General features: G+C 42.5%; 73 protein-coding genes and 2 other annotated features (1 of these 75 only partly in view). Of the genes, 3 read left to right on the forward strand and 70 right to left on the reverse strand.

Features of this window, described 5'->3' with window-relative positions; genetic code table 11:
* Positions 1 to 262 precede the first annotated feature (262 nt).
* Positions 263 to 1027 carry a polysaccharide deacetylase family sporulation protein PdaB gene (gene pdaB, locus V6D41_RS20005; protein ID WP_333519444.1) on the forward strand — a complete coding sequence of 255 codons (765 nt, stop codon included), beginning with the start codon at positions 263 to 265 and terminating at the stop codon, positions 1025 to 1027.
* Here the strand turns inward: pdaB and kbaA are convergent, their stop codons facing one another.
* Positions 1028 to 1624: a KinB-signaling pathway activation protein gene (kbaA, locus tag V6D41_RS20010; protein ID WP_202329135.1), complete on the reverse strand. Its 597-nt coding sequence runs from the start codon at positions 1622 to 1624 to the stop codon at positions 1028 to 1030.
* A 109-nt stretch (positions 1625 to 1733) separates the two neighbouring features.
* On the opposite strand from kbaA, the gene gerD reads away from it, so the two are divergent.
* A complete protein-coding gene (gene gerD, locus V6D41_RS20015) occupies positions 1734 to 2291 on the forward strand; it encodes a spore germination lipoprotein GerD (RefSeq protein WP_087991713.1) in 558 nt (185 codons plus the stop codon).
* A 36-nt stretch (positions 2292 to 2327) separates the two neighbouring features.
* Here gerD and salA read toward each other — a convergent pair whose 3' ends face one another.
* From salA to V6D41_RS20060, 9 genes are all read right to left on the reverse strand, one after another.
* Positions 2328 to 3386 (reverse strand): iron-sulfur carrier protein/transcriptional regulator SalA, encoded by a 1059-nt coding sequence (salA, locus tag V6D41_RS20020; protein ID WP_333519445.1) that lies wholly within the window; start codon positions 3384 to 3386, stop codon positions 2328 to 2330.
* Positions 3387 to 3481: 95 nt separating this feature from the next.
* Positions 3482 to 4195: an N-acetylmuramoyl-L-alanine amidase CwlD gene (gene cwlD, locus V6D41_RS20025; protein ID WP_087991711.1), complete on the reverse strand. Its 714-nt coding sequence runs from the start codon at positions 4193 to 4195 to the stop codon at positions 3482 to 3484.
* Between the two features lie 60 nt (positions 4196 to 4255).
* Positions 4256 to 4699 (reverse strand): YbaK family protein, encoded by a 444-nt coding sequence (locus tag V6D41_RS20030; protein WP_087991710.1) that lies wholly within the window; start codon positions 4697 to 4699, stop codon positions 4256 to 4258.
* Between the two features lie 196 nt (positions 4700 to 4895).
* A complete protein-coding gene (locus V6D41_RS20035; RefSeq protein WP_333519446.1) occupies positions 4896 to 5663 on the reverse strand; it encodes a class I SAM-dependent methyltransferase in 768 nt (255 codons plus the stop codon).
* A gap of 146 nt (positions 5664 to 5809) precedes the next feature.
* The gene (locus V6D41_RS20040) at positions 5810 to 6787 is read right to left on the reverse strand and encodes an ABC transporter ATP-binding protein (RefSeq protein WP_333519447.1); all 978 of its coding nucleotides are present in this window, start codon (positions 6785 to 6787) and stop codon (positions 5810 to 5812) included.
* Positions 6777 to 7775, reverse strand: coding sequence for an ABC transporter ATP-binding protein (locus V6D41_RS20045; RefSeq protein ID WP_333519448.1), 999 nt, complete (start codon positions 7773 to 7775; stop codon positions 6777 to 6779). Before V6D41_RS20045 ends, V6D41_RS20040 begins: the two co-directional genes overlap by 11 nt.
* 11 nt (positions 7776 to 7786) lie before the next feature.
* Entirely contained in the window at positions 7787 to 8659 is an 873-nt protein-coding gene (locus tag V6D41_RS20050; protein WP_333519449.1) for an ABC transporter permease subunit, read from the reverse strand.
* A 15-nt stretch (positions 8660 to 8674) separates the two neighbouring features.
* Complete coding sequence (gene gsiC / locus V6D41_RS20055) at positions 8675 to 9598, reverse strand: glutathione ABC transporter permease GsiC (protein ID WP_333519450.1); 924 nt, start codon at positions 9596 to 9598, stop codon at positions 8675 to 8677.
* 91 nt (positions 9599 to 9689) lie between these two features.
* Positions 9690 to 11267 carry a glutathione ABC transporter substrate-binding protein gene (locus tag V6D41_RS20060; protein ID WP_333519451.1) on the reverse strand — a complete coding sequence of 526 codons (1578 nt, stop codon included), beginning with the start codon at positions 11265 to 11267 and terminating at the stop codon, positions 9690 to 9692.
* A gap of 152 nt (positions 11268 to 11419) precedes the next feature.
* Here V6D41_RS20060 and V6D41_RS20065 point away from each other — a divergent pair, with 152 nt between their 5' ends.
* On the forward strand, positions 11420 to 12160 hold the full coding sequence (locus V6D41_RS20065) for a gamma-glutamyl-gamma-aminobutyrate hydrolase family protein (protein WP_333519452.1): 741 nt from the start codon (positions 11420 to 11422) through the stop codon (positions 12158 to 12160).
* Between the two features lie 94 nt (positions 12161 to 12254).
* Here V6D41_RS20065 and rpsI read toward each other — a convergent pair whose 3' ends face one another.
* The 60 genes from rpsI to gltX form a co-directional block, all read right to left on the reverse strand.
* Positions 12255 to 12647, reverse strand: coding sequence for a 30S ribosomal protein S9 (rpsI, locus tag V6D41_RS20070; protein WP_003225846.1), 393 nt, complete (start codon positions 12645 to 12647; stop codon positions 12255 to 12257).
* A 20-nt stretch (positions 12648 to 12667) separates the two neighbouring features.
* Positions 12668 to 13105, reverse strand: coding sequence for a 50S ribosomal protein L13 (rplM, locus tag V6D41_RS20075; RefSeq protein ID WP_003225844.1), 438 nt, complete (start codon positions 13103 to 13105; stop codon positions 12668 to 12670).
* Between the two features lie 161 nt (positions 13106 to 13266).
* Positions 13267 to 14010, reverse strand: coding sequence for a tRNA pseudouridine(38-40) synthase TruA (truA, locus tag V6D41_RS20080; RefSeq protein ID WP_333519453.1), 744 nt, complete (start codon positions 14008 to 14010; stop codon positions 13267 to 13269).
* 10 nt (positions 14011 to 14020) lie between these two features.
* Complete coding sequence (locus V6D41_RS20085) at positions 14021 to 14818, reverse strand: energy-coupling factor transporter transmembrane component T family protein (RefSeq protein ID WP_333519454.1); 798 nt, start codon at positions 14816 to 14818, stop codon at positions 14021 to 14023.
* On the reverse strand, positions 14815 to 15684 hold the full coding sequence (locus V6D41_RS20090; RefSeq protein WP_148964426.1) for an energy-coupling factor ABC transporter ATP-binding protein: 870 nt from the start codon (positions 15682 to 15684) through the stop codon (positions 14815 to 14817). Before V6D41_RS20090 ends, V6D41_RS20085 begins: the two co-directional genes overlap by 4 nt.
* Positions 15660 to 16505, reverse strand: a complete 846-nt coding sequence (locus V6D41_RS20095; protein WP_148964427.1) for an energy-coupling factor ABC transporter ATP-binding protein — start codon at positions 16503 to 16505, stop codon at positions 15660 to 15662. The genes V6D41_RS20090 and V6D41_RS20095 overlap by 25 nt, the downstream gene beginning before the upstream one ends.
* A gap of 131 nt (positions 16506 to 16636) precedes the next feature.
* The gene (gene rplQ, locus V6D41_RS20100; RefSeq protein WP_003225836.1) at positions 16637 to 16999 is read right to left on the reverse strand and encodes a 50S ribosomal protein L17; all 363 of its coding nucleotides are present in this window, start codon (positions 16997 to 16999) and stop codon (positions 16637 to 16639) included.
* 76 nt (positions 17000 to 17075) lie between these two features.
* Entirely contained in the window at positions 17076 to 18020 is a 945-nt protein-coding gene (locus tag V6D41_RS20105; protein ID WP_087991698.1) for a DNA-directed RNA polymerase subunit alpha, read from the reverse strand.
* A 176-nt stretch (positions 18021 to 18196) separates the two neighbouring features.
* The gene (rpsK, locus tag V6D41_RS20110) at positions 18197 to 18592 is read right to left on the reverse strand and encodes a 30S ribosomal protein S11 (protein WP_010332782.1); all 396 of its coding nucleotides are present in this window, start codon (positions 18590 to 18592) and stop codon (positions 18197 to 18199) included.
* 20 nt (positions 18593 to 18612) lie between these two features.
* On the reverse strand, positions 18613 to 18978 hold the full coding sequence (rpsM, locus tag V6D41_RS20115) for a 30S ribosomal protein S13 (protein ID WP_003156545.1): 366 nt from the start codon (positions 18976 to 18978) through the stop codon (positions 18613 to 18615).
* Positions 18979 to 19000: 22 nt separating this feature from the next.
* Entirely contained in the window at positions 19001 to 19114 is a 114-nt protein-coding gene (gene rpmJ, locus V6D41_RS20120) for a 50S ribosomal protein L36 (protein ID WP_003156543.1), read from the reverse strand.
* A gap of 33 nt (positions 19115 to 19147) precedes the next feature.
* A complete protein-coding gene (infA, locus tag V6D41_RS20125) occupies positions 19148 to 19366 on the reverse strand; it encodes a translation initiation factor IF-1 (protein ID WP_003156508.1) in 219 nt (72 codons plus the stop codon).
* Complete coding sequence (locus V6D41_RS20130; protein ID WP_414958266.1) at positions 19344 to 19691, reverse strand: RNA-binding protein; 348 nt, start codon at positions 19689 to 19691, stop codon at positions 19344 to 19346. The genes infA and V6D41_RS20130 overlap by 23 nt, the downstream gene beginning before the upstream one ends.
* Before the next feature lie 3 nt (positions 19692 to 19694).
* Positions 19695 to 20441, reverse strand: a complete 747-nt coding sequence (map, locus tag V6D41_RS20135; RefSeq protein ID WP_087991697.1) for a type I methionyl aminopeptidase — start codon at positions 20439 to 20441, stop codon at positions 19695 to 19697.
* A complete protein-coding gene (locus V6D41_RS20140) occupies positions 20438 to 21091 on the reverse strand; it encodes an adenylate kinase (protein ID WP_087991696.1) in 654 nt (217 codons plus the stop codon). The genes map and V6D41_RS20140 overlap by 4 nt, the downstream gene beginning before the upstream one ends.
* Positions 21092 to 21145: 54 nt before the next feature.
* Positions 21146 to 22441 carry a preprotein translocase subunit SecY gene (secY, locus tag V6D41_RS20145; RefSeq protein WP_333519455.1) on the reverse strand — a complete coding sequence of 432 codons (1296 nt, stop codon included), beginning with the start codon at positions 22439 to 22441 and terminating at the stop codon, positions 21146 to 21148.
* A gap of 1 nt (position 22442) precedes the next feature.
* Positions 22443 to 22883 carry a 50S ribosomal protein L15 gene (rplO, locus tag V6D41_RS20150; RefSeq protein WP_087991694.1) on the reverse strand — a complete coding sequence of 147 codons (441 nt, stop codon included), beginning with the start codon at positions 22881 to 22883 and terminating at the stop codon, positions 22443 to 22445.
* 30 nt (positions 22884 to 22913) lie between these two features.
* On the reverse strand, positions 22914 to 23093 hold the full coding sequence (gene rpmD / locus V6D41_RS20155) for a 50S ribosomal protein L30 (RefSeq protein WP_003156497.1): 180 nt from the start codon (positions 23091 to 23093) through the stop codon (positions 22914 to 22916).
* Positions 23094 to 23106: 13 nt separating this feature from the next.
* Entirely contained in the window at positions 23107 to 23607 is a 501-nt protein-coding gene (gene rpsE / locus V6D41_RS20160) for a 30S ribosomal protein S5 (protein WP_003328273.1), read from the reverse strand.
* Positions 23608 to 23631: 24 nt separating this feature from the next.
* Complete coding sequence (rplR, locus tag V6D41_RS20165) at positions 23632 to 23994, reverse strand: 50S ribosomal protein L18 (protein WP_087991693.1); 363 nt, start codon at positions 23992 to 23994, stop codon at positions 23632 to 23634.
* A gap of 32 nt (positions 23995 to 24026) precedes the next feature.
* Entirely contained in the window at positions 24027 to 24566 is a 540-nt protein-coding gene (rplF, locus tag V6D41_RS20170) for a 50S ribosomal protein L6 (RefSeq protein ID WP_333519456.1), read from the reverse strand.
* A gap of 29 nt (positions 24567 to 24595) precedes the next feature.
* Positions 24596 to 24994: a 30S ribosomal protein S8 gene (rpsH, locus tag V6D41_RS20175; RefSeq protein WP_003241998.1), complete on the reverse strand. Its 399-nt coding sequence runs from the start codon at positions 24992 to 24994 to the stop codon at positions 24596 to 24598.
* A gap of 31 nt (positions 24995 to 25025) precedes the next feature.
* Positions 25026 to 25211, reverse strand: a complete 186-nt coding sequence (gene rpsN / locus V6D41_RS20180; protein WP_003156488.1) for a 30S ribosomal protein S14 — start codon at positions 25209 to 25211, stop codon at positions 25026 to 25028.
* 22 nt (positions 25212 to 25233) lie between these two features.
* The gene (rplE, locus tag V6D41_RS20185) at positions 25234 to 25773 is read right to left on the reverse strand and encodes a 50S ribosomal protein L5 (RefSeq protein ID WP_148964429.1); all 540 of its coding nucleotides are present in this window, start codon (positions 25771 to 25773) and stop codon (positions 25234 to 25236) included.
* A 26-nt stretch (positions 25774 to 25799) separates the two neighbouring features.
* The gene (gene rplX, locus V6D41_RS20190; protein ID WP_003156486.1) at positions 25800 to 26111 is read right to left on the reverse strand and encodes a 50S ribosomal protein L24; all 312 of its coding nucleotides are present in this window, start codon (positions 26109 to 26111) and stop codon (positions 25800 to 25802) included.
* A 36-nt stretch (positions 26112 to 26147) separates the two neighbouring features.
* Positions 26148 to 26516: a 50S ribosomal protein L14 gene (gene rplN, locus V6D41_RS20195; protein ID WP_003156485.1), complete on the reverse strand. Its 369-nt coding sequence runs from the start codon at positions 26514 to 26516 to the stop codon at positions 26148 to 26150.
* A 40-nt stretch (positions 26517 to 26556) separates the two neighbouring features.
* Complete coding sequence (gene rpsQ, locus V6D41_RS20200) at positions 26557 to 26820, reverse strand: 30S ribosomal protein S17 (protein ID WP_003225804.1); 264 nt, start codon at positions 26818 to 26820, stop codon at positions 26557 to 26559.
* A 22-nt stretch (positions 26821 to 26842) separates the two neighbouring features.
* Positions 26843 to 27043: a 50S ribosomal protein L29 gene (rpmC, locus tag V6D41_RS20205; RefSeq protein WP_003156482.1), complete on the reverse strand. Its 201-nt coding sequence runs from the start codon at positions 27041 to 27043 to the stop codon at positions 26843 to 26845.
* Positions 27033 to 27467 carry a 50S ribosomal protein L16 gene (rplP, locus tag V6D41_RS20210; RefSeq protein ID WP_003225801.1) on the reverse strand — a complete coding sequence of 145 codons (435 nt, stop codon included), beginning with the start codon at positions 27465 to 27467 and terminating at the stop codon, positions 27033 to 27035. The genes rpmC and rplP overlap by 11 nt, the downstream gene beginning before the upstream one ends.
* A 1-nt stretch (position 27468) precedes the next feature.
* Entirely contained in the window at positions 27469 to 28125 is a 657-nt protein-coding gene (gene rpsC, locus V6D41_RS20215; protein ID WP_003242001.1) for a 30S ribosomal protein S3, read from the reverse strand.
* A 3-nt stretch (positions 28126 to 28128) separates the two neighbouring features.
* Positions 28129 to 28470 (reverse strand): 50S ribosomal protein L22, encoded by a 342-nt coding sequence (gene rplV / locus V6D41_RS20220; RefSeq protein WP_014662532.1) that lies wholly within the window; start codon positions 28468 to 28470, stop codon positions 28129 to 28131.
* 16 nt (positions 28471 to 28486) lie between these two features.
* On the reverse strand, positions 28487 to 28765 hold the full coding sequence (gene rpsS, locus V6D41_RS20225) for a 30S ribosomal protein S19 (RefSeq protein WP_039076395.1): 279 nt from the start codon (positions 28763 to 28765) through the stop codon (positions 28487 to 28489).
* A gap of 57 nt (positions 28766 to 28822) precedes the next feature.
* Positions 28823 to 29656, reverse strand: coding sequence for a 50S ribosomal protein L2 (gene rplB / locus V6D41_RS20230; RefSeq protein ID WP_024714051.1), 834 nt, complete (start codon positions 29654 to 29656; stop codon positions 28823 to 28825).
* Positions 29657 to 29687: 31 nt separating this feature from the next.
* Positions 29688 to 29975: a 50S ribosomal protein L23 gene (gene rplW, locus V6D41_RS20235; protein ID WP_087991691.1), complete on the reverse strand. Its 288-nt coding sequence runs from the start codon at positions 29973 to 29975 to the stop codon at positions 29688 to 29690.
* Complete coding sequence (gene rplD / locus V6D41_RS20240) at positions 29975 to 30598, reverse strand: 50S ribosomal protein L4 (RefSeq protein ID WP_087991690.1); 624 nt, start codon at positions 30596 to 30598, stop codon at positions 29975 to 29977. Before rplD ends, rplW begins: the two co-directional genes overlap by 1 nt.
* A gap of 27 nt (positions 30599 to 30625) precedes the next feature.
* Positions 30626 to 31255: a 50S ribosomal protein L3 gene (gene rplC / locus V6D41_RS20245; protein WP_039076392.1), complete on the reverse strand. Its 630-nt coding sequence runs from the start codon at positions 31253 to 31255 to the stop codon at positions 30626 to 30628.
* 39 nt (positions 31256 to 31294) lie between these two features.
* Positions 31295 to 31603, reverse strand: a complete 309-nt coding sequence (gene rpsJ / locus V6D41_RS20250) for a 30S ribosomal protein S10 (protein WP_003156464.1) — start codon at positions 31601 to 31603, stop codon at positions 31295 to 31297.
* Between the two features lie 237 nt (positions 31604 to 31840).
* Complete coding sequence (locus tag V6D41_RS20255; RefSeq protein ID WP_333519457.1) at positions 31841 to 32797, reverse strand: alpha/beta fold hydrolase; 957 nt, start codon at positions 32795 to 32797, stop codon at positions 31841 to 31843.
* A 99-nt stretch (positions 32798 to 32896) separates the two neighbouring features.
* Complete coding sequence (gene tuf, locus V6D41_RS20260; protein ID WP_087991688.1) at positions 32897 to 34087, reverse strand: elongation factor Tu; 1191 nt, start codon at positions 34085 to 34087, stop codon at positions 32897 to 32899.
* Between the two features lie 119 nt (positions 34088 to 34206).
* Positions 34207 to 36285 (reverse strand): elongation factor G, encoded by a 2079-nt coding sequence (fusA, locus tag V6D41_RS20265; RefSeq protein WP_087991687.1) that lies wholly within the window; start codon positions 36283 to 36285, stop codon positions 34207 to 34209.
* Positions 36286 to 36338: 53 nt separating this feature from the next.
* Positions 36339 to 36809, reverse strand: a complete 471-nt coding sequence (gene rpsG / locus V6D41_RS20270) for a 30S ribosomal protein S7 (protein WP_003156447.1) — start codon at positions 36807 to 36809, stop codon at positions 36339 to 36341.
* A 41-nt stretch (positions 36810 to 36850) separates the two neighbouring features.
* Complete coding sequence (rpsL, locus tag V6D41_RS20275; protein WP_003156445.1) at positions 36851 to 37267, reverse strand: 30S ribosomal protein S12; 417 nt, start codon at positions 37265 to 37267, stop codon at positions 36851 to 36853.
* A 115-nt stretch (positions 37268 to 37382) separates the two neighbouring features.
* Complete coding sequence (locus V6D41_RS20280) at positions 37383 to 37631, reverse strand: 50S ribosomal protein L7ae-like protein (protein WP_333519458.1); 249 nt, start codon at positions 37629 to 37631, stop codon at positions 37383 to 37385.
* A 177-nt stretch (positions 37632 to 37808) separates the two neighbouring features.
* Positions 37809 to 41408, reverse strand: a complete 3600-nt coding sequence (gene rpoC / locus V6D41_RS20285) for a DNA-directed RNA polymerase subunit beta' (protein ID WP_087991685.1) — start codon at positions 41406 to 41408, stop codon at positions 37809 to 37811.
* 61 nt (positions 41409 to 41469) lie between these two features.
* Entirely contained in the window at positions 41470 to 45051 is a 3582-nt protein-coding gene (gene rpoB, locus V6D41_RS20290) for a DNA-directed RNA polymerase subunit beta (RefSeq protein ID WP_333519459.1), read from the reverse strand.
* A gap of 245 nt (positions 45052 to 45296) precedes the next feature.
* A complete protein-coding gene (locus V6D41_RS20295; RefSeq protein ID WP_253268769.1) occupies positions 45297 to 45902 on the reverse strand; it encodes a class I SAM-dependent methyltransferase in 606 nt (201 codons plus the stop codon).
* Positions 45903 to 45991: 89 nt separating this feature from the next.
* A complete protein-coding gene (gene rplL / locus V6D41_RS20300; RefSeq protein WP_003156436.1) occupies positions 45992 to 46363 on the reverse strand; it encodes a 50S ribosomal protein L7/L12 in 372 nt (123 codons plus the stop codon).
* A gap of 45 nt (positions 46364 to 46408) precedes the next feature.
* Positions 46409 to 46909 (reverse strand): 50S ribosomal protein L10, encoded by a 501-nt coding sequence (gene rplJ / locus V6D41_RS20305; protein ID WP_087991682.1) that lies wholly within the window; start codon positions 46907 to 46909, stop codon positions 46409 to 46411.
* Between the two features lie 65 nt (positions 46910 to 46974).
* Positions 46975 to 47115: a sequence feature (ribosomal protein L10 leader region), on the reverse strand.
* Between the two features lie 45 nt (positions 47116 to 47160).
* Positions 47161 to 47859, reverse strand: a complete 699-nt coding sequence (gene rplA, locus V6D41_RS20310; protein ID WP_010327718.1) for a 50S ribosomal protein L1 — start codon at positions 47857 to 47859, stop codon at positions 47161 to 47163.
* Between the two features lie 94 nt (positions 47860 to 47953).
* Entirely contained in the window at positions 47954 to 48379 is a 426-nt protein-coding gene (rplK, locus tag V6D41_RS20315; RefSeq protein ID WP_003156430.1) for a 50S ribosomal protein L11, read from the reverse strand.
* A 167-nt stretch (positions 48380 to 48546) separates the two neighbouring features.
* Positions 48547 to 49080, reverse strand: coding sequence for a transcription termination/antitermination protein NusG (nusG, locus tag V6D41_RS20320; RefSeq protein WP_010332761.1), 534 nt, complete (start codon positions 49078 to 49080; stop codon positions 48547 to 48549).
* Between the two features lie 177 nt (positions 49081 to 49257).
* A complete protein-coding gene (gene secE / locus V6D41_RS20325; RefSeq protein ID WP_010327716.1) occupies positions 49258 to 49437 on the reverse strand; it encodes a preprotein translocase subunit SecE in 180 nt (59 codons plus the stop codon).
* Positions 49438 to 49470: 33 nt separating this feature from the next.
* Positions 49471 to 49620: a 50S ribosomal protein L33 gene (rpmG, locus tag V6D41_RS20330; RefSeq protein WP_003156421.1), complete on the reverse strand. Its 150-nt coding sequence runs from the start codon at positions 49618 to 49620 to the stop codon at positions 49471 to 49473.
* A 92-nt stretch (positions 49621 to 49712) separates the two neighbouring features.
* Positions 49713 to 50369, reverse strand: a complete 657-nt coding sequence (gene sigH, locus V6D41_RS20335; protein ID WP_087991681.1) for an RNA polymerase sporulation sigma factor SigH — start codon at positions 50367 to 50369, stop codon at positions 49713 to 49715.
* A 62-nt stretch (positions 50370 to 50431) separates the two neighbouring features.
* Positions 50432 to 50944 carry a ribosome-dependent mRNA decay endonuclease Rae1/YacP gene (rae1, locus tag V6D41_RS20340; RefSeq protein WP_003225756.1) on the reverse strand — a complete coding sequence of 171 codons (513 nt, stop codon included), beginning with the start codon at positions 50942 to 50944 and terminating at the stop codon, positions 50432 to 50434.
* A 6-nt stretch (positions 50945 to 50950) separates the two neighbouring features.
* Entirely contained in the window at positions 50951 to 51700 is a 750-nt protein-coding gene (gene rlmB / locus V6D41_RS20345; protein ID WP_333519460.1) for a 23S rRNA (guanosine(2251)-2'-O)-methyltransferase RlmB, read from the reverse strand.
* A complete protein-coding gene (locus V6D41_RS20350) occupies positions 51684 to 52115 on the reverse strand; it encodes a mini-ribonuclease 3 (protein WP_087991680.1) in 432 nt (143 codons plus the stop codon). Before V6D41_RS20350 ends, rlmB begins: the two co-directional genes overlap by 17 nt.
* 4 nt (positions 52116 to 52119) lie before the next feature.
* Positions 52120 to 53520: a cysteine--tRNA ligase gene (cysS, locus tag V6D41_RS20355; RefSeq protein ID WP_333519461.1), complete on the reverse strand. Its 1401-nt coding sequence runs from the start codon at positions 53518 to 53520 to the stop codon at positions 52120 to 52122.
* The gene (gene cysE / locus V6D41_RS20360; protein WP_333519462.1) at positions 53517 to 54170 is read right to left on the reverse strand and encodes a serine O-acetyltransferase; all 654 of its coding nucleotides are present in this window, start codon (positions 54168 to 54170) and stop codon (positions 53517 to 53519) included. Before cysE ends, cysS begins: the two co-directional genes overlap by 4 nt.
* Positions 54171 to 54241: 71 nt before the next feature.
* Positions 54242 to 54472, reverse strand: a binding site (T-box leader).
* Positions 54471 to 55440, reverse strand: partial view of a glutamate--tRNA ligase gene (gene gltX / locus V6D41_RS20365; RefSeq protein WP_333519463.1) — the 3' portion only. 485 nt of this gene lie beyond the right edge of the window; the window shows 970 of its 1455 coding nt (coding positions 486-1455); its start codon lies off the right edge, out of view; it ends in the stop codon at positions 54471 to 54473. It overlaps the preceding feature by 2 nt.

Raw genomic sequence — 55440 nt, forward strand, 5'->3', positions numbered from 1 at the left:
CACTGCCGCTTAACGAAGCAGCTTTATTAATATAACATTCAGCTTCTTTTAAGTCAATAACTTTTTTTAAAGCATTTAATGAAGCTTTTAATTGTTGTCAGCTGTTTATCAGCGACGAATAATAATATATCACGGATATTATCAAAAGGTCAACACCTAATTTAAGCTGTATAGAAAAGATACATTTTATGAGTTATATTCAATCGGCCATGCTCATAAGATGTAAAACAAGAACAATGGACAAGATAAGGAGGCATCATCAGTGAATCACTTCTATGTGTGGCACATTAAACGAGTAAAACAATTTATCATTATACTTATCGCCGCATTTGCAGCAGCCAGCTTTTTTTATATCCAAAGAGCTGTCCCGCTTCCCGTGTTTTCAACTGACACCGGACCTAAAGCCATTTATAAAGGAGAAACAGATTCGAAAGACGTTGCCCTTACTTTTGATATCAGCTGGGGTGATGAAAAAGCCGAACCTATACTTAATACTCTGAAGGCGAACGGGATTAAAAATGCGACGTTTTTTCTTTCCGCTTCTTGGGCTGAACGCCACCCCGACACAGTGGCGCGTATCGTGAAGGACGGCCATCAAATAGGGAGCATGGGCTACGCCTATAAAAACTATGCCAATTTAGAGAGCAGCGAAATAAAAAAGGACATTAACCGTGCGCAAACTGCCTTTGAAAAGTTAGGGATCAAAGGCATGCAGCTATTAAGACCCCCTACCGGACAATTCAACAAGAATGTTCTAACGGTCGCAAAGCAATACAACTATACGGTCGTTCATTACAGCATAAACTCTCAGGATTGGACGAATCCCGGAGTTGAAAAAATCATCGATAATGTGACCCAGCAAGTTTCCGGAGGAGACATTGTTCTTTTACACGCCTCCGATTCGGCAAAACAAACAGAAGAAGCGCTGCCCGATATCATCCATCAGCTGAGAGAAAAAGGATTAAAAAATGTAACCGTAGGTGATCTCATTGCAAATTCTGATGCCAAATCCTCAGAGATAAAGTAATTACTTCGCTGCAAACTTTGGCAGCATCAGCAATTGGAAAGCATTACACGCCATTAACGGAAAAAGCATTAAATAAAGCCAGTCCTCATCATTTACTCTTAACGCAGGGAACCATTCTAATGCAGTAATCACAACCATTAAAAACAATGATGACACAAACGTTTTCTTAGGGGACTGCTTTTGCTTTATATATGCTGTTACCACCCCAAAGATCAGTAAAAATACCGGTAACCACGCATAGCCAGTCAGCGATTCTCCGCTCTCTCCAAAAAATAAAAACCGCACGTACATTAAATCAAAAGCAACAAACAAGATGAAAAACAACTGAAGCAAATTCCACAAAGATGAGGATCTTAATATCTCAAGTGCAAACCGGTGAACTGTTAAAAAAACGAAAAACCCCATTTGGCTGATTACACTAAAAATCATGCCTACTCCAACAAACCAAAATAACACAGAGAAAATCTGCCCCGCTTCGAATTCTAGAAACAGCCCCTTATATCCTCCCCATTTTAAAGCAAAACCCACAATACCCGTGATAACCGCTCCGACAGCTAAATTAGAAAAGAAAAAACGAACCAAACCACGGCTTTTCATTTCTTTCATCCACCCCTCAAGAATCGCAAACCGCGATATTTTGTTATGTATAATTCTAAACAGATGAATCATATTAAAAGTAAGACAAGTATGTGAAAGGAGCTTAACCATGTCAAAAGCCAAAACGCTATTGATAAGCTGTTTTTTGTTATTATCTGTAACAGCTTGTGCTCCAAAAGACCAAGCAGCGGATATGGACTATGACCAGACTAAAAAAATGGTTGTTGATATATTAAAAACTGATGATGGAAAGAAAGCCATTAAGGAATTATTAAACGATGATGCGATGAATGAAGCGTTGGTGATTGACCAAGATGCGATTAAAGGAACGATAGAAAAAACACTCACCTCTAAAAAAGGAGAAGAATTTTGGAAAAACATCTTTGAAGACACTGATTTTGCCGAAGGTTTTGCGAAAACTCTTCAAAAAGAGCATGAAAAAGTGATAAAAAAACTGATGAAGGACCCAGATTATCAGAAGATGCTGATGGACGTTATGCAGGATCCAGGCATGAATAAAAAGTACAGCCAACTGGCAAAAAGCCAAGAATTCCGCAGTTACTTAGAAGAGGTTATTAACGAAACACTTTCTAGTCCGCTTTACAAAAAACAGTTCGAAGATGAACTGAAAAAAGCAGCAAAAGAAACCGCCAAAGAAAGTGAATAAAAGGAGAGCCGGGATATAGAATCCCGGTTCGCCTTTTTATACTTGCACTGACATTTTGTCAACTATTTTTTTTGCGATGTCCTGATATATTTCTCCTATAGGATGGCTTTTGTCATATACAGACGGAGCAAATTGATCCTTATCCCAATCAGGTTGTTTCAACGGGATTCTGCCAAGCAAAGGCACATTCAATTCCTCGGCTAGTTTATCTCCGCCGCCTTTTCCAAAGACGTATTCTCTTTCCCCTGTCTTTGCGCTTTCATAATAAGCCATGTTCTCTATAACACCAACAACTTCATGATCAGTTTTAATGGCCATAGAGCCTGCTCTAGCCGCTACAAAAGCAGCTGTAGGATGCGGCGTTGATACAATAATTTCTTTGCAGCTCGGAAGCATTGTATGTACATCGAGAGCAACGTCCCCTGTTCCAGGCGGAAGATCAAGAACAATATAGTCTACTTCTCCCCACTCTACTTCATGGAAAAAGTTGTTCAGCATTTTGCCAAGCATTGGCCCTCTCCAAACGACCGGCGCATTTTCTTCTACGAAGAAGCCCATTGACATCACCTTTACCCCAAAGCGTTCAACAGGAAGAAGTTTCTCTCCTTCAATAGTCGGACGCACAGTGATGCCCATCATATCCGGCACACTGAAGCCATAAATATCCGCATCAATTAAACCGACCTTTTTCCCTAGACGAGCCAGAGCAATAGCAAGATTTACTGACACAGTCGACTTGCCTACGCCGCCTTTTCCGCTTGCTACAGCAAGAAAGACTGGCGGATTATCCATATTTAATAATGTTTTTTTCTCAGCTGACGGCGCCCGGAACTTATCAACCGTTTCCTCAGGCAGCTCTTCAAATCGAAGGCCAACTGTCTCTGCACCTGCCCCTTTTAAGACGTTTACGATCTCTTGCTGAATCTGCATTTGTTCTGCGGTTCCGGTTTTTGCAAGAGCGACTTTTACACTGACATGCCGTTTTTCAGGCTTTATTTTAATTTCCTTAACGGCATCCAATTCTCCCAGAGGTCTTTGAAGAAAAGGTTCGCGCATTTCACCGACTAGTTTTCTTACTTCATCTTCTCTTATCATCGAACCTCACCCTTTTGTGTATTCGTTTTCAAGCAATATTATATCATACATAATTGGCAGGTGTCTTATGCTTAGAACCATAAGAAAACCCTCCTTTACTCTGGAGGGTCTCCTTTTTCTGTGTAATATCGCATAATGCCTTTATATATGGAAGATGCCACCTTGTCCTGATATTTCGATTTCCCGAGCAGCTTTGCTTCACTTGGATTGGATAAAAACCCGACTTCTATAAGCGCTCCCGGTTTGGTGACGTTTTGCATTAAGTAGACACCATGAATCCGCTTTGCTTTCCGGGTTGTGTTTTCCAGGTTGCTTCTCAATTCATCCTGAATGTATTTCGCGACTTTCTCATTTTCTGCGTATTTTCCGAAATAAAAGCTTTGGGCTCCGCTCCACTTTTGCGAAGGAATCGCATTGAGATGAATACTGATATAGAGTTCAGCCTCTGAATGGTTTATTAATTTGACCCGCTGTCTCAAGTCTTCCGCTTTTCGTCTGCTATAGCCCTTCGTTCCTTCCGGAGCGAGATCGGTATCACTTTCCCTGGTCATAATGACAAGCGCCCCTTGTTCCTGAAGGTAGTCCCTGACTCTAAAGGCCACTTCTAGGGTTACATCCTTCTCTAACAGCTTTCCGCCGACTGCTCCGCCGTCAGGGCCGCCATGACCTGGGTCCAGATAAATAATTTTCCCGCTCAAGGGCAGACTCCACGGCTCCCATGAATCGTTATTGCTGAACTGATACTTAAATAGAAATAGTAATACGATGAAGCCTAGCAAAAAACCGAGCCATTTAAGCTTTCTCCTCATCCCTTCCCCTCCCGCTTGTCCGTTACTACTATAACTATGGGACAGGGCCGGGAAATATGCTTATCGCATGCGAAGCTTACACTGTTTTTCTCTTTGGACAAACCCCTCTGTCCACCAGTCTTTAATGAACTTTCGTGCTGCTTCATAAACCGTATTTTTATCAAATGTTGCATATTGCTCGTGTATCCAATTATAGAGATAATCAAAAAACTCCATACGCAGCTCTTCTTCTTCGCTTGCTGAGCGGGCACTGATGCTCTGCATGGATTCTCCGTAATAGCCGAATATCCCAAAACGCCCGCCTAACAAATAAGCTTCTATCGCAAAATCAATACAGCCTTCGCTGATAATATCTCTTTCATCATCTAAAAACGGGAATAATGGTTCCAAACAGTCCTTAACAGACAGAATAATTTGCCTCAGAGAGAGTTCTTTGAGCAAGTTCTTTTCTAATTCATAATCCTTTTGGCGTTTCACATCCATAAAAGACAGTACCTCTGCCATACAAATTCACTCTCCTTTTACCGGTTATTTTGAGGTTTGGATGGTGAAACCATGCCCGAATTCGGTTGGAAATTCGCCCAAATGAAGGTGCAGAGACCGGTAAAAAGAAGGGGGTTTAGAAGCTTTCTACAGAGGGTAGAACAAATGTTCTTTCTATAGCATTATAAAAGCAGCCCCTCTAATAGGTTGCTGCTTTTCATACTTTCACACTTCTTGTTGCAGAATATGTATGAATATATTGGTCCAATACAAAGCCGCCTTTATCTTCATAAAAGCCAGTGACGATAAAACCGGCATCAATTTGGCCCTTGATTTGGTCTTCTAAGGAATGGCCGAATTCCAGAGCTTCTTTATTTTCAATCAGTTTTTTCACTTTATGTTTTGGAAGATCTTCTGGGTCGGCATATGGAATAGAGTGTTTTACTTTTAAAATACCTTGCTGTTCTAATTCTACATCAAACAGAAATACGACAGGATTGACAAAACCCGAGATTAGAGCGCCGTTTCTTTTCAGCACACGGTGGGCTTCCTTCCAGACCGGGAGGACATTCTCAACAAAAACATTAGCAACAGGATGTACAATGATATCAAATGATTCATCCTGAAATTGACTGAGATCGTCCATGCTTCCTTTGACAGGATGTATCGCGAGACAATCGCGCTCAGCAACCATTCTATCCTGCTCCAGCTGCTTTTCCGAGTTATCTAATACAGTGACATCCGCTCCTGCGGCTGCCAAAATCGGACCCTGCTGGCCGCCACCTGATGCTAAACAGAGAACTTTCAGCCCGTTGACAGGGGGAAACCAATCCCTCGGTACATCTTTCATTGGTGTCACTCTTATATCCCAATTTCCTTTTTTCGCTTGTTCGATGACATGCTGCTCGACAGCAACAGTCCATTCATTACCTGTTTCTACTTTTTGATCCCAAGCTTTGCTATTATGATCTACTAACGCATTCATGAATCGTTCTCCTTACTTTAATGTATAGAGTATAACAAATATTTCTAGATTGTTATCGCTTTCCCTTTGCATATTTAGAAAAAAGTTCATAGAAACGCAAAAAAACCACAAAGGAGATGTGATTTTTTTGGCTAATGATTATCATATCATTTTTTTGAATCATATAAATGGCAAAACACTTGGTGCTGCTCGGACATATTGCTTATCACTGGCATCTCTGTTTTGCATTGCTCCATGACAACTGGGCACCTCGTATGAAACGGACAGCCGGCCGGCGGATTTGAAGGACTAGGCAAATCACCTTTCAGCATAATACGTTCCTTTCTGCGATTCGGGTCTGGGATCGGGACAGCTGACAGCAGCGCTTTCGTATACGGATGCTTCGGATTCTGTATAATTGAATCGCGATCGCCAACTTCAACCAGTTTGCCAAGGTACATGACACCTATACGGTCGCTTATAAAATCAACAACACTTAAATCGTGTGCTATAAACAAGTAGGTTAAACTAAATTCCTTCTGCAAGTCTTTCATCAAGTTAAGTATCTGCGATTGGATCGATACATCGAGTGCGGAAACAGCTTCATCTGCAATGATCAGCTTCGGATTAACAGCGAGAGCCCGGGCGATTCCGATTCTTTGTCTTTGCCCGCCGCTGAATTCATGCGGAAAACGACTGCCGTGCTGACGGGACAGCCCCACCGTATCCAGAAGCTGATGCACTTTTCTTTCACGTTCAGAAGAAGTCATGAGTCCATGAACAATCAACGGTTCTTCAATAATTTCTTTCACTCTCATTCTGGGATTCAATGAGGCGTAAGGATCTTGAAATACCATTTGAAAATCTTTGCGCAAACTACGCACGTTTTTATCATTCATTTTTGTAATATCCTGTCCATTAAACAGAATACTGCCTTCTGTAGGCTCTAGCAGCTTCATTAACATCCGTCCGGTTGTCGACTTTCCGCATCCGCTCTCTCCGACCAGGCCGAAAGTTTCTCCGCGATTAATTGTAAATGATATATCATCAACCGCTCTCACGGGCTTTGATTTTTTAAAAAGTCCCGATGAATCCGCAAAGATTTTTTTCAAGTGTTTCACTTCAACTAAAGGTTCATGAATCATATACTTGCTCCTCCTTTCGCTCATTTTCATTCAGCCAGCATCGGCTTGTTCTTCCTTCCCCCACGTTTAGCAGAGGCGGTTCTTTTTTCAGGCATTTATCAAAGACAAACGGACAGCGTGATGCAAACTTGCATCCAGCCGGCCAATCCTCTGCCATCGGAACATTGCCTTGGATAGAATGCAAACGTTCCTGTCGCTTTCCGATTCGAGGGATGGATTCCAGCAGCCCTTTTGTATACGGATGCTTCGGATCATCAAACAGATCATAAACCGAGCCTTGTTCTATCATTCTTCCTGCATACATTACAGCCACTCGATCACACGTTTCAGCGATGACGCCAAGATCATGTGTGATCAACAATATCGATGTGCCGTGTTTCTCCTGCATATCTTTCATGACATCTAGTATTTGGGCTTGAATCGTCACATCAAGTGCTGTCGTAGGTTCATCTGCGATTAATAATTTAGGCGAACAAGACATGGCCATGGCGATCATGACGCGCTGTCTCATTCCTCCGGACAACTGGTGAGGGTATTGTTGTAAAATTTCATCAGCCCTTGAAATACCGACTTGGGTCAGCATTGAAACTGCATGTTCATCCGCTTTCTTTCGTGAATATTTGAGATGCTTTTTAATCGCCTCTCTTAGCTGATTCCCTATCGTTAGAACAGGATTCAATGAAGTCATCGGCTCTTGGAATATCATGGCGATCTCTTTTCCCCGCAGTTCCCGCACTTCTTTTTCTGAAAGATCTAATAGGTCTTTGCCGTCAAAATGAATTGATCCGCCGACTATCTTTCCCGGAGTGTCTTTTAACAGTTTCATAATGGATAAAGAGGTGACGCTTTTTCCGCTCCCGGACTCACCGACAATACCCAGAATTTCACCTTCGTTTATCGTAAAATCAACTCCGTCAACTGCAGGAATTTCTTTACCGTTTACAAAAAAACTCGTCCGTAGCTGATTGACGCTTAATATCGGTTTCATTCATTTACCTCCTAATCCTTTATCTTAGGATCAAGTGCATCCCGGAGTCCGTCACCAAGCAAATTAAAAGCTAAAACGGTGAGAAATATTGCAAGTCCCGGAAAAATCGTCACATGCGGAGCTGTGTTTAAGTAGTTATGCCCATCACTCAGCATAGCGCCCCATTCAGGAGTAGAGGGATCTGCTCCTAATCCTAAAAAGCTAAGTCCTGCCGCTATTAAAATAGCAGAACCGATTCTCATCGTGAAATACACGATAATCGTTGAGAACGTCCCCGGCAAAACGTGTTTAAGAATAATGCGTGTATCTTTAGCACCTGTTGATTTTGCCGCTTCCACGTACAGGCTTGATTTCATCTCCAGCACACTGCTTCGAACAATCCGCGCAAATACAGGCACGCTGAATATAGCAACTGCAAAGACTACATTCATCAAACCTGTTCCAAGTATTGCGATAATACCGATTGCCAGCAGCATTCCCGGAAAAGCTAATAAAATATCGCAGAATCGCATAATCAAACTATCAATCCACTTACCAAAATAGCCACTTATAATGCCAAGTGCACTCCCGGCTAAAGCTCCCAAAAAAACAGAAGACAAACCAACAGATAAGGAAATTCTCGCTCCAACTAATATCCTGCTGAAGATATCCCTTCCGTATGCATCGGTTCCCGCCAAATGAGCTGCTGAAGGCTTTAAAAATAATTGGCCGTAATCGACTTTTGCAGGGTCATATGGCACAAAATACTGGCCGAATAATGCGACAATAAATAATAGCAAAAGAAATACAGCGGATATCAGCGATACTTTTTGCTTCTTAAAAGAAACCCAAAAATCATGGAACCTGCTGCTTTTTGCCGGCTTCTCAACATGTTTTATCTCCATTTGATATCCTCCTTCCTATGATCCGTAGCGTACTTTCGGGTTCAGCCAGCCATATAACAAATCAACAATTAAATTAATGAGTAGAAATTCAAAAGAAAATAATAAAAGTTCAGCTTGTATAACCGGGTAATCCCTTGACACAATTGAATTAATTAACAGACGGCCCAATCCGGGCCAGCTGAATAACGTTTCTGTAATGATTGATCCGCTAAGCATAAATCCGAACTGTAATCCAGTCATCGTGACAACCGGAATCATTGCATTTCTGAAGGCATGCTTCATGAGAACTGTATATTCATGCAGGCCTTTAGCTCTGCTCGTCCGGATATAATCATTCTTTAACACATCCATGACTGCTGATCTTGTAAAGCGGGCAATGATAGCTGCAACTCCTGCTCCTAGCGTAATAGAAGGAAGAATATAATGTTTCCAAGAGTCTATTCCGCCTGTAGGAAGCCAGCCTAATTGAACGGAAAACAACTGCATGAGCATAAGCCCCAGCCAGAAAGAAGGAATAGATATCGCTGAAACGGCAAAAACCATTGTAATATGATCCTGCCACTTGTTTCTTTTGACAGCTGAAATCAATCCGATTGGAATTCCGAATAGCAGGGACCAAAACATGCTCACAACTGTCAGCCAAAATGTCGGCATAAACCGCTCAGACAACATCTCTGCCACAGGTCTTCCCGCCTGAATAGACGTTCCTAAATCTCCTTGAAAGAGATTGGACATATATGAGATGTATTGTTGATATAAAGGCTGATCTAAGCCATATTTCTCTCTTACTAATTTGATTTCATCAATTGTTGCATCACTGCCTGCGATTAACCGGGCAGGATCTCCGGGAATCATATGTACAAACATAAAGACAATGACAGTAATAATGAACAAGAGAGGAATCATCAGCAATAAACGTTTGATTGAATACTTTATCATTAGGCGCCCTCCTTGACTTCAATAAAAGGAGGCTGACCCACATGAGTCTGCCTCCGGAACACGCTGAATGGGCGTCACCCAAGCTTCAGCATTATTTTTTTTCAGCCCCGCGGACATCCATCACACCTGATGGCTGCATCACCACTCCGTCGACACTGTCTTTTTTCGCATAAATTAAATCTGGTACAGCAAGGAAAACCCACGGAGCATCTTCCCATATCTGCTGCTGCGCCTTTCCATATAATTCTTTGCGTTTCGCCGTGTCGGAAGTTTGTAACGCTTGGTTCAGATAGCTGTTTACAGTACCACTTTGATAGTAGGACGTGTTATAAGAATTCGGCGGGAATGCTTCCTCTCCGCCAAAGACAGGGCGAAGACCCCAATCGGCATCGCCGGTAGACGGAGACCATCCGCCATTATAAAGCTCCAGATCAGCATCTTTCGCGTTTGTAACACCCCAGATTTTATCCCCGATAGTACCGCTTTCCATAGGAACTGTTTTTAATGTAATTCCTACTTTATCAAGCTGCTGTTTATAGAATTCCATCATTTTAACCTTATCAGAGCTGTTTCCGCCCCAGATTGTTGCCTCAAACCCATTTGGATAACCCGCTTCTTTTAAAAGCTGTTTCGCTTTTTTGATGTTATATTCGTATGGTGTTTGTCCAGCGTAAAACTGTGTATCAGGTGCAATAGATGATTTCGCTTCAGAAGCATATCCGTTATATACAACTTTCAGGAAAGCTTCTTTATCAATTGCATAGTTAATAGCCTGGCGGACTTTCACATCATTAAAAGGCTTTTTCATAGTATTCATTGAAAAATACTTCACAATTAAAGACGGCTTTGTAACCAGTGACAGGCCGTCGGTGTTCTCAATTGTTTTTGAATCAGTCGGAGGAACGGGATAGATGAAATCCGCTTCTCCCGTTTGAAGCATCGCAATTCGTGCTCCATTTTCAGGAACAGGCTTAAAGACAATGTTATGTACCTTTGGAAGGTCCTTGTTCCAATAATTTTTATTGACAGTTAATTTAAGATATTCGCCGTGCTGCCATTTTTCAAATGTAAACGGTCCTGTTCCGACCGGGTGCTGTGATACTTTGTCACCATATTTTTTTATCGCATCAGGACTAATCATCATAGCTGCCGGATGAGCAAAGTTGTTGATCATTGCCGCAAATGGCTTGCTTAAAGTGACACGCACTGTATCACCATCTATTACTTTCGTTTCTTTTACTAACTCAAATAAACTATGTCGTTTTAACTTGGATTCAGGATCGGCAAGACGGTCAATGTTCGTTTTCACCGCTTCGGCATTAAAGTCCGTTCCGTCTTGGAACTTGATTCCTTTCTTGAGCTTGAACGTAAACTCAGTCGAATCTTTGTTTATCTCATAGCTTTTGGATAGGACAGGAACGACTTTGTTATCCTTATCAAAGCCTAAAAGTCCCTCCATAATAGCTGATTCAGCTGTATAGGATGCATTATCGTTTGTATCATGAGGATCAAGCGTTGTCACATCACTTTCTAAAGCAACCGTGAATGTATCACTTGATGAACCCTTACTCTCTGAAGCTTTATCATTTTTATCGTTGTTACCGCACGCCGCTAAGAAAATACTGGTAATAAGCACAAATGACAAGCTGAATATAAACCGCTTTTTCACTTTAAACCCCCCCCATATAAAATTGTTAAAATTTAAACTAATTGAACAATAGTGTATACTACAAGAGAAGCGTCATATTGTCAATAATGCTGATAAGTTTAATAAGCTTTATGGCAGTCTGCAGTATAGTCAGTTGGAAGGAATGAGTATAGATGAAACCTGTTATCGGCATATCAGGGAGTATCATCATTGATCAAGGCGGGCGTTTCCCAGGTTATAAGCGCGCCTATGTGAATGATACATACGTTCAATCTGTTTTAGATGCGGGAGGCGTCCCTTTTATCGTGCCTGTTATAAATGATGAAGAAACAATCGATCAGATGATACAGCAAATAGGTGGGCTTGTGATGTCAGGAGGGCATGATGTTAACCCCCTCCTTTACGGTGAGGAGCCTCTTGCTAAGCAAGGTTCCGTTTTTCCCGAGCGAGATGAATTTGATCAATTACTAATAAAAAAAGCCATTGCTGCCGGCAAACCCGTATTTGCCATTTGCAGAGGATTGCAAATTTTGAATGTCGCGTATGGCGGCTCTATTTACCAAGATCTATCTTATATTAAGAATGCATCTATTAAACATGATCAGTACAATAATACCAAGGTTCCCACTCATACCATTGACATTGAAACGGGTACGCACCTTCATTCTATATTTGGAGATACAGCGCTGGTCAATTCGTTCCATCATCAAGCGATTAAAGATGTGGCTCCCGGGTTCCTTATATCTGCACGGGCACGGGATGAAGTCATTGAAGCAATCGAAATGGAGAGCAGCACATTTGTGCTTGGGGTTCAGTGGCATCCGGAAATGTTGACAAAAGGATATCCGCTCATGCTGATGCTATTCGAAACTTTAGTGGAGAAAGCCAATCAGCAAAAAGCGGCCGTTTTATAAAGCAAAAAGCAGAAGCACTCATACAGGCTTCTGCTTTTTTATAAGGATATAAAAAAGCCCCCAACCCAAGGTTGAGAGCTTCGAAAACGTAAAATTAACGTTTTGAGAACTGAGGTGCACGACGAGCGCCTTTAAGACCGTATTTTTTACGTTCTTTCATACGAGCGTCACGAGTCAGAAGACCAGCGCGTTTAAGTGTTGCACGGTATTCTGGATCTGCTTCAAGCAAAGCACGAGCGATACCATGACGGATTGCTCCAGCTTGACCAGATAAGCCGCCTCCATGTACGTTTACTAAAACATCATAAGTACCAGCTGTTTCAGTCAAAGTTAATGGTTGTTTGATATCTTCGATTAGAGCTGGAGATGGGATGTGCTCGCTGATTTCACGATTATTAACGACGATACGACCTTCTCCTGGAACTAAGCGCACACGCGCTACAGAGCTTTTACGACGGCCAGTACCGTAATATTGAACCTGTGCCAAATTGGTAACCTCCTTTTTAATTAACCGCGAAGTTCGTAAACTTCAGGTTTTTGTGCTTCATGTGGATGCTCAGAACCACGGTATACGTTCAATTTTTTGAACATTTGACGACCTAGAGAACCTTTTGGAAGCATGCCTTTGATAGCAAGCTCAAGCATTTTCTCAGGGTAGTTTGTACGCATTTCAAGAGCAGTTCTTGATTTTAATCCGCCTGGATGTTGAGTGTGACGGTAGTAGATTTTGTCAGTTAACTTTTTACCAGTTAACTCGATTTTTTCCGCGTTGATGATGATCACATGATCTCCAGTATCAACGTGCGGTGTGTAAGTCGGTTTGTGTTTTCCGCGAAGGATAGATGCAACTTCTGTAGAAAGACGTCCTAGAGTCTTGCCAGCAGCATCAACAACTAACCACTTGCGTTCAATAGTACTTGCGTTAGCCATAGGTGTTGTACGCATTGAATTTCCCTCCTAAATGATCTGTCATTTTCAATAAACTTCGATTACGTTCTATTTCACAACACAATAAGTTCCGGGGCTTATCGTGGGGTTGAAATACATACCATATGATATCTTATAACTTTATGCAGACTCTGTCAAGAAAATATTACACACCTGGTTTAGTTGTCATAGAAAACGTTCCATAAATATAGCCCGTGCCCCGGCGCTGTGCGCCCTGCCGCTTCGCGATCCTTCGCTTCCAGCATGGATTTCACATCATTGGGAGAAATTTTGCCAATACCTGCATCAAGCAAAGTACCCGCAATAATTCTGACCATATTATATAAGAAACCGCTGCCTGTGATCCGCATTTGCAGGCCGTCATCTGTCTCAGTCCAATCAAGTTCGTAAATCGTTCTTACCTTGTCCTGCACTTCTGTTTTAACCGCGCAAAAGCTCGTAAAATCATGCGTCCCTAAAAGATGCTTTGCCGCTTCTCTCATGTTCTGCACATTAAGGTGATATGAAAAATGGTAAGCGTAATGCCGTTTAAATACGTCCGGGTGTTTATCCGTGTATACAAAGTAGCGATATTCTTTTTTCACTGCGCTAAATCGTGCATGGAACCCATCATCCGCAATTTCTGCCTGTTTGACTGCGATATCGTCCGGAAGCAGTGCATTTAAGGCATACGGCCATCTCTCTGCCGGGATAGACAGCGGTGTATCAAAATGAATCACCTGTCCGGCTGCGTGAACCCCGCTGTCTGTTCTTCCTGACGATACGACCGGAATTCTTTCTTTCGACTTATGCAGGACAGCTAAAGCCTTCTCCAGTTCACTCTGAACCGTTCGTTTGCCCGGCTGAACCTGATAACCGTTAAACAAATGTCCGTCATAAGAAATCGTGCATTTCAGTCTCATACCAGCACCTCTAAGCTCTTAAGAAAAATAACAAAGCAGCCAATACCATCAAGCTGACAATGACAGAAGTATCTTTTCCTGTCCATACAAGCTTTCTATATTTCGTACGTCCCTCTCCGCTTTGATAGCCTCTTGCTTCCATTGCCACCGCAAGCTCCTCGGCACGTTTGAATGCACTGACGAAGAGAGGGACAAGAAGCGGGACAATAGCCTTTACTCTGTCTTTGACAGGGCCGCTTGTAAAATCAACGCCTCGCGCCATCTGAGCCTTCATGATCTTATCTGTCTCCTCCATCAAGGTCGGGATAAACCGCAAAGAAATTGACATCATAAGAGCCAGCTCGTGCACAGGAAGCTTTACTTTTTTTAATGGATTCAGCAGCTGTTCCATTCCATCGGTAATCTCAATCGGAGTAGTCGTTAGTGTTAATAAGGTTGTGATTAAAATCAGATAGACGAATCTTAGAGAAATGAATATCCCTTGAACCAAACCGCCCTCATAGACTTTGAAAACGCCTATTTGAAAGATAATCGGTCCTTCGTGTGTCATTAAAATGTGAAGAAGGAACGTGAAAAGGACAATCCAGATAATAGGCTTCAACCCTTTCATTAAAAAAGAGAAAGGAACTCTTGTTAAAGAAACGACGCCCACTGTAAATAATCCAAGCAGTGCATATGTCTGTACATTATTGGCTAAGAATACGATACAAACAAATAAAAAGATCGTGATGAGCTTTGTTCTGGGGTCAAGCCGGTGCACAAGTGAAGAGCCCGGTACATACTTGCCGATAATCATGCTGTCCATCATAAGGTTTTCTCCCCATGAAAGAGAGTACGGATTTCAGCAGCGGCATCTTCAATCGTGAGCATAGGCTCTTTAAATTTGACGCCAAGTGCAGCTTCCAGCTGTCTTTGGAATTTGATCGTTTCCGGAAGATCCAGCCCCCAGCCAGCCATCTCTTCACCTTTTAAAAACAGATCACGCGGACTGCCTGAAGCTTGTATCGTTCCTTTATGCATGACAATCATTTCATCAGCGTATGCAGCGGCATCCTCCATGCTGTGAGTCACAAGGATCGTCGTCAGGTTTCCCCGTTGATGAAGCTCATAAAACATGTCCATTATCTCTTTTCGACCTCTTGGATCCAATCCAGCAGTCGGTTCATCCAAAACAAGCACTTCAGGATCCATTGCAAGTACGCCGGCAATTGCAACTCTGCGCATTTGTCCCCCGCTTAATTCAAAAGGCGATCTGTCCAGAAGCTCTTCTGCTAAACCTACAAGCTTCAGCATCTCTCTCGCTCTTTGTTCAGCAGCCTCTTTTTTCACACCAAAATTCATTGGTCCGAACGAAATATCTTTGAGAACTGTTTCTTCGAATAATTGATGTTCAGGAAATTGGAAAACGATTCCGACTTTTTTGCGAAGGGCTTTCAGCTCTTTATTCTTTTTCCCTGCCTGAATGACAGTGCTGTCTAGTGATATCTGTCCCTTCGTCGGCTTCAGAAGACCATTCAGGTGCTGAAGAAGAGTGGACTTGCCAGAGCCTGTATGCCCGATAACGGCTACGTAGCTTCCTTCTTTAATCGATGCATTGATGTCATACAGTGCAAGGCGCTCAAACGGCGTCTTCATCTGATAGCGATGCTCTACATCTTTGATTGTAATGTCCATAGCTCTTTCACCAGCCCTTCCTGAGTCAAATGATTTTCTTCCAGTGCCAGTCCATTTTCACGTAATAGCTGGCTAAGCTGGAATGAGAAGGGTAAATCAAGCCCGATTCGAACAAGTTCCTTATTCAATTTAAAAATCTCTTCAGGCGTCCCTTCGGCATGTTTCTTACCGCCATTCATGACAATGATTCGATCTGCTTTTGCCGCCTCATTCAAATCATGTGTGATGGAAATGACAGTTGCCATGCCCTGTTCCTTTAAGTGTCTTACCGTTTCAAGCACTTCTTCTCGCCCAATCGGGTCAAGCATAGATGTTGCTTCATCTAAGATAATAATATCAGGACGTGCGGCAATAACTCCCGCAATCGCAACTCTCTGCTTTTGGCCTCCGGAGAGATGGTGCGGCTCTTGATCGAGAAAATCTTGCATATTCACCTGTTTTACTGCCCAGTCTACTCTCTCAATCATTTCTTCCCGCGGTACACCATTGTTTTCTAAACCAAAAGCCACATCATCGCGAACTGTCGTTCCGACAAATTGGTTATCCGGATTTTGAAAGACCATACCAATCTTCTTACGCACTTCCCAAACCGATTCCTCTGTCAATTGAATCCCGGCAACCTTGATATCACCTGATTCAGGAAGGATTAAACCATTCAAAGTCCGGGCCAGTGTTGATTTTCCTGAACCGTTATGACCTACAATAGCAAGCCATTCACCCTCATACACCTGCAGGGAGACGCCGTCTAGTGCCCGCCTTTCTGCGTCTTTCCGATATCGAAATACGATATCCTCTACCGATATCAACTGATTTTGATTCATGGAAAACCGGCCTCCTCTCAGCTAACGCTCTGCTATTCTCTCTATATAAAAAGTTGCAGTATCTAAAAAAAGGGCATAGATCCAGTTAGAAACTGTCCCGCCCTTCTTTAGATACACAAAAATATGTGATATTAAACCAATTCGATAATTGCCATTGGTGCTCCGTCACCACGGCGAGGACCAAGCTTCATAATACGTGTGTATCCGCCTTGGCGCTCCTCGTAACGAGTTGCAATGTCAGAGAATAATTTTTGAAGTGCATCTTGGTTATTTTCTTCGTTAGCAACCTCGTTGCGGATGTATGCAGCAGCTTGACGGCGAGCGTGAAGATCACCGCGTTTGCCAAGCGTGATCATTTTTTCAACTACAGAGCGAAGTTCTTTCGCACGTGTTTCAGTTGTTTCGATTCTTTCGTTGATGATCAAATCAGTTGTAAGATCACGAAGCATAGCTTTACGCTGTGCACTCGTACGTCCTAGTTTTCTGTATGACATGTGATGTCCCCTCCTTTATTGGAATGCTGTTTCTGATAATAAACACACGAAAATCCTAGTTCGCATAGGAAACTAGTCAATCGTCTTTGCGAAGTCCGAGTCCAAGTTCTTCTAGTTTCGCTTTCACTTCTTCAAGTGATTTGCGTCCTAAATTACGAACTTTCATCATATCTTCTTCCGTCTTGTTCGCAAGCTCTTGAACCGTGTTAATACCCGCACGCTTTAAACAGTTGTAAGAACGAACAGAAAGATCTAATTCTTCAATTGTCATTTCAAGAACTTTCTCTTTTTGATCTTCTTCTTTTTCAACCATGATTTCAGCATGTTGAGCTTCGTCAGTTAAACCAACGAATATATTAAGGTGTTCAGTTAAAATCTTTGAACCAAGCGCAATGGCTTCTTTCGGTCCAGTGCTTCCATCAGTCCAAACATCAAGTGTAAGTTTATCATAGTTTGCAACTTGGCCTACACGAGTGTTCTCTACCTGATAAGATACACGAGAAACTGGTGTAAAGATAGAATCGATCGGAATCACGCCGATTGGCTGATCGTCTCTCTTGTTTGCGTCAGCAGGCGTATACCCACGTCCTCTTTGAGCAGTAAGGCGAACTCGGAAACTCGCATTCTCACCAAGAGTCGCGATATGAAGATCTGGATTTAAAATCTCTACATCACTATCGTGTGTAATATCTGCTGCCGTTACAGTTCCTTCGCCCTGTACATCAATTTCTAACGTCTTCTCTTCATCAGAGTAGATTTTCAATGCAAGCTTTTTAATGTGTAAGATAATCGTTGTAACATCTTCCACAACGCCTTCAATTGTCGAGAATTCGTGCAGTACACCATCTATCTGGATTGATGTTACAGCGGCACCAGGGAGTGAGGATAAGAGGATACGACGTAAGGAGTTACCCAGAGTTGTACCATATCCACGCTCAAGTGGCTCTACGACAAACTTACCAAATTTGGCATCGTCGCTGATTTCAACCGTTTCGATTTTTGGTTTTTCAATCTCGATCATTACTTAAAACCCTCCTTCAAAACGTCGAAACCTCGAATAGAATCATATGAGATTCCATCCGAAATTCCCCATTGTTTAGTCCCGTATGTGCTCAGGCAACGAGTCGGTGCATTCGTTTCATAAATAACTGTATCATAACCCATTATTGACAGGGACACAAAATCTATACAAACAAATTACACGCGGCGACGTTTTGGTGGACGGCATCCGTTATGAGGAACAGGAGTTACGTCTCTGATAGCAGTGACTTCTAGTCCAGCAGCTTGAAGTGCACGAATTGCAGCTTCACGGCCTGAACCAGGGCCTTTAACAGTAACCTCAAGAGTTTTAAGACCATGTTCGATTGAACCTTTAGCAGCTGTTTCTGCAGCCATTTGCGCAGCAAAAGGAGTAGATTTACGAGAACCTCTGAACCCTAGAGCTCCGGCACTAGACCAAGAAAGAGCATTACCATGAGTGTCAGTGATCGTAACGATCGTGTTATTGAAAGTTGAGCGAATATGAGCAATTCCAGACTCAATATTCTTTTTCACGCGACGTTTACGCGTGTTAGATTTACGAGCAGCAGCCATTGTTTAGGTACCTCCCTTACTTATTTTTTCTTGTTAGCTACAGTACGACGCGGACCTTTACGAGTACGCGCATTGTTTTTAGAGTTTTGTCCGCGAACAGGCAAACCTCTGCGATGGCGGATTCCGCGGTAGCTTCCGATTTCGATCAGACGCTTAATGTTAAGAGAAACTTCACGGCGAAGGTCACCTTCTACTTTCAGTTTATCAATAACATCACGGATTTTACCAAGTTCTTCTTCAGTAAGATCACGCACACGAGTATCTTCTGAAACACCAGCCTCTTTCAAGACTTGTTGAGCCGTTGTGCGGCCAATTCCGAAGACATACGTTAAAGAAATAACAACACGTTTGTCACGTGGGATATCTACACCAGCAATACGAGCCATTCTCTGGGCACCTCCTTATAAATTATCCTTGTTTTTGTTTATGCTTTGGATTTTCACAGATCACCATTACTTTTCCTTTTCTGCGAATAACTTTACATTTTTCGCAGATTGGTTTAACTGATGGTCTCACTTTCATGTGTTTCCAACCTCCTTCAGTTTCCGGAGTGCTTTATTTGTAACGGTACGTAATCCTGCCACGAGTTAAGTCATATGGAGATAATTCTACCGTAACTTTGTCTCCAGGTAAAATGCGAATGAAGTGCATGCGGATTTTACCAGATACATGAGCCAAAACAGTATGGCCGTTTTCGAGTTCAACTTTGAACATCGCGTTTGGCAATGTTTCGACTATAGTACCTTCCACTTCAATTACATCGTCTTTCGCCATTCAAGTGTTCTCCCTTCTTCAAATCAGTAACTTGCTTTCTGACAAATTTCAAAAGAGAAAATCTCAGTTTTCCGTTTGTCACACGCCCTGTTTCGTTTATACTGTTCTGAACTTCCGGAGATACGCAATCATAAAGGGTTAAATGATTGATATTCTTTTTCTTAGGAGAATGAAATGTACGCTTTTCTCCGTCTGCTGTTAGTACAATGATGATCGTTAACAATTCCAATGACAACAGCAAGATGAATTCAGTCCTGCCAATGTTCATCCAAACTTTCTGCCCTATCAAGCCGGAAAAAACACCTGTCTTCGGAATTATTTTCATCACCTAGACTCTCGTCAGTATATCAAAACCCGTTTCCGTAATCGCAATTGTATGTTCAAAATGAGCACACTTTTTCCCATCTACCGTTACAACCGTCCAGTTATCAGCCAATGTTTTCACGTAGCGGCTGCCAGCGTTCACCATAGGTTCAATAGCGAGAACCATGCCAGGTTTGAGCCGTGGTCCTTTGTTGGGCGGACCATAATGAGGAATTTGCGGGTCCTCATGCAAGTCTTGACCAACACCATGTCCGACATACTCCCTAACAACTGAAAACTGCTCATTTTCGACATACGTTTGTATTGCGTGGGAAATATTCGACAAACGTTCACCTGGTTTTGCTTCCTGCAAGCCTTTATATAAAGACTCCTCTGTCACTTCCAGAAGTTTTTTGTCATCATTGCTGATGTTTCCTACCGGATATGTCCATGCAGAGTCACCATGATAACCATTTAATTTAGCACCGATATCAATACTGATGATGTCTCCGTCCTTCAGCACCCTGCTGCCAGGAATACCGTGAACGAGTTCTTCATTAACTGATACGCAAATGCTCCCGCGAAACCCATTATACCCCTTAAAAGATGGGATTGCACCCTGCTTATTAATAAAACGTTCGGCAATTTGATCCAATTCTTTTGTCGAGATTCCTGGTTTAATATGCTTTTTTAACTCTTCATGAGTTAAAGCCACGATTCGCCCTGCTTCCCGCATGATACCAAGTTCACGTGGGGTTTTACAGATAATCATTTTTTTAATCCTCCAAGAAGATCCTTCACATCTGCATATACGTCTTGAATGTCCTGTTGGCCATTCACGTTTGCAAGATAACCTTTCTCAGAATAAAAATCGAGTAAAGGCTGAGTTTGCTTCATGTTTACCTCAAGCCGTTTAGAGACTGTTTCCTCATTATCATCTGCCCGTTGATAGAGTTCGCCTCCGTCTTTATCACAAACACCCGGCGTTTTCGGCGGATTAAAGACTAAATGATAGGTTGTGCCGCAAACACTGCAAATTCTGCGTCCAGTCAGACGTTCCATCAGAACATCCTTGTCGACTTCAATGTTAATGACATAATCAATCGGCTTGCCGTACTCCTCAAGAATTCCTTCAAGAGCCTCGGCTTGAGCGACTGTTCGCGGAAATCCGTCCAGAAGAAAACCTCTTTCACAATCGTCTTTGCCAAGCCTTTCTTTTACAATTCCGATTGTGACTTCGTCAGGTACGAGCTCTCCCTTATCAATATAAGATTTTGCTTCGAGTCCGAGTGGTGTTTCTTCTTTCATAGCAGCACGGAACATATCTCCTGTTGAGATATGAGGAATCCCATAATCCTCAACAATTCGTTCGCCCTGTGTACCTTTACCGGCACCAGGAAGCCCCATTAAGACTAAGTTCATTCGGATTTCCCCCGTCCTCTCTTTATTAAGAGGGAATGGATAAATCCATTTCCTCTAGTTTTTCATAAATCCACGGTAGTTTCGTTTCACCAACTGGCTTTCTAGTTGCTTCATTGTCTCTAAGGCTACCCCGACAACAATTAACAAAGATGTTCCGCCAATTTGTGCACTTTGAGGCAATCCAGCGAATTGAATGAAAAAGATAGGAAGAATGGAAATCACGGCTAAGAATATAGAACCCACAAACGTAAGTCGATACAAAATGCTCGTAATTCTATCTTGAGTCATTTTCCCTGGACGAACCCCCGGGATATAGCCACCCTGTTTTTTAAGGTTATCAGCCATTTGTTCAGGATTGACCTGTACAAAAGCATAAAAGTACGTAAAGGCAATAATCAACGCAACATATATCACCATACCCACCGGATGCGTATTATCAAAGTAGTTTTGAATCCACTTTGTCACATCATTTGTTCCAAAGAATGACGCGATCGTCCGCGGCGTTATCAGAAACGCAACCGCAAAGATGACCGGAATAACCCCCGCAGGGTTTACTTTCAATGGTAGGTGAGTAGACTGTCCTCCGCCTGCAGGTGAACGACCTGTGCCTTTAGCATATTGAATCGCAATTTTCCGTACGGCTTGCTGAATGAAAATAACTCCAACAATAACTGCTAAAATCGCAATCACAAGAAGTGCGATTTTTACAATATGAATAAACAACTGATCGTCGCTGCCGACAAATTGAGTCTCATATATTTGTCCAACCGTTTTTGGAATACTAGCCACAATCCCCGCGAAGATAATGATCGATATTCCGTTGCCTACCCCATGAGACGTAATTTGTTCTCCGAGCCACATTAAAAAGGCAGTTCCGCCAGTGAGCACTAAAGCAATGATGAGATATGTCGAAACACCCGAATTTTCGATCAGCATACCGTTTGCCAGATTGTTGAATCCGTATGACATACCTAACGCTTGGATGAACCCAAGCACAATCGTAAAGTACCTTGTGAACTGAGCTAATTTACGGCGGCCAACTTCACCTTGCTTAGACCACTCGGTAAACTTCGGCACAACATCCATCTGAAGCAGCTGAATGATGATCGAAGCCGTGATATAAGGAGTAATTCCCATTGCAAAAATGGAGAATTGGTAAAGCGCACCGCCGCCAAATGTATTAAGGAGATCAAAAACACCCATTTGAGACTGTGCCTGTAACGCTTCAGCGTTAACATAAGGCACAGGAATAAACGCACCTATGCGAAAGACGATAAGCATGAGTAAAGTGAATATGATTTTATTCCTGATATCACTCACACGCATAAAGTTGGAGATTGTTTTAAACAAGTTAGATCACCTCAGCTGTACCGCCAGCAGCTTCAACAGCTTCTTTCGCAGAAGCAGAGAATTTATTGGCTTTTACAGTTAATTTTTTCTCTAATTTACCGTTGCCAAGAATCTTTACTCCTGCATTAAGTTTGCTAATAACACCAGTCTCAAGAAGAAGTTCAGGAGTGACTTCCGTTCCTTCTGCAAAACCGTTCAATTTGTCTAGGTTGACTACAGTGTAATCCTTGCGGTTGATGTTAGTGAAACCGCGTTTAGGAAGACGTTGGAATAAAGGCATTTGTCCCCCCTCGAATCCTGGACGCACACCGCCGCCAGAACGAGCGTTTTGACCTTTGTGACCTTTACCAGCTGTTTTACCGTTACCAGAACCAATACCACGACCTACGCGATTACGCGTTTTGCGTGAACCTTCTGAAGGTTTTAATTCATGAAGTTTCATTAGGACACCTCCTTATCCGATCAAATATTTTTATTGTTCTTTAACAGAAACTAAATGAGATACTTTATTAATCATACCGCGAATCGCAGCGTTGTCTTCATGAACAACAGTTTGGTTTGTTTTCTTTAAACCAAGTGTTCTCACAGTAACGCGTTGATCTTCCGGACGACCGATTACACTTCGTTTGAGGGTAATTTCTAATTTAGCCATTAATGTTCCCTCCTTATCCTAACAGTTCTTCTACAGATTTTCCACGAAGCTTCGCAACGTCTTCAGCACGTTTAAGTTCACTTAAACCTTGAAGAGTTGCACGAATCATGTTGATCGGTGTGTTAGAACCTAAAGACTTAGAAAGGATATCAGCTACACCTGCAAGCTCAAGTACCGCACGTACAGGGCCTCCAGCGATAACTCCAGTACCTTCAGAAGCAGGTTTTAACAAGATGTTACCTGCACCGAAACGTCCGATGATTTCGTGTGGAATTGTAGTTCCAACCATTGGTACTTCAATTAAATTCTTTTTCGCATCTTCAACAGCTTTGCGGATCGCTTCTGGTACTTCTTGTGCTTTACCAGTACCGAATCCTACGTGTCCGTTTTTGTCACCGACAACGACTAGAGCTGCGAAGCGGAAACGACGACCACCTTTAACAACTTTCGCTACGCGGTTAACCGTAACTAAGCGTTCTTCTAACTCTAATTTGCTTGGGTCAATACGACGCATAATCATGTGTCCCTCCTTCTTTTATTAAAATTTAAGTCCAGCTTCACGAGCAGCATCAGCTAAAGCTTTTACACGTCCATGGTATAAGTATCCGCCACGGTCAAATACTACGTCAGAAATGCCTTTTTCAGCAGCGCGTTTTGCAACTAATTCTCCAACTTTAGTAGCAGCAGAAGCATCTCCTGTGCTTTCAACGTTCAAGTCTTTATCGAGAGTAGATGCACTAGCAAGTGTTACACCATTTACATCATCGATGATTTGAGCGTAAATGTGCTTGTTAGAACGGAAAACGTTCAGACGCGGTCTTTCAGCAGTACCGGAAAGTTTAGCGCGAACACGAGCGTGTCTTTTAAGACGAGCAGCATTTTTGCTAGTTTTCGTAATCATCTAGGTCACTCCTTTCTTCACTTTAAGCGATCTTACTTAGCAGATTTACCTTCTTTGCGGCGAACAACTTCACCTTCGTAGCGGATACCTTTACCTTTGTAAGGCTCTGGTGAACGGACAGCACGAATGTTAGCAGCAATAGCTCCTACACGTTCTTTGTCTGTTCCTTTTACAACTACTTTAGTTTGAGAAGGAACTTCAATTTCGATGCCTTCCTCAGGAACGATCTCAACAGGGTGAGAGTATCCAACGTTTAAAACAAGTTTATTTCCGGATTTAGACGCACGGTAACCGACACCGACTAATTCCAAACCTCTTTCAAATCCTTTAGATACACCTTCAACCATGTTGCCAAGCAGACTGCGAGTAGTACCATGCAGCGCACGGTGCTCTTTATGATCAGAAGGACGAGCGACTGTAAGCACATTGTCCTCTACTTTAATCTCCATATCAGGGTGAAACGTACGAGTTAATTCTCCTTTTGGTCCTTTCACAGCTACAGTATTGTTATCGTTCAACGTAACTGTAACATCAGCAGGAATCTCAAGTAACTTCTTACCTACACGAGACATACCAAACACCTCCATTCATGTTAAACTTCTTACCAAACGTATGCTAGAACTTCTCCACCAGCTTGTTTTGCACGGGCTTCTTTGTCCGTTAAAACACCTTGTGATGTAGAAATAATCGCAATTCCAAGACCGTTAAGTACGCGAGGTACTTCATTAGATTTAGCATATACACGCAAACCAGGCTTGCTGATTCTTTTAAGACCAGTGATAACGCGCTCGTTGTTTTGTCCGTATTTCAAGAAAACGCGGATGATACCTTGTTTGCTGTCTTCTACGAACTCAACGTCACGAATGAAACCTTCACGCTTTAAAATTTCAGCAATTTCTCTTTTCAATTTAGAAGCAGGAATTTCAAGCTTCTCATGACGTACCATGTTTGCATTGCGAATACGAGTTAGCATATCTGCAATTGGATCTGTCATAACCATTATATAATTACCTCCTTCCCTTTCTTGGGGATTACCAGCTGGCTTTTTTCACGCCAGGAATTTGTCCTTTATATGCAAGCTCACGGAAACAAATACGGCAAAGTTTAAATTTACGAATGACTGAATGCGGACGTCCGCAGCGTTCACAGCGTGTGTACTCTTGTACTTTAAACTTTGGTGTACGTTGTTGTTTCGCAATCATAGACTTTTTAGCCACGATTTCGCCTCCCTTTCATTGATTATTTCTGGAACGGCATACCTACTTGAGTTAATAGCTCACGAGCTTCTTCGTCAGTATTAGCAGTTGTTACGATAACGATGTCCATTCCGCGAACCTTTGTTACTTTATCGTAGTCAATTTCAGGGAAGATTAACTGTTCTTTGATACCAAGTGTGTAGTTACCGCGACCGTCGAAAGATTTTTTAGAAATCCCGCGGAAGTCACGTACACGCGGTAAAGATACAGAAATAAGTTTATCAAGGAAATCATACATGCGCTCTCCGCGAAGAGTTACTTTCGCACCGATAGGCATTCCTTCACGAAGACGGAATCCAGCAATTGATTTCTTCGCACGAGTAACGACAGGTTTTTGACCTGCGATAAACGTTAATTCTTCAACAGCACTGTCGATTGCTTTCGCGTTTTGAACAGCGTCACCAACACCCATGTTGATTACGATTTTTTCGATTTTAGGCACTTGCATGACAGAATTATAGTTGAACTTTGTCATTAAAGCAGGTGCAATTTCTTTATTGTACTTTTCTTTAAGGCGGTTCATGAGATAGACCTCCCTTCCTTTTAATACTATTTATCTAGAACTTGCCCAGATTTTTTTGCTACACGAACTTTTTTGCCATCTTCCACTTTGTATCCTACGCGAGTCACTTCACCTGTTTTAGGATCGAGCGGCATAACGTTTGATACATGAATTGGCGCCTCTTGATTAGAAATACCGCCTTGAGGGTTAGCTTGAGTTGGTTTAGAGTGTTTCTTCACCATGTTCACACCTTCAACTAAAACGCGGTCCTTTTTAGGGAAAGCAGCAAGGATTGTTCCTTGTTTGCCTTTATCTTTACCAGAGATAACCATTACTTTATCGCCTTTTTTAACATGCATCCTGATCGCACCTCCTTGACTAAGGCATTTATTTCATTAGATAACTTCTGGAGCTAGAGAAACAATTTTCATAAAGTTGTTTTCACGCAACTCACGAGCAACTGGTCCGAAGATACGAGTTCCACGCGGGCTCTTGTCGTCACGGATGATAACACATGCATTCTCATCGAAGCTGATGTATGAACCGTCGCTTCTGCGTGCTCCGCTTTTCGTGCGAACGATAACAGCTCTTACGACTTCACCTTTTTTGACAACGCCTCCTGGTGTTGCTTGTTTAACCGTGCAAACAATGACATCACCAATGTTAGCTGTTTTGCGTCCAGAACCGCCAAGAACTTTAATAGTAAGCACTTCACGAGCGCCAGAGTTATCAGCTACTTTTAAACGAGTCTCTTGTTGAATCATTATTTGTTACCTCCCTTCGGAAAAAGAATTCCGAACTTTATTAGATAATAACAGCTTCTTCGACAACTTCAACTAGACGGAAACGCTTAGTTGCAGACAATGGACGAGTTTCCATGATCTTTACGATGTCACCGATTTTAGCTTGATTATTTTCATCATGTGCTTTGAATTTTTTTGAGTATTTTACGCGTTTACCGTAAAGTGTATGTTTTTTGTATGTTTCAACAACAACAGTAATGGTTTTATCCATTTTGTCAGAAACTACACGGCCTTGGTAAACTTTGCGCTGGTTACGTTCGCTCATGCTCACGACCTCCCCTCAGTGATTATTTATTTGCAGCAATTTCTCTTTCACGAATCACAGTTTTCATGCGCGCGATGGCTTTGCGCACTTCACGAATGCGAGCAGTATTTTCAAGTTGTCCTGTCGCTAATTGAAAGCGAAGATTGAAAAGTTCTTCTTTAAGAGACTTTACTTTTTGTTCAATTTCAGCAGTGGTAAGGTCACGAATTTCATTAGCTTTCATTTGATTCACCACCAATTTCTTCACGTTTTACGAACTTCGTTTTAATTGGCAATTTGTGAGATGCAAGACGAAGTGCTTCACGGGCAACCTCTTCAGACACACCAGAAATCTCAAATAAAACTTTGCCCGGTTTTACAACAGCTACCCAACCTTCTGGAGCCCCTTTACCGGATCCCATACGTACCTCAAGTGGTTTAGCAGTGTAAGGTTTAGAAGGGAAAATTTTGATCCAAACTTTACCGCCACGTTTCATGTAACGAGTCATCGCAATACGTGCAGCTTCGATTTGACGGTTAGTAATCCATGAAGCTTCAAGAGCTTGGATACCGAACTCACCAAAATGTACTTCAGTACCGCCTTTCGCACGGCCACGCATTTTTCCGCGATGCTCTCTGCGATATTTAACGCGTTTTGGTAATAACATATTATTTTCCTCCTTCCTCAGTTTTCTTCTTAGTAGGAAGAACCTCTCCACGATAGATCCAGACTTTTACACCAAGCTTACCGTAAGTAGTGTCAGCTTCAGATGTTGCATAGTCAATGTCCGCACGTAATGTGTGCAATGGAACAGTTCCTTCACTGTAGTATTCAGAACGAGCGATATCTGCACCGCCAAGACGACCAGAAACCATTGTTTTCACACCTTGTGCTCCAGCGCGCATTGTGCGTTGGATTTGTTGTTTCTGCGCACGGCGGAAAGAAACACGGTTTTCTAATTGACGAGCGATGTTGTCAGCAACTAGCTGTGCATCAAGATCTGCTCTTTTGATTTCAAGAATGTTAATGTGTACACGCTTGCCAGTAAGGCTGTTAAGGGCTTTGCGAAGTGCTTCAACTTCAGAACCGCCTTTACCGATAACCATACCAGGCTTAGCTGTGTGGATCGTAATGTTAACGCGGTTTGCTGCACGCTCGATTTCTACTTTAGAAACAGAAGCGTCAGAAAGGCGTTTGCTAATGTATTCACGAATTTTTAAATCTTCGTGCAGGAAGTCAGCGTAATCTTTACCAGCGTACCACTTAGATTCCCAATCACGAATGACTCCGATACGAAGACCGACTGGATTTACCTTTTGACCCACTACTTATCCCTCCTTCTTTTCTGATACAACGATTGTAATGTGGCTCGTACGTTTGTTGATTTGGCTCGCACGTCCCATAGCACGTGGGCGGAATCTTTTTAACGTAGGGCCTTCGTCAACGAATGCTTGAGAAATAACCAGGTTGTTAACGTCCATTTCATAGTTATGCTCAGCATTTGCAATAGCGGATTTTAATACTTTCTCGATAATTGGAGAAGCAGCTCTTGGTGTAAGGTTCAAGATTGATACTGCCTCACCTACTTGCTTGCCTCGAATTAGGTCCATTACTAGACGTGCTTTACGAGGAGCAATACGGACTGTTCTTGCAACAGCTTTAGCTTGCATTTAAAAGCCTCCTCTCTTAGCGTCTTGTTTTTTTGTCATCACTAGCATGACCTTTGTACGTACGAGTTGGAGCGAATTCACCCAACTTGTGCCCTACCATATCTTCAGAGATGAATACAGGCACGTGTTTACGTCCGTCATAGACTGCGATTGTGTGACCAATAAACTGTGGGAAAATAGTGGAACGACGAGACCAAGTTTTTACCACTTGTTTCTTGTCTGATTCGTTTAATTTCTCGATTTTTGTCATCAAGTGTCCATCGACAAATGGTCCTTTTTTCAAGCTGCGAGCCATTTTGGAACCTCCCTTCGTGATTGCACTACGGTCCGAAATGAACCGTAGACAACCCCGTTATTTATTTTTACGACGACGTACGATAAATTTATCAGATTTGCTCTTTTTCTTACGTGTCTTGAATCCAAGAGTTGGTTTACCCCATGGAGACATAGGTGATTTACGTCCGATTGGCGCACGTCCTTCACCACCACCGTGTGGGTGATCGTTAGGGTTCATTACAGAACCACGAACTGTAGGACGGATGCCTTTCCAGCGAGAACGTCCAGCTTTACCAATGTTGATAAGTTCGTGCTGTTCATTACCTACTTGACCGATAGAAGCACGGCAAGCAGAAAGAATCATGCGAACTTCCCCAGAGTTAAGACGCACAAGAACGTATTTACCTTCTTTACCAAGAACCTGAGCAGATGTACCAGCTGAACGTACAAGCTGTCCGCCTTTGCCAGGTTTTAATTCAATGTTATGCACAACAGTACCAACAGGGATGTTGATAAGTGGAAGTGCATTACCTACTTTAATGTCAGCTTCAGGACCTGACATGATTTCAGTACCCACTTGAATTCCTTTAGGAGCAAGAATGTAACGTTTTTCTCCGTCTGCATAGTTGATTAGAGCGATGTTAGCTGAACGGTTTGGATCGTATTCAACTGTAGCAACGCGTCCAGGTATACCATCTTTATCGCGTTTGAAGTCGATAACACGGTATTGGCGTTTATGTCCGCCACCTTGGTGACGTACAGTCAATTTACCTTGGTTGTTACGTCCGCCTTTTTTGTGAAGGGGAGCAAGCAAGGATTTTTCCGGCTTGTCAGTCGTGATTTCAGCAAAATCTGAAGTTGTCATGCCACGACGTCCATTAGAGGTCGGTTTATACTTTTTAATCGCCATTTTGAATTTCCCTCCTTCTTTTTACAGATAATTAAGCTTCAAAAATTTCGATTTCTTTGCTGTCTGCAGTAAGTTTTACGATCGCTTTTCTGCGACGGCTAGTCATACCAGTGTAGCGTCCGACACGTTTTGATTTACCTTTGTAGTTCATGATGTTGACTTTGTCAACTTTCACTCCAAAGATGCTTTCAATCGCGTCTTTCACTTCTGTTTTATTAGCTCTTACATCAACTTCAAAAGTGTATTTCTTTTCAGCCATTAAATCAGCAGAACGTTCAGTAATGACGGGGCGCTTTAGAACATCACGAGGATCTTTCATTATGCAAGCACCTCCTCTACTTTTTCAACCGCTGCTTTTGTAATCAGAAGCTTCTCGTGGTTGACAACGTCTAAAACGTTGATTCCGTTAGCTTCAACTACAGTAACTCCAGGAATGTTGCGAGCAGATAAAGCGACTGCTTCGTTAGCGTCCGCAGTTACAATTAAAGCTTTTTTCTCAACAGATAATCCTTTAAGGATAGCTGCCATTTCTTTTGTTTTAGCTGTATCAAGAGTAAGATCTTCAAGTACGATGATGTTGTTGTCGATCACTTTAGAAGACAATACTGATTTGATTGCCAAGCGGCGAACTTTTTTAGGTAATTTATAAGAATAGCTGCGTGGTGTTGGGCCGAATACGACACCACCTCCGCGCCATTGCGGTGAACGGATAGAACCTTGACGGGCACGTCCAGTACCTTTTTGACGCCATGGTTTACGACCTCCGCCGCGTACTTCAGAACGATTTTTTACTTTGTGAGATCCTTGACGTAAGGAAGCTCTTTGCATAAGAATAGCGTCGAATACAACACTCTCATTTGGCTCGATACCAAATACAGAAGTGTTTAATTCGATGTCACCAGCAGTAGAACCGTTTTGGTTGTATAATGCTACTTTTGGCATGATCAATTTCCTCCTTTCCTAAGAGAGTTATTTAGATTTAACAGCACTTTTAACAGTGATTAAAGTTTTCTTCGGACCAGGTACGTTACCTTTGATCAAAAGAAGATTGCGTTCCGCATCAACTTTAACGATTTCAAGGTTTTGAACAGTGATTTGATCTCCGCCCATACGTCCAGGTAATAGTTTGCCTTTGAATACACGGTTAGGATCTACAGGTCCCATTGAACCAGGACGACGGTGGTAGCGTGAACCGTGAGACATAGGTCCGCGAGATTGTCCGTGGCGCTTGATTGCACCTTGGAAACCTTTACCTTTAGATACTCCTGTTACATCTACGATTTCTCCAGCAGAGAAAATTTCAACCTTGACTTCCTGACCAACTTCATACGCATCCATTTCCACTCCGCGTAATTCTTTAACGAAGCGCTTAGGAGCAGTTTCCGCTTTTGCAACGTGTCCTTTTTCAGGTTTGTTAGAAAGCTTTTCTCGCTTGTCGTCAAAACCAAGCTGGATAGCCTCGTAGCCATCGTTTTCAGCTGATTTCTTTTGAAGAACAACGTTTGGAGCAGCTTCAATAACAGTTACCGGAATAAGATCACCGTTTTCTGCGAATACTTGCGTCATACCAATTTTTCTTCCTAAGATTCCTTTGGTCATTCGTCACACCTCCTATTAAGATCATTCTATATTTTAGAATTAAAGTTTAATTTCGATATCGACACCAGATGGTAAATCTAATCGCATGAGAGCATCAACAGTTTGTGGTGTTGGGTTCACAATGTCGATTAAACGTTTATGTGTACGCATTTCAAATTGCTCACGAGAATCTTTGTATTTGTGCACCGCACGAAGGATTGTGTAAACTGATTTTTCAGTTGGCAACGGGATCGGACCAGATACGCTGGCACCAGAACGTTTTGCCGTTTCAACAATCTTCTCAGCAGATTGATCAAGGATTCTATGATCATATGCTTTCAAACGAATACGAATTTTTTGTTTTGCCATTATTTTCCCTCCTTTTCGCCTACATCACGTTAGACAGTTCTCCGCGAGAAAAACCTGAACACCTTGCCATGGCAAAGCGGCCGGGTGTGTCAGCAACCTCTCGCTTCATCGCAGTCAAAAGACCAACATACACCATTATACAGAAAACAGACGTATGTTGCAAGACTTATTTAAGATATGCATGATTTGCACACTTTTTTTATTATACAGGTGTTTTTCTTATTTATCAAGGACCTATCATAAGTGGTGCAGTGCGTGGCGACTCAATGTACTTGCGAATAATGATGGCTCCTCGATATGCGGGGTGTGAGCGGAATTCTCAAATTGAAGCCAGTGCTTTTCAGGCGCCTCAAGCTCTTGATAAAACTGTTTTGATATTTCAGCAGGAACAATTAGATCGTGTCTCCCCGAAATGAAAAAGCACGGCACTTTAATAGAAGGAATTGATGCAAATCCATTAAACTGGTACAACTCATCAGTTAAATGTTTTTTGCTGAATCGATGTCCATTGAGGAATTTGCGCATGTTTTTTATTCCATACTCATTCCCGGTAAGCATTTGAAAAAAAATAGATAGAGCTTGACGATGATGGTGAGTGAATCCTCCCCTACTCATTTCAACACAAAACCGATAGATATAATGATAGATCTCCTTCTCCCAAGGCGGAGCGCCAATAAAACGTATGGCCTTGGATACTATACTGGCTCTCTTTGCATCACACATTTCACGAATATAATGATAAGCAGCTGATTCTTCATAGTGAGGGTTAACAACCTGGCTGATTCCATAATACGCGTAATACAACTCCGGACGTTGCTGCAGTACATGAAGTGCTAGCACCGAGCCCCACGAATGGCCGGCAAGATATAGTTTTGTTTTTGAAAAATGGTCTAGGACCCATTGAGTGACTTGAATTGCATCATTAATGAAATGACTGATTGTCATGGAGTGATGAGGAATTCGTTTTGAATAAGAAAGCCCTGATCCTCTTTGATCCCAATGTACTACTGTAAAATGCTGTTCCAGCTCTTTTTGATAATGCCTAACATACCCGATTTGGGGCGTCCCCGGCCCGCCATGTAAAAAAAGCAGCAAAGGATTTTTCACATCAGCCCCATTAATCATCAGCATTTGCTTCGTTTTGGCAATGGTCAGTTCTTTCATGATAGCGATTGATCTCTTTTCAGGAATCATAAAAATTAGCCCCTCGAATATGATAGATCCTATTATACAAGAAATAGATTATAAAATAAAAAACGAGACCCGCAGGGGGTCTCGTTTATGATCATACTATTACTCAGTGATTGTAGAAACAACGCCTGAACCAACAGTACGTCCGCCTTCACGAATAGAGAAACGAGTTCCTTCTTCGATAGCGATTGTAGAGATAAGTTCAACGATCATTTCAGTGTTGTCTCCAGGCATAACCATTTCTACGCCTTCTGGAAGTTGGATGATACCAGTTACGTCAGTTGTACGGAAGTAGAACTGAGGACGGTAGTTAGAGAAGAATGGAGTATGACGTCCACCCTCTTCTTTAGAAAGAACGTAAACTTCAGCTTTGAATTTGCTGTGCGGAGTGATTGTACCTGGTTTAGCAAGTACTTGACCACGTTGGATGTCTTCACGAGCTACACCACGAAGAAGGGCTCCAATGTTGTCTCCAGCTTCAGCGTAATCAAGAAGCTTACGGAACATTTCAACACCTGTAACAGTTGTTTTTTTGTTTTCTTCTTGAAGACCGATGATTTCTACTTCGTCACCGACTTTAACTTGTCCGCGTTCAACACGTCCAGTAGCAACTGTACCACGACCAGTGATTGAGAATACGTCCTCAACTGGCATCATGAATGGTTTTTCAGTGTCACGCTCTGGAGTTGGGATGTACTCATCAACCGCATCCATAAGTTCGAAGATTTTTGCTTCGTAATCAGCATCACCTTCAAGTGCTTTAAGAGCAGAACCTTTGATTACTGGTACATCATCACCAGGGAAGTCATATTCGCTAAGAAGATCGCGAACTTCCATTTCAACTAGTTCAAGAAGCTCTTCGTCGTCTACCATGTCGCATTTGTTTAAGAATACAACGATGTATGGTACACCAACGTTTTTAGAAAGAAGGATGTGCTCACGAGTTTGTGGCATTGGGCCATCAGCAGCAGATACTACAAGGATAGCTCCGTCCATTTGCGCAGCGCCAGTGATCATGTTTTTAACATAGTCAGCGTGTCCTGGGCAGTCAACGTGTGCATAGTGACGAGTTTCAGTTTCATACTCAACGTGTGCAGTAGAGATTGTGATTCCGCGCTCGCGCTCTTCTGGTGCACCATCAATTTGATCGTACGCCATAGCTGTACCTTTACCAGATTTCTTATGAAGTACTGTTGTGATAGCAGCAGTTAATGTTGTTTTACCATGGTCAACGTGTCCAATTGTACCAATATTGGCATGTGATTTGGAACGGTCGAATTTTTCTTTAGCCATTCTAAAATCCTCCTTAAGAGCTTTTAATTAGTAATGTATAGTGTGATAGGAAGTGAAAGAAAGCTTTCACTTCCTCATCTTACAATAGTAGTTATACTTGAGTTAAGAGGCAAAATCAATTATTCGCCTTTATTTTTTTTGATAATTTCTTCAGAAATGCTCTTCGGTACTTCTTCGTAGTGATCCATGAACATAGTGAACGTACCGCGACCTTGCGTATTAGAACGAAGTGCAGTAGCGTAACCGAACATTTCAGCAAGAGGAACCATCGCGCGAACAACTTGTGCGTTACCGCGAGCTTCCATACCTTCTACGCGTCCGCGACGAGAAGTAACATCACCCATGATGTCTCCCATGTATTCTTCAGGAATAACAACTTCAACTTTCATAATTGGTTCAAGAAGAACAGGATTACATTTGCTGACTGCATTTTTCAATGCCATTGAAGCAGCGACTTTAAACGCCATTTCATTTGAGTCAACATCATGGTAAGATCCATCAAAAAGTTTTGCCTTGATGTCAATTAGCGGGAATCCTGCTAAGACACCATTTTCAAGAGAGTCTTCAAGACCTGCTTGTACGGCTGGGATGTATTCACGAGGAACAACACCACCGACGATTGCGTTTTCGAATTCAAATCCAGCGCCTTCTTCATTAGGTTCGAATTCAATCCAAACGTGTCCGAACTGACCGCGTCCACCAGATTGACGTACGAATTTACCTTCAACTTTTGCACCTGAACGGAATGTTTCACGGTACGCAACTTGAGGAGCACCTACGTTAGCTTCTACTTTGAATTCACGCTTCATACGGTCAACAATGATATCGAGGTGAAGTTCACCCATACCAGAGATGATCGTCTGACCAGTTTCCGGATTTGTTTGAGTACGGAATGTAGGATCTTCTTCAGCAAGTTTCGCTAAAGCGATACCCATTTTATCTTGGTCAGCTTTTGATTTAGGCTCAATCGCTACATCGATAACCGGCTCTGGGAATTCCATTGATTCAAGGATTACAAGATCCTTTTCGTCACATAGAGTATCTCCAGTAGATGTATCTTTTAGACCTACAGCAGCTGCGATGTCTCCTGCATAAACAGTAGCGATCTCTTCACGGCTGTTGGCATGCATTTGCAGGATACGTCCGACACGCTCACGTTTGCCTTTTGTTGAGTTTTTCACGTATGAACCGGAATCAAGAGTTCCAGAGTACACACGGAAGAACGTCAGCTTACCAACATAAGGGTCAGTCATTACTTTAAATGCAAGTGCAGAGAATGGCTCTTCATCAGAAGAATGACGAACAATCTCTTCATCAGTATCCGGGCGTACACCTTTGATTGCAGCAACATCAGTTGGTGCAGGAAGGTAGTCAAGAACTGCATCAAGTACAAGCTGAACACCTTTGTTTTTGAAAGCAGAACCGACTAGTACTGGATAGAATTCAACATTCAAAGTACCTTTACGGATTGCAGCTTTCAACTCGTCGATTGTGATTTCTTCACCTTCGAGGTACTTTTCCATAAGCTCTTCATCAAGCTCTGCGACAGCTTCAATTAAGCTGTTACGAAGCTCTTCGGCTTGTTCTTTGTACTCTTCAGGGATTTCTTTCGCATCAGAACGAGTTCCAAGATCATCTTCGTAGAAATACGCAACGTTTTCTACAAGGTCGATGATACCTTCGAAGTTGTCTTCAGCACCGATTGGCAATTGGATTGCATGGGCGTTAGCTTGAAGACGGTCTCTTAAAGTACCTACAGAATAAAGGAAATCTGCGCCGATTTTGTCCATTTTGTTGACAAATACGACACGCGGAACTCCGTAAGTTGTTGCTTGGCGCCATACTGTTTCTGTTTGAGGCTCAACGCCTGATTGTGCATCAAGTACGGCAACCGCACCATCAAGTACACGAAGAGAACGTTCAACTTCAACTGTGAAGTCTACGTGTCCTGGAGTATCGATGATGTTTACGCGGTATCCTTTCCACTGCGCAGTTGTCGCAGCGGATGTGATTGTGATGCCGCGTTCTTGTTCCTGCTCCATCCAGTCCATTTGTGAAGCTCCTTCATGAGTTTCACCAATTTTGTGGATACGGCCTGTGTAGAACAAGATACGTTCTGTAGTAGTCGTTTTACCAGCATCAATGTGAGCCATGATCCCGATATTACGAGTTTTATCTAAGGAGAACTCTCTTGCCATTGGGTAATTTCTCCTTCCTTATTAGGAAATTGTGTTTTTTAAATATATGAAACCTACCAGCGATAGTGAGCAAAAGCTTTGTTTGCTTCAGCCATCTTATGCGTATCTTCACGTTTCTTAACAGCAGCACCAGTATTGTTAGCTGCGTCAAGGATTTCGTTAGCTAAACGCTCTTCCATCGTTTTTTCTCCGCGAAGACGAGCATAGTTTACTAACCAGCGAAGTCCGAGAGTAGTACGACGTTCAGGACGAACTTCTACAGGAACTTGGTAGTTCGCACCACCTACACGGCGTGCTTTAACTTCAAGTACAGGCATGATGTTTTTCAATGCTTGTTCGAAAACCTCCATTGCATCATTGCCAGTACGTTCTTTAATGATATCGAATGACTTGTATAGGATTGTTTGAGACTTACCTTTTTTACCATCGATCATCATTTTGTTGATTAGACGAGATACAAGCTTAGAATTATAAAGCGGATCAGGTAAAACATCTCTTTTTGCTACAGGACCTTTACGTGGCATCTGAATATCCTCCCTTCATTATTTTTACGTTTTTGTGTTTATTATTTTGCTTTAGGACGTTTAGTTCCGTATTTAGAACGGCCTTGCGCACGGTTTTCTACTCCAGCAGTGTCAAGCGCACCACGAACGATGTGGTAACGTACCCCTGGTAAGTCTTTTACACGTCCGCCGCGGATTAGTACAACGCTGTGCTCTTGCAGGTTGTGACCGATACCAGGAATGTAAGCCGTAACCTCGATTCCGTTAGTCAAACGAACACGAGCATATTTACGAAGTGCTGAGTTCGGTTTTTTCGGTGTCATTGTACCAACACGAGTACATACCCCGCGTTTTTGTGGAGAAGATACATTAGTGTGCTCTTTTTTAAAGCTGTTGTATCCTTTGTTAAGTGCAGGAGACTTTGAGTTTTCTACTTTACTCACGCGTCCTTTACGAATTAGCTGATTGATTGTAGGCATTATTTTTTCCTCCCTTCATTACGTTTTATAACCCACATACCCAGGTGGTTCATCAAAAGGCAAAAAACAATGTCTTCACACGAGAAAAAATCTCACGCAAAAACAAAAAAGTACGTTATAACATAATGGCAACAGCTGCTGCTCCTACTTCAATTCCGCAGGCTTTGCCGAGCTTTTTCATGGATTCGACCATTGAGACTGCGATCCCCTGATCTTTCGCAAGTGTAATAACACTTTTCGTAAGGATAGGATCTGCGTCTTCTGCAACGACTACTTCCTTTACCGAACCTCGTTTTAGAGCTTTCACTGTTTGCTTCGTACCAATAATAATTGATCTGGCCTGTGATACTTTATCATAAGACATAAATACATCCTCCAAAGTAACAGGTTTATTTCGAGCACCTTGGTTATATTATCATTCTAGGAGACGTATGTCAACATAGTATGACATTTTTTAGTTTCGTTCTTCTCATAGAGTGATTTTTTATTAAAAATATCTGCTGAAAGACTGTTTTGCAGTCTTTCAGCAGCTTTAAATCAATTATTCAACCGGAACCATGTCATCAGTCGGCTGAACATTTGAAACTGTTTTTACTTTTCGGTATTTCATCATACCTGTACCAGCCGGAACAAGCTTACCGATGATAACATTCTCTTTCAAGCCGAGAAGCTCATCACGCTTACCTTTGATCGCTGCGTCTGTAAGGACACGTGTTGTTTCCTGGAAGGAAGCAGCAGATAAGAATGAATCAGTTTCAAGAGATGCTTTTGTAATACCGAGTAAAACAGGACGGCCTGTAGCAGGACGATTACCTTCAAGCAATACCTTTTTGTTCGCTTCAGTAAATTGGTGAATATCAAGCAATGTACCTGGAAGCACATCAGTGTCACCGGCATCAATCACGCGGACTTTGCGAAGCATCTGGCGAACCATTACTTCTACGTGTTTATCACCGATTTCAACACCCTGCATACGATAAACCTTTTGAACCTCATGGAGAAGATACTCTTGAACAGCAGTCATGTCAGTCACTTTCAGAAGCTCTTTCGGATCGATTGAACCTTCTGTCAGTACTTGGCCTCGAGTAATTTTATCTCCTTCCGCTACTTTCAAACGGGAGTTATAAGGTGCCGTATAAGAACGTGTTTCCACTGCGCCTTGAACCACAATTTCCTGTTGCTTATCACGAACTTCATTGATCTCAACGACTGTACCGTCGATTTCTGTAATTGTTGCCTGACCTTTCGGATTACGCGCTTCGAAAAGCTCTTGGATACGCGGAAGACCCTGTGTGATATCGTCTCCGGCAACCCCGCCTGTATGGAATGTACGCATTGTTAACTGTGTACCAGGCTCACCGATTGATTGGGCAGCAATGATACCGACAGCCTCACCGACTTCAACATCGGAGCCAGTTGCAAGATTTCGGCCATAGCATCGTTTACATACACCATGAGGCGTATTACATGTGAAGGCAGAACGAATCCAGACTTCTTCAATGCCGGCTTCAACAATCTCTAGTGCTTTATCTTCATCGATCAGTTCGTTTTCATTGACAAGTACTTCACCTGTTTCAGGGTGTTTCACTTGTTTTCGTGCAAACCGGCCAATTAAGCGTTCTTCTAAGCGCTCAATGGTTTCCGTTCCTTCTTTAAGAGGCTTAGCAAGGATGCCTCGGTCAGTTCCGCAATCAGTTTCACGGATGATAACATCCTGTGCAACGTCAACGAGACGACGTGTAAGGTATCCTGAGTCAGCTGTTTTAAGGGCGGTATCGGCAAGACCTTTACGCGCACCGTGAGTAGAGATAAAGTACTCCAATACTGTCAGACCTTCACGGAAACTTGATTTGATCGGCAATTCAATGATACGTCCAGCCGGGTTGGCCATCAGACCGCGCATTCCGGCAAGCTGTGTAAAGTTAGACGCGTTACCACGGGCACCAGAGTCACTCATCATGTAGATTGGGTTGAGCTCATCAAGTGATTGCATTAGTTTTCCTTGGATAACGTCTTTCGCAGCACTCCAGATAGAGATAACTCTCTCATAGCGTTCTTCTTCAGTGATTAGACCACGTCGGAATTGCTTCATGACGTTATCAACTTTACCTTGTGCTTCTTCAAGAATTTCTTGCTTATCATCGAGAACGACGATATCAGAAACACCAACTGTAATACCAGCTTTTGTAGAGTATCTGAAACCTAGGTTTTTCATGCGGTCAAGCATTTTAGACGTTTCCGTGATATGGAATCGTTTGAAGATTTCCGCGATGATTTTACCCAAAATGCCTTTTTTAAACGGTGCATTGATTGGCTGCTGTGCAATGGCAGCTTTAACATCGGCACCTTTTTCTAAGAAGAAACGGTCAGGTGTTTTCTCTTCAATGTTGCTCTTCGTTGGTTCATTCATGTAAGGGAATGATTCCGGCAGAATTTCATTGAAGACAAGCTTACCGACAGTTGTAATTAACAATTTTGAGCGCTGCTCTTCGGTAAATGTCACATTCTTAAGGGAGCTAGCTGGAACAGCTACTCTCGTATGAAGGTGGACATATCCGTTTTGATAAGCAAGAAGCGCTTCGTCTGTATTCTTGAAAACCATACCTTCACCGACAGCACCGGCACGCTCAAGTGTCAGATAATAGTTACCCAGTACCATATCCTGAGACGGTGTTACAACCGGTTTACCATCTTTAGGGTTCAAGATGTTCTGAGCGGCAAGCATCAAGATGCGTGCTTCAGCTTGAGCTTCTGCAGATAATGGTACGTGAACCGCCATTTGGTCACCATCAAAGTCAGCGTTATAAGCTGTACATACGAGTGGGTGAAGGCGGATTGCGCGTCCTTCAACAAGCGTTGGTTCAAACGCTTGGATACCTAGTCTGTGAAGTGTAGGGGCACGGTTCAGAAGTACCGGGTGCTCCTTAATAACTGATTCTAGTACATCCCATACCTCAGGCTGTACGCGCTCAATTTTACGTTTCGCACTCTTAATGTTGTGAGCAAGACCTTTTTCAACAAGCTCTTTCATAACGAAAGGTTTGAAAAGTTCAAGCGCCATTTCCTTCGGCAATCCGCATTGGTACATTTTCAAATGAGGACCAACAACGATTACAGAACGTCCGGAGTAATCGACACGTTTACCAAGAAGGTTTTGACGGAAACGGCCTTGCTTCCCTTTCAACATGTGAGAAAGAGATTTTAACGGTCTGTTACCAGGACCTGTTACAGGGCGTCCGCGGCGGCCGTTGTCAATTAAGGCATCGACAGCCTCTTGAAGCATACGCTTTTCGTTTTGAACAATGATGCTAGGTGCACCAAGATCCAAAAGACGTTTCAAACGATTATTACGGTTGATGACACGACGATAAAGGTCGTTCAAATCAGAAGTCGCAAAACGTCCGCCATCAAGCTGAACCATCGGTCTAAGCTCAGGAGGAATAACAGGGAGCACATCAAGGATCATCCAAGAAGGCTTGTTTCCTGAGTTACGGAAGGCTTCTAAAACTTCAAGGCGTTTGATCGCACGAGTACGGCGCTGCCCTTGTGATGTTTTCAGCTCTTCTTTTAACATATCAACTTCTTTTACAAGATCAATATCTTGAAGAAGCTTATGAATCGCCTCTGCACCCATAGATGCTTGGAATTTATTACCGTATTTATCGAGATAAGCACGGTATTCTTTCTCAGACAGAAGCTGTTTCTTTTCAAGCGGTGTGTTTGCCGGATCAGTTACAACGTAAGAAGCAAAGTAAATGACTTCTTCTAAAGCACGAGGTGACATATCCAGCACAAGACCCATACGGCTTGGAATACCTTTGAAATACCAAATGTGGGAAACTGGGGCAGCCAGTTCAATGTGCCCCATTCTCTCACGACGGACTTTAGCCCGTGTTACTTCGACTCCGCAGCGGTCACAAACTACGCCTTTATAACGAACTCGCTTGTACTTCCCGCAATGACATTCCCAGTCTTTAGTCGGTCCGAAAATGCGTTCGCAGAATAGACCGTCCTTTTCAGGTTTTAACGTACGATAGTTTATCGTTTCAGGCTTTTTCACTTCACCAAAAGACCATGAACGGATTTTATCCGGTGAAGCAAGACCGATGTTCATATACTCAAAATTGTTCACATCTAGCAAGGGGCCTACCTCCCTTTTTATCTTCGGATTAACCGATGTCACTTGCCTTTATAACTAGAGATTATTCTTTTGTTACTACATCTCGTTCAACGTCTGCAGATGCTGTTTCCTCCGGCTCTTCATCACCTGATAACGCCAGGCCGTCAGCTTGTTTTGCATCTTCTTCGTCTTCTAAATCTCTCATTTCTATTTCTTCTTCATTACCAGAAAGGATTTTGACATCCATACCTAAGCTTTGAAGTTCTTTGATTAATACTTTGAATGATTCCGGAACACCTGGTTCAGGAACGTTGTCGCCTTTAACGATGGCTTCGTATGTTTTCACACGTCCAACCACGTCATCAGATTTAACAGTCAGAATTTCTTGAAGAGTGTAAGCCGCACCGTAAGCTTCAAGTGCCCAAACCTCCATCTCACCAAAACGCTGTCCGCCAAATTGCGCTTTACCGCCAAGAGGCTGCTGCGTAACAAGTGAGTAAGGACCTGTAGAGCGCGCATGAAGTTTATCGTCAACCATGTGAGCCAATTTAATCATGTACATAATACCGACAGATACACGGTTATCAAACGGCTCTCCGCTACGCCCGTCGTAAAGAACCGTTTTGGCGTCACGAGACATTCCGGCTTCTTCAAGTGTTTCCCAAACATCCTCTTCACGCGCTCCGTCAAATACCGGTGACGCAATGTGGATGCCGAGATAACGAGCGGCCATACCCATGTGAAGCTCCAATACCTGCCCGATGTTCATACGTGATGGTACGCCCAGCGGGTTAAGCATGATATCAATTGGTGTGCCGTCAGGAAGGTAAGGCATATCCTCTTCAGGAAGAATCTTAGAGATAACACCCTTGTTACCGTGACGACCGGCCATTTTATCCCCTTCAGAAATCTTACGTTTCTGAACGATATACACACGTACCAACTGGTTAACGCCTGGAGGAAGTTCATCCCCGTCTTCACGATTGAAGACTTTAACGTCGTGGATAATTCCGCCGCCGCCGTGAGGCACACGAAGAGAAGTATCACGAACCTCGCGGGCCTTTTCACCGAAGATGGCGTGAAGCAGGCGTTCTTCAGCAGTCAGTTCAGTTACACCTTTAGGCGTTACTTTACCAACAAGAAGATCTCCGTCTTTCACTTCTGCCCCAATACGGATGATTCCGCGGTCATCAAGATTGCGAAGCGCATCTTCACCGACGTTTGGAATATCGCGAGTGATTTCTTCAGGTCCAAGTTTTGTATCGCGTGCTTCTGATTCATATTCTTCAATATGGATAGATGTATAAACATCATCCTTCACAAGGCGTTCACTCATGATGATGGCATCCTCATAGTTGTAACCATCCCAAGTCATGAAGCCAACCATTACGTTACGGCCAAGTGCAAGTTCACCAAGCTCCATAGAAGGACCGTCAGCAAGGATTTCTCCTTTTACCACTTCATCGCCGACACTTACGATCGGACGTTGATTGTAGCAAGTACCTTGGTTGGAGCGGACAAATTTCAGCATGCTGTATTTATCCAGGTTCCCTTTTACTTTTTGACCATCTACTTCTTCATAACGGCGAACCCAAACGTTCTTCGCTTCTACGCGTTCAACGATACCAGGGTGTTTACAAATAACAGCGGCACCAGAGTCTTTACCTGATACATATTCCATACCAGTTCCAACGAACGGCGCTTCCGGCTGCATCAAAGGCACAGCCTGACGTTGCATGTTCGCTCCCATGAGGGCACGGTTGGAGTCATCGTTTTCTAGGAACGGGATACATGCTGTCGCAGCAGAAACAACCTGCTTAGGTGATACATCCATGTAATCCACACGGTTTCTGGAAACAACGGTGTTCTCCCCGCGGAAACGGGCTATGATGCTGTCATCAATAAATGAGCCATCGTCATCAAGACGAGCGTTCGCCTGAGCGACAACATAGTTATCCTCTTCATCAGCAGTTAAGTAATCGATTCTGCCCGTTACCTTCCCTGTTTCAGGGTCAACACGGCGATAAGGCGTTTCGATGAAACCAAAACGGTTTACTTTTGCATAAGATGAAAGCGAGTTGATCAAACCGATGTTTGGACCCTCAGGTGTTTCAATCGGACACATACGGCCATAGTGGGAGTAGTGAACGTCACGCACTTCCATTCCGGCACGCTCACGTGTCAATCCGCCTGGTCCTAATGCTGACAGACGACGCTTATGCGTTAATTCAGCAAGCGGGTTCGTCTGGTCCATGAACTGGGAAAGCTGAGAGCTTCCAAAGAACTCTTTAATGGACGCAATAACAGGACGAATATTGATCAGTTGCTGAGGCGTAATTGTATTCGTATCTTGAATTGACATTCTCTCACGAACCACACGCTCCATCCGGCTTAACCCGATACGGAATTGGTTCTGGAGAAGTTCACCTACAGAACGCAAACGGCGGTTTCCAAGATGATCGATATCATCTGTATCGCCTACTCCGTGCAGCAGGTTGAAGAAGTAGCTGATAGAGGAAATAATATCAGCAGGCGTAATGTTTTTAATCTCTTCTTCAATGTAAGCATTGCCGATTACATTGATAACCTGTTCTCCTTCTTGGTCAGTCGGAGCATAGATTTTAATCGATTGAAGAGTTACTTCATCTTCAACAACACCGCCATTTGGATACAGCTTTCTGAAACCGATTCCGTTTTCTAAGTATGGCAGTACTTTATCAAGTGTTCTTCTATCAAGAATCTGACCTTTTTCAGCCAGGATTTCTCCTGTTTCAGGGTCAACAAGCGTTTCAGCAAGTCTCTGATTAAAGAGGCGATTCTTAATATGAAGTTTTTTATTAATTTTATAGCGTCCTACATTTGCAAGATCGTAACGTTTCGGATCAAAGAAACGCGAATCAAGCAAGCTTTTCGCATTTTCAACTGTAGGTGGCTCTCCAGGACGGAGACGTTCGTAAATTTCAAGCAAAGCTTTGTCGCTATTTTCTGTGTTATCTTTATCAAGCGTATTTCGCAGGTATTCATTTTCTCCTACGAGATCAAGAATCTCTTGATCGGAACCGAAGCCGAGAGCACGCAAAAGAACCGTAACCGGCAACTTACGTGTGCGATCAATGCGGACATAAACAACATCTTTCGCATCAGTTTCGTATTCTAACCATGCGCCACGGTTTGGAATGACAGTAGCGGTAAAACCTTTTTTACCGTTTTTGTCTACTTTACCACTGAAATATACACTTGGAGACCGAACAAGCTGGGAAACGATTACGCGTTCCGCACCGTTAATGATAAAAGTACCTGTATCTGTCATGATTGGGAAATCCCCCATGAAGACATCTTGGTCTTTTACCTCTCCAGTTTCTTTGTTAATTAAACGAACCTTCACTCTTAGCGGAGCTGAGTAAGTCACATCACGTTCTTTTGATTCCTCTACAGGATATTTAGGCTCACCTAAACTATAATCAATGAACTCAAGAGAGAGGTTACCAGTGAAATCCTCAATTGGCGATATGTCTTGAAACATCTCTCTAAGACCCTCATCAAGAAACCACTGATAAGAAGAGGTTTGAATTTCAATGAGATTTGGTAATTCTAACACTTCGCTAATGCGAGCATAGCTTCTGCGCTGGCGGTGTCGTCCATACTGAACTAGTTGACCTGTCAACTGATTCACCCCTCAAATCATGCGTATTATATGTGTAATAAGCATTTCTTCCAAAGAAAGAAAATACTTTTACAAGACAAAAGAAAAAAGGGTTTCTAATTAAGAAAACCACATCCAAAAACAAATACCGATTTTATTAGCATTTCCATACTTGTATAATTTATACATAGATATTGACAATTCATCATATCAAGCAAAATATATACATTGGCATTTTATAATATTAACATAGCTAAAATACCGAGTCAAACTTTTTTTGCTTTAATGATATAATAGCCTTTCTTTTTTTGAACGACAGAAACTTCATCAAACAGTTCCTCGAGCTTTTCAATGGCAGAAGGCGCGCCTTGCTTTTTCTGTATGACGATCCACAACTCACCTGATGTTTTTAAGTGTTCAGCGCTTTTCTCAAAGATAGCATGGACAACTTTTTTTCCGGCTCGGATTGGGGGATTTGTAAGAATAGAAGCAAATGTTTGAGCAGAATCAACGTTCGAAAACAAATCACTCTGATAAATCTTAACGTTTGTTATTCCATTTTGTTCCGCATTTTCATTTGATAGCTCTACGGCTCTCTCATTAACGTCAATCATGTGGATGGTCCGGTCTTTAAAGTCGCTGGCGAGCGATAAACCAATCGGGCCGTACCCGCAGCCAACATCCAGAATGCCGCCCTCAACTTCAGGCTCTTCAAAAGAATCAATCAGCAGGCGGGAGCCGAAATCAACTTCCTTTTTAGAAAAAACCCCGCTGTCGCTGGTAAACGTGAAATCTTTTTTACGAAGCCTAAAAGACCAGGTTTGCTTGTTGCTTTTAACTGAAGGTTTATCTGAATAATAATGCTCACTCATTATTAGAACCTCCTTTTGTAATGGCATAAAGAATGGCAAAGAAAAAGCCCGCCTCATAAAAGCGAGCTCCCCCTACAGGTAAGTGAAGATTACTTAACTTCTACAGAAGCGCCAACTTCTTCAAGTTTAGCTTTAAGCTCTTCAGCTTCTTCTTTAGCAATACCTTCTTTAAGTGGTTTTGGAGTGTTGTCAACAAGTTCTTTAGCTTCTTTCAAGCCAAGACCAGTGATTTCACGTACAACTTTGATAACTTTGATTTTTTGAGAACCTGCACCAGCAAGGATAAGGTCGAATTCGCTTTGCTCTTCAGCAGCTCCGCCTGCAGCAGCTCCACCAGCTACAGCTACAGGAGCAGCAGCAGTTACGCCAAACTCTTCTTCGATTGCTTTTACTAGGTCGTTCAATTCAAGTACAGTTGCTTCTTTAACGGAAGCAATGATTTCTTCGATATTTAAAGCCATTTGTAATTCCTCCATTTTGGTTTAATTTATGAAAAGATAATTAGATTAAGCGCCTTGTTCTTCTTTTTGTTCTGCCACAGCTTTTGCAGCAAGAGCAAAGTTGCGAACTGGAGCTTGAAGTACGCTAAGCAACATAGAAAGCAAGCCATCGCGTGATGGAAGTTCAGCAAGAGCTTTCACTTCTTCAACACTAGAAACTTTGCCTTCGATAACGCCAGCTTTAATTTCAAGAGCTTCGTGATTTTTAGCGAAGTCATTAAGAACTTTAGCCGGAGCGACAACATCTTCAGTACTGAATGCGATCGCGTTCGGTCCAGTTAAGAAATCATTCAAACCATTAAGCTCAGCTTGTTCAACCGCACGGCGAGTCATCGTATTTTTGTAAACTTTGAACTCAACGTTAGCTTCGCGAAGCTGTTTACGAAGTTCTGTTACTTCAGAAACGGTAAGTCCGCGGTAGTCAACGATGATCGTTGATTTACTTTCTTTCAGTTTAGAAGCAATTTCTTCAACAACAACTTTTTTTGTTTCAATTGCGCTGCTCATGGTTACACCTCCTGTAGATTCTTGTGTAACACTTATACCGTTAGGTGATCACGACCGAGACGACGGATTCCATATAAAAAGCCTCCATGAGACATGGAGGCTGTATATACAAGCATACGTAACGTAATAGCTGTGATAATATACACCTCGGTAGGAAAATTAAGCGGTTAGGCCCCTACTGTCTACGGTATAAATGATATTCTATTTTACAACATTTTGAATAATATCAGAATGTTGATGTCGTGTCAATATTATTTTACGTTGAAAGTTGAAGAGTCTACTTTGACACCAGGTCCCATAGTAGAAGTTACCGCAACGTTTTTCACGTAAACGCCTTTTGCTGCAGCAGGTTTAGCTTTCAGGATTGTATCGTACATTGTTGTGAAGTTCTCAACAAGTTTTTCATCCTCGAAAGAAACTTTACCGATAGGAACATGAATGTTTCCAGCTTTATCAACGCGGTATTCAACTTTACCAGCTTTGATTTCGCCGATTGCTTTTTCAACTTCGAAAGTAACTGTACCAGTTTTAGGGTTTGGCATTAAACCTTTTGGTCCAAGTACACGGCCGATTTTACCAACTTCACCCATCATGTCAGGTGTTGCTACGATTACATCAAAATCGAACCAGCCTTGTTGAATTTTGTTGATGTAGTCAGTATCGCCAACGAAATCTGCACCAGCAGCTTCAGCTTCTTTCGCTTTTTCGCCTTTTGCGAAAACGAGAACGCGCTGAGTTTTACCAGTTCCGTTTGGAAGCACAACTGCTCCACGGATTTGCTGGTCGTTTTTACGAGGGTCAACCCCAAGACGGAAAGCCACTTCAACTGTAGCGTCGAATTTAGCTGTGTTTGTTTTTTTAACGAGAGCTACTGCTTCAGAAACGTCGTAAGCTTTTGAACGATCTACAAGCTTAGCAGCTTCAGCGTACTTTTTACCTTTTTTAGCCATTTTAAAATTTCCTCCTTATGTGGTTATAGCGGAATAACCTCCCACGAATAAGGGTTGCGAACTTGTTAAAACTCGCAACCCGACAAGAAACAAATTAATCCTCGATTACAATACCCATACTGCGTGCAGTACCTTCAACCATGCGCATTGCCGCTTCAACGTCTGCTGCGTTTAAGTCAGGCATTTTCGTTTCAGCGATTTCGCGTACTTTATCGCGCTTAACGGTTGCCACTTTATTACGGTTTGGTTCACCAGAACCAGACTCAATTCCAGCCGCTTTTTTAAGCAATACAGCAGCAGGTGGAGTTTTTGTAATAAATGTAAATGAACGGTCTTCGTAAACCGAAATTTCAACAGGAATAATTAAACCAGCTTGGTCAGCTGTACGAGCGTTGAACTCCTTACAGAATCCCATGATGTTAACACCGGCTTGACCAAGTGCAGGTCCAACTGGTGGTGCTGGGTTAGCTTTTCCAGCAGGAATTTGCAATTTTACAACTTTTACTACTTTTTTAGCCACGAGACACACCTCCTTAAGTCCGTGATGTGGTAATAGGGTAAACCCTCCCACTCAAGGTTTCATTCTTTATATGAATGACGAAATATCAAGCTAGTTGCCTTGGATAAGTCCAAGACGTACCTTTGCTATATTATCATTTATATATAGCAATTTCAAGTTTTTTCACATTACAATTTATCGATTTGGGTAAATTCCAGCTCAACCGGCGTTTCCCGGCCGAACATATTAACGAAAACTTTGACCTTGCTTTTATCATAATCAATCTCTTCAATTGACCCAGTAAAGTTAGCAAAAGGTCCGTCTATTACTTTCACTGTCTCTTTCAGTTCAAAGTCAATGTCCGTTTTGCGTTCGTCCATGCCCATTCTCTTCAGAATGGTTTCTGCTTCGCCCGGAAGAAGCGCCGTAGGTTTTGAACCAGAGCCGGCAGATCCTACAAAACCAGTAACACCCGGCGTGTTGCGGACAACATACCAAGAGTCGTCTGTCATTACGATTTCAACAAGCACATAACCAGGGAATACTTTCTTTTTCACCACTTTTTTCTTGCCGTTTTTGATATCCGTTTCTTCTTCTTCAGGTACGACTACACGGAAAATTTTATCTTGCATCCCCATTGATTCAACACGTTTTTCCAAGTTGGCTTTTACTTTATTCTCATAACCAGAGTACGTGTGAACAACATACCAATTCTTTTCCATTCTCTTCAGGACTGTCCAGTCCTTCCCTCCCCGCATTTGGTTTTAGTGAATTACCATAACGCTCAAAAAATAGGCGTCAAGCCTATGATAACTTTCATTTTAAGCCACAATAAAAAACCCGCTGAACGGGTTTTGGCAAGTGATATTATGATCTATTATAGCACGTATTGCTGATCATTATTCAACTATTAAACGAATTAATTGAGAAATTCCTGTATCAAGGAGGGCAAAAAAGATAATAAAAAAGATAACTGTTGAAATCACCGTAATGGTATAACGCGTTAACTCTTTTCCTTTAGGCCAGCTTACCTTTTTCATTTCTTTCCCAACATCTTTAAAGAATCTCATAATACGCATGTAAAAGACCTCCACAATTTAAAAGCGCAAAAACTATTTTGTTTCAAGATGAGCTGTATGTGAATTGCAAGTACTGCAGTATTTCTTTACTTCTAATCGCTCAGCCGCTGATGCAGAGCTCTTCATTGTCGTATAATTACGGTTTCCGCAAGTCTTGCATGCCAAGGTAATCTTTTTTCTCATGTCATTACACCTTTTTCTAAATAGACATTAGTTCTTATCTTTAGTAACATATCACAGTCAGAAAAATACTGTCAATATAACTTAAATCCCTATCAAAAACTGATTTCCCGAATTTCCAAGTACTTCTCCAGCTTGCGTTTCACACGCTGAAGGGCATTATCGATCGATTTCACATGCCGGTTCAGTTCATCAGAAATCTCTTGGTAACTTCTCCCATCAAGATATAAGACGAGTACTTTTCTCTCTAAATCACTTAATATTTCGCCCATTTTCATTTCAATATCATCAAATTCTTCCTGGTTGATGATCATTTCCTCAGGATTTAAGGTTTTCGCTCCTGAAATGACATCAAGCAGCGTTCGGTCTGATTCTTCATCAAAAATCGGTTTATCTAATGAGACGTAGGAATTCAAAGGAATGTGTTTCTGGCGAGTAGCTGTCTTTATTGCGGTAATAATTTGGCGGGTAATACATAATTCTGCGAAAGCTTTGAATGAGGTAAGCTTGTCCTCTTTAAAGTCGCGAATAGACTTATAAAGGCCTATCATACCTTCCTGAACAATATCCTCTCTGTCCGCTCCTATTAAAAAATAGGATCTTGCTTTTGCCCGAACAAAGTTTCGGTACTTTGTAATCAAGTAATCTAACGCATCACTGTCCCCAACATGAACCTTTTCAATGACCTGCTCGTCCTCCAACTGACAAAACTGTTCTTTGTTGAATTTTCCCTTGTTGTTCTGTAGATTCACTCCGATCCCCCCGGCGCACGTAGATAGAAATATTATACAGTATTGGGCAAAAAAGCGTCAACTTAATCTAAGTCCCCCCGCCTCCACTTTTCAAACGTTTTCAAAACCTCTTCCGATAAAGCAATTTTACCCGCCGGCTTTTCAGAAGTGATTTTTCTGACCCGTCTCTCTATTCGCCTTTCAATCGCTTCTACCTCTCTCAAAAGCTCCCGGGCCGATTTCCGCAATGCCCCCTGTCCGAAAATCGCCCACTGTTCAGTATAATCAGAGGTCGCGACATGAATTTGAGTCGCGATATTATTCAACGCCTGAGCAAGCTTTTCTATCCGCTCATCAGCCGTTTCATTTTCTTTTGTAAAAATCACTTCAACTCTGTGGTTGGTCTGTTTTTTCTCAAGCCCTTTTACGAGATGCGCGTCAAAAACAACAATAACCCTGTTTCCTGTATACGATTGATATTCCGCCATTTTCTGAATCAGTACGTCTCTCGCCTCTTCAAAACTGTTCGCTTTTAAATCCTTCAGCTGCGGCCAGGCTCCAATCATGTTGTATCCGTCTACTAACAGGATATCCATAAGTCTTTATTCTCCCAGAGGGTTTCGTTTCCGATAGACTTCATACATCAAAAGACCAGCCGCTACAGATGCATTCAGTGAAGTTACCTTCCCGGCCATCGGGAGTTTAATGAGAAAATCACACTTTTCTTTAACGAGGCGGCCCATCCCTTTTCCTTCACTTCCGATAACTAAAGCCAAAGGCATATTGCCGTCCATATTGCGGTAATCCTCACGCGCAGACGCATCCGTTCCGACAACCCAGATACCCCGCTCTTTCATCTCTTCTAACGTTCGTGCCAGATTGGTGACTTTCACCACAGGGATATGCTCGATCGCGCCTGTTGATGCTTTTGCCACTGTTGTTGTCAGCCCGACAGCTCTCCGTTTTGGAATCACGATGCCATGGGCGCCGACCGCATCAGCTGTTCTCATAATGGAACCAAGATTATGAGGGTCTTCAAGTTCGTCCAAAATAAGGAAGAAAGGCTGTTCATTTTTTTCTTCGGCTGCTTTATATAAATCATCCAGTTCCGCATATTCATAAGCGGCAACCTGTGCCACTACGCCTTGATGCTGCCCTGTCACCATTTGATCGAGTTTTTTTCTCGGGACATATTGAATCGTGATTCCCTGCTTTTTCGCAAGTTCAATCACCTGCTGTGCTTGTCCCTTTACGGTGTTTTCCGCCATCCACAGCTTATACAGCTTCCGATCTGATTTTAACGTTTCGATCACTGCATTTTTTCCTATGACGTAATCATGTTGCTGACTCATTTGTTTTCCTCCCTGACGTCCCGAATTGTATAGCTTCGGCAACGAGCTGACTAAGTCTATCCTCTTTTTTCTCTAGAAAAAGGTAGCCAAGCAGCGCTTCAAATGCCGTACTGTAGCGGTACGTCTGAACATCTGTATTTTTAGGTGTCGTTCCCGACTTGGCATTTCTGCCTCTTTTCAGCACCGCTTCCTCTTCTTCCGTAAAAAATGATTGATCCTGCAGAAAGAATAGGATCTCAGCCTGTGACTTTGCCGAAACAATCCGGCTTGATTTCTTATGAAGATCATTTGGTTTGGTAAAGCCCTGCTTAAGCAGGTGATGCCTGACATACACTTCAAAAATGGCATCACCTATATAAGCAAGCGCAAGACCGTTAAGCTGCTTTGAATCTTTTATCGTCTCAAAATCAAGCATCCGACTATTCTCCCCGTTTCCAGCGAGTGCCTTGAGCCGTATCTTCAAGAATGATATTCATGCTTTTCAGCTGGTCGCGGATCTGATCTGATAATGCAAAATCGCGGTTCCGGCGCGCTTCATTTCTTTTTTCAATTAAGTCTTCAATCTCTTGATCAAGCAGTTCCTGCTCACCCAATGAAAAGCCGAGGACAGCAACAATGCGGTCAAACATCTCAACAAATGCTGTAATCACATGATCAGCCGTATGATCTTTCTGAAGATAATAATTAGCATGCTTCGCCAAGTCGAATAAAACAGAAATGGCATTCGCTGTATTAAAATCATCGTCCATCGCTTCTTCGAATGCTTTGCGGTGGTCCTCTACTTTCTCAAGCCATTGATCGTCATCTTCCGTTAAATTCGTACTGCTGTTCAGACGGTGCTTAAGGTTGCTGTACGCTGTTTTTAATCGGTTGAACGCACTTTTTGTATTCTCTAAAAGCTCTTCTGAATAGTTAATCGGATGACGATAATGAACAGATAGCATAAAAAATCTCAGAAGCTTCGGATCATGCTGTTTAATGATGTCATGCACAAGCACAAAGTTGCCTAGTGATTTTGACATTTTTTCATTATCAATATTGATATAGCCATTATGAAGCCAATACTTCGCAAATGTTTTGCCTGACAGTGCCTCAGATTGCGCGATTTCGTTTTCATGGTGTGGGAATGTTAAATCCTGACCGCCCGCATGAATATCAATTTGGTCACCCAGATACTTTTTCACCATCGCTGAGCATTCAATATGCCAGCCCGGACGCCCTTTACCCCAAGGGCTATCCCAAGAGATTTCTCCGTCTTTTGCCGCTTTCCACAGCGCAAAATCAAGAGCATCTTCTTTTTTCTCGCCGACCCGGATGCGTGCACCTGATCTCAGTTCATCAATGGATTGCTGAGAAAGCTTTCCGTACCCTTCAAATGCTCGTGTTTTGAAATAAACGTCACCTTCTGATTCATAAGCGTAGCCCTTTTTCACGAGCTGATCTACGAATTCGATAATCGCATCCATGTTTTCCATCACTCGCGGATGAAGGTCGGCTTTACGGCATCCGAGCGCACCTACATCTTCAAAGTATGCTTTAATAAAACGCTCTGAAATGGCAGGTACATCGTCACCAAGTTCATTCGCCGCTTTAATTAATTTATCGTCTACGTCTGTAAAGTTAGAAACATACTGCACATCATATCCTTTATATTCCAGATAGTTTCGAACTGTATCATAAACAATAGCAGGACGCGCGTTCCCGATGTGAATGTAATTGTAAACCGTCGGACCGCACACGTACATTTTCACTTTTCCCTCTTCAAGAGGGACGAATGTTTCCTTCTGTCTAGTCAATGTATTATAAAGAGTGATTGTCATTTTTGATTGATCCTTTCTTTTCTGTCTTCAATTTCTGCCTTCAGCTCTGAAATCTGCTCTTCCAAAAATTTAAATCGATCAGCAACCGGATCGGGTAAATCCTGATGGTTCAAATCGCGTCTTACTTTCTTGCCATTTTGTACAACGACCCGTCCAGGGATGCCGACAACTGTTGAAAAATCAGGAACATCATGCAGCACTACTGAACCGGCACCAATTTTTGAGCCTTCACCGACAGTAATTGAACCAAGCACTTTAGCACCTGTGGCTATCAATGCGTCATCTTTAATCGTTGGGTGTCTTTTTCCCTTTTCTTTCCCCGTCCCCCCGAGGGTAACCCCCTGAAAAACGGTGACGTTATTGCCGATTTCACATGTCTCCCCAATGACAACTCCCATACCGTGATCTATGAAAAATTTTCTCCCAATTGTAGCGCCGGGATGGATTTCGATCCCGGTAAAAAATCGGCTTACTTGAGATATTAGGCGTGCAAGGAAATAAAATTTTCGTTTATATAAAGCATGTGCAATCCGATGCGCCCATATAGCATGTAAACCGGAATAAGTTAAAATCACTTCAAAATAGCTTCTTGCTGCTGGATCTTGATCGAACACTGTATCAATGTCTTCTTTGAGCATTCTAAAAAACACATGCTTCCCCCCATTTCTCTCTATCTGATTTCCTCTACCCAATAAAAAAAAGCGCCTCTGCATGTTAACATGACAGAGACGCTTTAACCGCGCGGTTCCACTCTGTTTGAAAAGCAGACTTCTGCTCTCCCAACTTCAGCCTGTAACGGCGGCGGCCGCCTTTGAATACTGATTTCGAAAAATGTTCTTCAAAGGTCTTAAGGGCGCACTTCTAAAACCCGGCTCATGGATCTCTCTCAGCCAATGAAGATCCTTTCTGTAATGGCCTAAAGCTTTATACTCTTCCCTGTCAACAATCATCTATTTAGATGTTTTTAAACGCTGAATCGCAATCTCTTTACCGATCAATTCAATTGATTGCGGCAGTTCCGGACCGTGAGTCTGACCTGTTACAGCAACACGGATCGGCATAAACAGTTTTTTCCCTTTATGGCCAGTTTCTTTCTGCACTGCTTTGATCGATGCTTTGATGTTATCCGGAGTGAACTCCTCAAGCTCTTCAAGCTTCGCAGCGAATGTGCTGAGCACTTCAGGAACCTGTTCCTCTTCCAGAACAGCTTTTGCTTCTTGATTATACTCGATCTTATCCGTAAAGAACAAATCAGTCAGCTCAACAATTTCCGCACCGTAGCTTAATTGCTCATGGTAAAGGGAAATCAGTTTACGAACCCATTCTTGTTCTTCAGCAGAAAGCTCAGTACCGACTTTTCCGGCCTTTTGCAAATGCGGAAGAGTCAGTTCAACAACCTGATCAAGATCCAGCTTCTTCACATATTGGTTGTTAACCCATTTTAGCTTATGCATATCAAACAAAGCTGGTGATTTAGATAAACGGTTTACATCAAAAATGTCAATAAACTGTTCTCTTGCGAATAGCTCTTCTTCTCCAACCGGTGACCAGCCAAGCAGGCCGATAAAGTTGAACAGCGCTTCTGGCAAGTAGCCAAGCTCTTTATACTGCTCGATGAATTGAATAATGGACTCATCGCGTTTGCTGAGCTTTTTACGGCTTTCATTGACGATCAGCGTCATGTGCCCGAACCGAGGAACATCCCATCCGAATGCTTGGTAGATCATAATTTGTTTCGGTGTGTTAGAAATATGATCCTCACCGCGCAGCACATGTGTCATTTTCATTAAGTAGTCATCGATAGCTACCGCGAAGTTGTAAGTCGGCGTTCCGTCTTTTTTCACAATAACAAAGTCGCCAATGCCATCTGACTCGAAAGTAATTTCGCCTTTTACGATATCATTGAAGGCGATGACTTTT

The organism is Bacillus sp. 0102A, from assembly GCF_036765155.1.
Classification (GTDB): domain Bacteria; phylum Bacillota; class Bacilli; order Bacillales; family Bacillaceae; genus Bacillus; species Bacillus subtilis_G.

Coding starts and splice junctions, on each gene's coding strand:
- rplW (WP_087991691.1), bottom strand. CDS start 29,975: ATGAAAGATCCTCGTGATGTTCTAAAGCGCCCCGTCATTACTGAACGT.
- cwlD (WP_087991711.1), bottom strand. CDS start 4,195: ATGAGGAGAAAGCTTAAATGGCTCGGTTTTTTGCTAGGCTTCATCGTA.
- rpmD (WP_003156497.1), bottom strand. CDS start 23,093: ATGGCTAAATTAGAAATTACCCTCAAACGAAGTGTAATCGGTCGTCCG.
- rpsG (WP_003156447.1), bottom strand. CDS start 36,809: ATGCCACGTAAAGGTCCTGTAGCAAAAAGAGATGTTTTACCTGATCCG.
- rpsS (WP_039076395.1), bottom strand. CDS start 28,765: ATGGCTCGCAGCTTGAAAAAAGGACCATTTGTCGATGGACACTTGATG.
- rplJ (WP_087991682.1), bottom strand. CDS start 46,909: ATGAGCAGCGCAATTGAAACAAAAAAAGTTGTTGTTGAAGAAATTGCT.
- rpmG (WP_003156421.1), bottom strand. CDS start 49,620: ATGAGAAAAAAGATTACCTTGGCATGCAAGACTTGCGGAAACCGTAAT.
- tuf (WP_087991688.1), bottom strand. CDS start 34,087: ATGGCTAAAGAAAAATTCGACCGTTCCAAATCACATGCCAATATTGGT.
- rlmB (WP_333519460.1), bottom strand. CDS start 51,700: ATGAGTCAGCAACATGATTACGTCATAGGAAAAAATGCAGTGATCGAA.
- gerD (WP_087991713.1), top strand. CDS start 1,734: ATGTCAAAAGCCAAAACGCTATTGATAAGCTGTTTTTTGTTATTATCT.
- V6D41_RS20035 (WP_333519446.1), bottom strand. CDS start 5,663: ATGAATGCGTTAGTAGATCATAATAGCAAAGCTTGGGATCAAAAAGTA.
- V6D41_RS20085 (WP_333519454.1), bottom strand. CDS start 14,818: ATGATGGACAGCATGATTATCGGCAAGTATGTACCGGGCTCTTCACTT.
- rpsL (WP_003156445.1), bottom strand. CDS start 37,267: ATGCCTACAATCAATCAGCTAATTCGTAAAGGACGCGTGAGTAAAGTA.
- rplM (WP_003225844.1), bottom strand. CDS start 13,105: ATGCGTACAACACCTATGGCTAACGCAAGTACTATTGAACGCAAGTGG.
- rplE (WP_148964429.1), bottom strand. CDS start 25,773: ATGAACCGCCTTAAAGAAAAGTACAATAAAGAAATTGCACCTGCTTTA.
- cysS (WP_333519461.1), bottom strand. CDS start 53,520: ATGACAATCACTCTTTATAATACATTGACTAGACAGAAGGAAACATTC.
- rpmC (WP_003156482.1), bottom strand. CDS start 27,043: ATGAAAGCTAATGAAATTCGTGACCTTACCACTGCTGAAATTGAACAA.
- rpsQ (WP_003225804.1), bottom strand. CDS start 26,820: ATGAGCGAACGTAACCAGCGCAAAGTTTACCAAGGCCGTGTAGTTTCT.
- gsiC (WP_333519450.1), bottom strand. CDS start 9,598: ATGATAAAGTATTCAATCAAACGTTTATTGCTGATGATTCCTCTCTTG.
- map (WP_087991697.1), bottom strand. CDS start 20,441: ATGATTATCTGTAAAACCCCACGTGAACTTGGTATCATGCGGGAAGCA.
- V6D41_RS20065 (WP_333519452.1), top strand. CDS start 11,420: ATGAAACCTGTTATCGGCATATCAGGGAGTATCATCATTGATCAAGGC.
- rplD (WP_087991690.1), bottom strand. CDS start 30,598: ATGCCAAAAGTAGCATTATACAACCAAAACGGTTCTACTGCTGGTGAC.
- rplX (WP_003156486.1), bottom strand. CDS start 26,111: ATGCATGTTAAAAAAGGCGATAAAGTAATGGTTATCTCTGGTAAAGAT.
- rpsK (WP_010332782.1), bottom strand. CDS start 18,592: ATGGCTGCTGCTCGTAAATCTAACACGCGTAAACGTCGCGTGAAAAAG.
- V6D41_RS20030 (WP_087991710.1), bottom strand. CDS start 4,699: ATGGCAGAGGTACTGTCTTTTATGGATGTGAAACGCCAAAAGGATTAT.
- rplQ (WP_003225836.1), bottom strand. CDS start 16,999: ATGTCATACAGAAAACTAGGACGTACGAGTGCACAGCGTAAAGCTATG.
- rplB (WP_024714051.1), bottom strand. CDS start 29,656: ATGGCGATTAAAAAGTATAAACCGACCTCTAATGGACGTCGTGGCATG.
- fusA (WP_087991687.1), bottom strand. CDS start 36,285: ATGGCAAGAGAGTTCTCCTTAGATAAAACTCGTAATATCGGGATCATG.
- rplC (WP_039076392.1), bottom strand. CDS start 31,255: ATGACCAAAGGAATCTTAGGAAGAAAAATTGGTATGACGCAAGTATTC.
- V6D41_RS20140 (WP_087991696.1), bottom strand. CDS start 21,091: ATGAACTTAGTCTTAATGGGGCTTCCTGGTGCCGGTAAAGGTACACAG.
- rplN (WP_003156485.1), bottom strand. CDS start 26,516: ATGATTCAACAAGAGACTCGTTTAAAAGTAGCTGATAACTCTGGCGCT.
- rae1 (WP_003225756.1), bottom strand. CDS start 50,944: ATGGATATCCTGTTAGTAGACGGATACAACATGATTGGAGCCTGGCCG.
- rpsE (WP_003328273.1), bottom strand. CDS start 23,607: ATGCGTCGTATTGACCCAAGCAAATTAGAGTTAGAAGAACGCTTAGTT.
- V6D41_RS20295 (WP_253268769.1), bottom strand. CDS start 45,902: ATGAGTGAGCATTATTATTCAGATAAACCTTCAGTTAAAAGCAACAAG.
- V6D41_RS20280 (WP_333519458.1), bottom strand. CDS start 37,631: ATGTCTTATGATAAAGTATCACAGGCCAGATCAATTATTATTGGTACG.
- V6D41_RS20255 (WP_333519457.1), bottom strand. CDS start 32,797: ATGATTCCTGAAAAGAGATCAATCGCTATCATGAAAGAACTGACCATT.
- truA (WP_333519453.1), bottom strand. CDS start 14,010: ATGAGACTGAAATGCACGATTTCTTATGACGGACATTTGTTTAACGGT.
- salA (WP_333519445.1), bottom strand. CDS start 3,386: ATGATAAGAGAAGATGAAGTAAGAAAACTAGTCGGTGAAATGCGCGAA.
- V6D41_RS20050 (WP_333519449.1), bottom strand. CDS start 8,659: ATGGAGATAAAACATGTTGAGAAGCCGGCAAAAAGCAGCAGGTTCCAT.
- rpsJ (WP_003156464.1), bottom strand. CDS start 31,603: ATGGCAAAACAAAAAATTCGTATTCGTTTGAAAGCATATGATCATAGA.
- V6D41_RS20350 (WP_087991680.1), bottom strand. CDS start 52,115: ATGCTTGATTTTGAGACGATAAAAGATTCAAAGCAGCTTAACGGTCTT.
- V6D41_RS20105 (WP_087991698.1), bottom strand. CDS start 18,020: ATGATCGAGATTGAAAAACCAAAAATCGAAACGGTTGAAATCAGCGAC.
- V6D41_RS20090 (WP_148964426.1), bottom strand. CDS start 15,684: ATGGACATTACAATCAAAGATGTAGAGCATCGCTATCAGATGAAGACG.
- rplF (WP_333519456.1), bottom strand. CDS start 24,566: ATGTCTCGTGTAGGTAAGAAGTTACTTGAGATTCCTGCTGATGTTACA.
- kbaA (WP_202329135.1), bottom strand. CDS start 1,624: ATGAAAAGCCGTGGTTTGGTTCGTTTTTTCTTTTCTAATTTAGCTGTC.
- V6D41_RS20095 (WP_148964427.1), bottom strand. CDS start 16,505: ATGAATCAAAATCAGTTGATATCGGTAGAGGATATCGTATTTCGATAT.
- rplP (WP_003225801.1), bottom strand. CDS start 27,467: ATGTTATTACCAAAACGCGTTAAATATCGCAGAGAGCATCGCGGAAAA.
- rpsH (WP_003241998.1), bottom strand. CDS start 24,994: ATGGTTATGACAGATCCAATTGCAGATATGCTAACTCGTATTCGCAAT.
- rpsM (WP_003156545.1), bottom strand. CDS start 18,978: ATGGCTCGTATTGCTGGTGTAGATATCCCACGTGACAAACGTGTTGTT.
- rplV (WP_014662532.1), bottom strand. CDS start 28,470: ATGCAAGCTAAAGCTGTTGCAAGAACAGTCCGTATTGCTCCTCGTAAA.
- rpmJ (WP_003156543.1), bottom strand. CDS start 19,114: ATGAAAGTGAGACCATCAGTTAAACCAATCTGCGAAAAATGTAAAGTT.
- infA (WP_003156508.1), bottom strand. CDS start 19,366: ATGGCGAAAGACGATGTAATTGAAGTGGAAGGTACTATAGTCGAAACA.
- rplO (WP_087991694.1), bottom strand. CDS start 22,883: ATGAAACTTCATGAATTAAAACCTTCAGAAGGTTCACGCAAAACGCGT.
- secE (WP_010327716.1), bottom strand. CDS start 49,437: ATGCGTATTATGAGATTCTTTAAAGATGTTGGGAAAGAAATGAAAAAG.
- V6D41_RS20130 (WP_414958266.1), bottom strand. CDS start 19,691: ATGAAAATAATTCCGAAGACAGGTGTTTTTTCCGGCTTGATAGGGCAG.
- V6D41_RS20045 (WP_333519448.1), bottom strand. CDS start 7,775: ATGAAACCGATATTAAGCGTCAATCAGCTACGGACGAGTTTTTTTGTA.
- V6D41_RS20040 (WP_333519447.1), bottom strand. CDS start 6,787: ATGATTCATGAACCTTTAGTTGAAGTGAAACACTTGAAAAAAATCTTT.
- rplR (WP_087991693.1), bottom strand. CDS start 23,994: ATGATTACGAAAACTAGCAAAAATGCTGCTCGTCTTAAAAGACACGCT.
- nusG (WP_010332761.1), bottom strand. CDS start 49,080: ATGGAAAAGAATTGGTATGTTGTTCACACGTACTCTGGTTATGAGAAT.
- rplA (WP_010327718.1), bottom strand. CDS start 47,859: ATGGCTAAAAAAGGTAAAAAGTACGCTGAAGCTGCTAAGCTTGTAGAT.
- rplL (WP_003156436.1), bottom strand. CDS start 46,363: ATGGCTTTAAATATCGAAGAAATCATTGCTTCCGTTAAAGAAGCAACT.